Below are 57318 nucleotides of genomic sequence, written 5' to 3' on the forward strand. Positions count from 1 at the left end.
CGAGCAGGCGCGGCTGCTCGCCCACGTCGCCACGCTGGACTGAGCGACGCGCTCAGACCGGTTCGCGGAACGGGTCGTGCTCGGCGATCAGCTTGTCGACCCGGGCCTGGTCCAGCCGCTTCGTCAGCGCGTTGTCCTCCTGCTGGTCGCGGATGCACTTGGCCAGCGTGAACGCGGACGTGACGAGGTAGAGGGTGCCCAGGCCGAGGAAGGCCCGGGTCCAGGAGTCGATGTCGAGGTACAGGATGCCGACGACGACGGTGACCAGAGCGATCGCGAAGGACAGGATCGCCTGGACGTAGAACGCGGTGGTGGTCCTCGGAGTGGGCGGCGCTGTGGTCATGTCAGCACTGTGCCGCCTCGGCCGGGTCGTGGCCTGAGCGCCGTTGCTCAACCGGCCTGGGTACGCGTACTCAGACGTGCTGCGTGATCCGGATCTGGTTGCCGAACGGGTCGCGCAGCGTGCAGTCGACGCCGTACGGATGCTCGGCCGGCTCCTGCGTGAACTCCACGCCCCTGGCGGACAGCTCCGCGAACGCCTTGCGGCAGTCGTCGGTGGTGAGCACGCATGCGACGCCCAGCGCTCCCTTGGTCAGCAGGTCCCGGACCTGGCCGGCGACCTGCTCGCTGAGCGCGGGCGGACCGGGCACCTCGAGGAGCAGATGCCGCTCCGGATCGTCGGGCAGGGCGACGGTCAGCCAGCGGGTGAAGCCCAGGTCGACGTCGTTGGTGACCGTGAAGCCGAGCCGGCCGACGTAGAAGGCCAGGGCCTCGTCCTGGTCCAGGACGTGGACGGTGGTGATGCTGATGGCGTTGAACATGCGCCCCACGCTAGGGGCCGGCGACGGCGGCCGCTTCTCCGAAACCGCTCGATGACGCGGGTCGCGCCAAAGCGCTGTCATGCGGTCGCGTCGTCCGCCGGTAGCTGGCACAAGTGCCCCAGTACCCGCTGCGCAAAGTCCGGGCAGCCTGCGTCCTGCAGTGCCTGGACCAGGCTCTTCGATCGCGGCCGCCGGTCCCAGTAGCGCTCTTGGTCGCGAGTCACCGCCCGGACGCGGTGCGGAGCAGAGTCGTCGACCAGCACGAGGAAGCTGTCGGGGGTGTGCACCTCGTACGGCAGGGTGTCCAGGTCGATGCCGGGCGAAGTGAACCCGCCGTCGGCAGTGATGAGGTAGGTCGCACCGGCGGCCACCGCGGCGGCGTGCACGTGCTGATCGTGCGGATCGTCGCCGGGAAACGACCCGTCGATCTCGAAGTCGTCGATCCTGGCGCCGGCCAAGGATCCTGCGATGCTGTCGCGGATCTGGGTGATCACGCCGCCGGGGACGTTGGGGTGACGCCGCCGGTACTGATAGATGGCCTCGGCCAAAATGTCCTCGGTCCAGCACAGCTCATACAAGCCGCCGCGCGACTCGAGCTGGATCATGATCAACCAGTCACGGAGCGTCTTGGAGTAGAGGACGTTGGCGTCCACCAGCGCACGGGTGTGTCACCCACCGCAGGCTAGCGGTGGGTGACGACTATTCCAGGCCGAGCTCGTCCTCGATCAGGCGAAGCTCCTCGAACGCGGCGCGCCGGCGCTGAAGCTGGACGCGGCGGAAGTCCAGAACGTCGGTGCGCTTGAGGCGGTGATGGGTCCCGACCTTGTGGGCGGCGATCTCGCCGTCACGGATCATCCGCATGAGCGTCGGCCGGGAAACACCCAGCTGCTCGGCCGCGACCGTCGTGCTTAGCTCGTCAGGCAGCGTCTGCAGTGTCACACCGTCACCCCTCGCTACGGCTTCGAGCACGCTCCGCAAAAGAGCGGTGAGCTCGGCGGGCATCGCCCTTGCCTTCGTCTTCCCGCTGGCCGCGGTGAAACGAGGATCCGGAGTCTGCTCGACGAAGTCGCGGGCCAGCTGCTCCTGACGCGGCGTCACAGTTAGCGTGGACATCGTGACCTCCCGTGGTCTACAGATATGAGTGTCCACAGTTTCACTTACAACTGCAAGACATAATCTCAATCACGGCGGTGGATGGGCCGCGCCGACAGCCAGATCAGGGCGAGTTCGCGGGCCTCGTCCAGGCGTGTACGAAGCAGCCCGGCGCCGGCAGCGGCCGGCTCCGGACCCGGTACGCCGACGGCGACACCCCCAGCACCGACGCGAAGGTCCGGCTGAACGTGCCGGTGCTGGCGAACCCGACCGCGAGGCCGATGTCGGTGACGCTCGCCGCGGAGTCGCGCAGTAGCGCCATCGCCCGCTCCAGGCGCCGGCGCTGCAGGTACCGGTGCGGTGGCTCACCGAACGTGGCCTTGAACCCGCGGGTGAAGTGGGCCGGCGACATCAGCGCGATCCGGGCCAGGGCGGGGACGTCGAGCGGCTCGGCGTAGTGCCGGTCGATCGCGTCGCGGGACCGGAGCAGCCGGCGGTTGGCGTCCTCGGCCGGGCTGAACGTCATGGTTCTCCCGCCACCGGCCGGACGTCGTCCAGGCCGTGCTCGATCGCGTACCGCGTGAGCTGCACCCGGTTGTTCAGGTGCAGCTTGCCGAGGATGTTCTGCACGTGGTTCTGCACCGTCCGGTGCGACACGACCAGCTGCTCGGCGATCTGCCGGTACGACCGGCCGGTGGCGACCAGCCGCAGCACCTCGGTCTCCCGCGCGGTGAGCCCGTCCCGGGCCGGCGGCCCGGCGGCGAGCTGGCGGAACTCGCCGAGCACGAGCCCGGCCAGCCCCGGCGTGAACACCGGCTCGCCGCGTCCGGCCCGGTCGACGGCGGCGACCAGTTCGTCGCGGGTGGCCGACTTGGTGAGGTAGCCGGTGGCGCCGGCCTTCATCGCGTCGAGCACGTCGCGCTGCTCGCCACTGGCCGACAGCACCAGCACGCACGGCGCCGGCGGCGGGCCGGAGCACAGCGCCCGGGTGACGTCGACGCCGCTGCGGCCGGGCAGTTGCAGGTCCAGCAGGACGAGACCGGGCCGGGTCGCCGCGGCGACGCGCAGCGCCTGGTCGCCGTCGCCGGCGGTGCCGACGACCTCGAAGCCGGCGTCGGCGAGGTCGCGGGCGACGGCGTCACGCCAGAGCGGGTGGTCGTCGACGACGAGGACGCGGGTCACGGCGCGCTCCGGTCCGCGCCGACGGCGGCCCGGCGGGGCAGCCGCAGGGTGACCTCGACGCCGTCGCCGGGCCGCCCGACGACGACCGCCGTCCCGCCGAGCGCCTCCAGCCGGCCGACGACCGAGCGGGCCACGCCGAGCCGGCCCTCGGCGGCGGCCTCCGCCAGCCGGCCGGGCGCGAACCCGGCGCCGGTGTCGCGGACCAGGACCGTGACGCCGTCGCCGTCGTCGTCCAGCAGCACGTACGCGGACGCGTCCGGCCCGGCGTGCCGCTCGACGTTGTCCAGCGTGGCGGCGACGGCGGCGTCCACCTCACGGGCCACCGACGAGGGCAGCCGCACCGGCGCCGGCGGCACCGCCACCGACACCCGTGGCGTCGCCCGCGCCAGGAGCAGCGCGCCGAGGTCCGTCCGCCTGGACGAACCTGCGGGCGCGGCCGTGATCAGCGCCCGCAGCGCCACCTCCTGTTCCGCCGCCAGCCCGGCCAGCTCGGCGGCGTCGCCACCCAGCTCCCGTCCGCGCCGCGACACGTACGTCAGCACCTGCAGCACGCCGTCGTGGACCACCCGCGCCAGCCGGTCGCGTTCCGCGGCCGCCGCCTGCTCGCGCAGCAGGGAGGCGAGCCGCCGCTCGGACCGCCGGGCCAGATCGCAGACGTACCCGACCAGCGCGCCCGCGACCAGCACCAGCACGGTGTTGTGCAACAGCGGCGCGGTGACGGCGCCCCGCTCGGCCACGTTGGCCAGCCCGATCACGCCGGCCGCCGGCAGCGCCGCCGCCCAGCCGTACACCAGCGCCCACGCGATCACCGGGGCGGTCACCCAGAACACCGGCAGCGTCTGCGCACCCCGTTCGACCGCCGCCTCCAGCTGGAGCGGCCGCGTCGCGACGATCGCGGCGGCCGCCACCAGCAGATCGGCGCTCAGCAGCGGCCAGCGCCGCCACGACGGCCGCCGGTACCAGGCGAACGTCAGCGCGGTCCAGCCGCCCAGACCAGCCAGTACCAGCCAACCGGGCGTGACGTGCCGGTAGTCGTCGAGCGCGAACGCGTAGAGCGCGGCCGCGTACAGCACGGAGAAGGCCCGGAACACCGCCAGGGCACGCCACCACTGCTCCTCGTACCCCGGCAGCGCGGCGTCCACGGCGTCATCGTAGGGAGCGGGCCGGACGTTTCCCAGCGTTCTAGGCTGGCGGTATGTCCTGGTACCGGCCGGTGGCCGTGGCGCCCGAGCTGCGCGACGCGCTCGTGTGCGGGTGGACGGCGCGGGTCGAGGGCGCCGAGCTGCTGGTGCCCGACGGCTGCATAGACGTCATGTGGCTGGCCGACGGACGGGTCATCGTGTGCGGACCGGAGACCGCGGCCTGGCCGGTGCTCACGCCGAAGGGCACCGAGGCCGCCGGCGTCCGGTTCCGTCCCGGCGTCGCGCCCGGCGTGCTGGGCGTGCCGGCGTACCTGCTGGTCGACAGCCGGGTCGGGCTCGACGACGTCCTCGGCCCCGGCGCGCGGACGCTGGCCCGCGAGGTCACCGACGCCGGCACGCCCGGCGGCCGGCTGGCCGTGCTCACGTCGGCGGCCCGCGGCTGGCTCGAGGACGCCGACGGGCCCGACCCGCTGACGTCGTGGACGGTCCGGGTGCTGAGCCGGCGCAACCGCAGCGTCGCCGAGCTCGCCGACGCCGCCGGGCTCACCGACCGCCAGCTGCAGCGGCGCAGCCGGGCCGCGTTCGGCTACCCGCCGTCGATGCTGCGCGTGATCCTGCGGCTGCAGCGGTTCATGGCCCTGGCCCGTTCGCCCGGCAACGCCGCGCTCGGGCTGGCCGAGCTGGCCGTCCTCGCCGGCTACAGCGACCAGGCGCACCTCTCCCACGACTGCCGCCGGATCGCGTCGTGCACCCCGAGCGAGCTGCTGCTCAGCCAGGCGCCGGACTGGCACGGCCCAGGCTCGGTCGTCGACGGCGAGGCTGCCCGCGCGGCCTGATCCGGCGCCGATGTCGGATCCGTACAAGCCCGCCGGCCGCCGCCCGCGGCACGGTAGGGGTATGACCGACATCGCTGACCGTTACCGCCGGCTGGCCGCCACCCTGACCAGCCGCATCGAGTCCGTACCGGCTGACCGCTGGTCGTCGCCGTCGCCGTGCGAGGGCTGGACCACTCGTGACGTGGTCGCGCACCTGATCGACTGGCACGGCGGCGTCGCTAAGCTCGGCGGGCTGAGCCTGCCCGAGGGCCCGCCGGTCGAGACGGACCCCGTCGCCGCGTGGAAGCACACCCGCGACGCCATGCAGGAGCTGCTGGACGACCCGGAGCGCGCGAACACCTCCTACGAGGGCATGTTCGGACCGACGACGGTCGCCGCGACGGCCGACAAGTTCCTGGGCCTCGATCTGATCGTGCACGGCTGGGACATCGCTCGCGGCGCCGGCCTCGACGACACGATCCCGCCCGAGGACGTCGCGGAGCTGCTGCCGATGGTCCGCGAGCTCGGCGACAACCTGCGCCGGCCCGGTGTCTGCGGCCCGGAGGTCCCGGTGCCCGGCGACGCCGACGACCAGACCAAGCTGCTGGGGCTGCTCGGGCGGCGCCGGTGAGCCGCCGGGTGACAATGGAGGGGTGATCTCTGTCGAGTTGGCCCGGAAGCTGCGCGAGGCGGGGCTGCGCTGGGAGCCCCGTCCCGGCGACCGGTTCGTCATCGCCGACCGCGGCATGGACGACGAGGTCTTCGTGGTCAGCCACATGGTCGTCGACGTGCACGAGTTCCCGTCCGGCCGCGTGCTCGGGTTCAACGGCACCGTCGAGTGGGCGCTGGACAGCGTCGAGCAGGACGCCGCGCTGTGGCTGCCCGGCGAGTCGCGGCTGCGTGAGCTGCTGGGCGGCGCGTTCGCGGGTCTGGGTCGCGTCGGTGACGGCTACCGGGTGACGCTCGAGGTCGGCGGGCGCCGGGTCGAGATCGACGACGAGCAGGCCGAGGAGGCCTACGGCAAGGCGCTGCTCTACCTGGCTACGGGCAGCTAAGCTGCCATTCCCAGGATGACCCGAGCAACGCCGCCGTGCCAGGCGTCGTGCGACACGAGATCTCGTGGGCGTGGTCGACTATTCCTCGATCGCGCCGCCGATCGCGCGCAGGTGGGCCCGGAACGTCAGGCCCGGCACGTCGCGGCGCCGGGCGAGGTACTCGGCGAAGCGCAGCTGGTCGCGCAGCGTCGTGCCGTCGCGGACCAGGTCGGCCTGCCGCCGCTCGGTGTCGCGGATCGACGCGGCCAGCGCGGCCAGCTCGCCGGCCCGGTCCAGCGGGACGACGACGACGCCGTCGTCGTCGGCGAGGACGGCGTCCTCGCGGGTGACGTCGAAGCCGGCCACCGTGGCGCGGGTGAGCGCGTCGGCCGGACGGTGGTCCAGCCGACGCGGCCCGGCCGGCAGCGCGCCGAGGCTGAACACCGGCAGCCCGATCGACCGGACGTCGGCGGTGTCGCGGTGCAGTCCCCAGATGACGACGCCGGACAGCCCGGCGGCACGCGCCTCGAGCACCGCGAGGTCGCCGACGCAGGCCTCGTCGCGCCGCCCGCCGTTGTCGACCACCAGCACGTCGCCCGGCCCGGCCGACTCGTACGCCTCCAGGAACACGTCGACGCTGCCGACGTGGACGCAGGGCAGCGCCCGGCCGGCCGCCCGGTGCCCGGCCGTCACCGGCGGCAGCGCCGCGCACCGCAGCGGCACCCCCGCCCGCAGGCAGGCGTCGGCCAGGTGCGCGGTGGTGAGGTCCTCGAACATGCCCCGACTCTAGATCAGATGGTCGGCAGCCAGACCCGCATCGTGGCCGGGCCGCGCGCGGCCCACGAGTGGTACGGGATCAGCCGGATCGACGCCGGGTCGGACCCGGCGTCACCCGCGCCGGCCGCGTACGGCCAGTCGTGATCGTCGTCGTCGACGAGGGCGCCGGTGGCGACGACAGCGCCGGACTCGTCCGTGCTCAGCGGCACGGACGCGTCCACCCGGACGGCGTCCACGTCGCGGCCCGCCGGCAGGTCGGCGGACTCCGCGCACAGCACCAGCGGGCCCCGCTCGACGGCGACGGCGCCGCGCAGCGCGTCGATCCGCGGGTCGGCCCGGACCCAGCGCGGCCGCATCAGCAGCCCCAGCCGCACCTCGTCGCCGGCCGCGAAGACCGCCGTCACCGACGCCATGCCGGGGCCCACGGAACGCCGGGTGCCGTCCGGCCCGACGAGCACGGCGCCCTCGGCCCAGGCCGGCACCCGTATCGACAGCGTCCACGGCGACGACGACGTCTCGGTCACGCGCAGCACGACGGCGCCGTCGTCGGGGTAGCCGGTGGACATGACGAACCCGGCCGGCCGCCCGTCCGGCAGCCGTGTCGACACCGTGGCGTCGGCGTACTGATGCACCTGCAGGCCGTCGTCGTCGGCGGTGACGAGGTACGCGGCCAGGCTGGCGAACGTCCGGGCGAGGTTGTTCGGGCAGCAGGACACGTCGAACCACGGCGCACGGACGCCGGACTCCGCGCGCGGGTGCGCCCGATCCGACGCGGGCAGCCCGCCGATCGCGCGCCGGTGCAGCGTGTTGACGTAGAAGAAGGAGCGCCCGTCGTCGGCCGGCGACGTGGCGATGACGTTGTACAGCGTCCGCTCGGCCAGATCCGCGTACTTCGGCGAACCCGTCGCCAGCAGCAGCCGCCAGGCCAGCTGCACCGACGCGACGGCGGCGCAGGTCTCCGAGTACGCCCGGTCCGGCGGCAGGAAGAAGTCGTCGCCGAACGCCTCGTCGGCGTGCCGCGCGCCCATGCCGCCGGTGAGGTACGTCCGCCGCGCGACCGTGGCCGCCCACTGCCGCTCGATGGCGGCCAGCAGCGCGGTGTCGCCGGTCTCGACCGCGACGTCGACGGCGCCCGAGGCCAGGTACAGCGCCCGGACGGCGTGCCCGTGGAACACCTCGGTGTCGCGCACCGGCACGTCGTCCTGGAAGTAGCCGCGGCCGAACTCCACGTCGGCCAGCACCCCGTTCCCGCGCCGCGAGACGAACAGCGCGGCCTGGTCCAGGTAGCGCCGCTCGCCGGTGATCCGGTACAGCTCCACCAGCGCCATCTCGATGACGGGGTGCCCGCAGTACCCCTGGTTGCCCGACGGCCCGAAGGTGTTGCACACGTGATCGGCGGCGCGCACCGCGACGTCGGCCAGCGGGCCGCCCACACCGGAGCGCAGCAGCGCGACGCCGGCCTGGATCAGGTGCCCGTAGCAGTACAGCTCGTGGCCCCACTCCAGGTCGGAGTAGCGCTCGGCCTGGCCGGGATGACCGAACGCGGTGTTGAGGTAGCCATCGGGCTCCTGTGCCCGCTCGATCACCTTGGCCAGCTCCTCGATCGACGCCACGGCGAACGCGTCGCCGGTGCGGGCGACCTCCCAGGCCATCGCCTCGATCAGCTTGTACACGTCGGAGTCGGAGAACTCCCGGCCGCGCCGGTCCCGGCCCACCCGGCCGTCGACGACCGCGGCGAAGTTGTCGATCCAGCCGACGCGGCGCTCCCAGCTCAGGTTGTGCTCCAGCGTGGCGGAGGCGTTGACGGACTGCCGGTCGCCCCAGAAGCCACCCGTGATGCGCACCTCACGCAGGCCGAGCGGGCGCAGCCGCCCGGCGCTCGGCACCACGGGCCGGCCGGTCAGATCGTCGGGCACGATGGTCATCCCTTCAGGGCTCCGGACATGAAGCCGCGCACGTAGTGCCGTTGCAGCAGGACGAACAGGAGCAGGCAGGGCAGCGCCATGATCACGACGCCGGCCTGGGTGGCGCCGAAGTCGACGGCGCCCATGGTCTGCTGCCGCAGCGTGGCGATCGCCAGCGACAGCGGGTAGCGCGAGCTGTCGTTGATCATGAACAGCGGCGCGATGAAGTCGTTCCAGGCGTGCAGGAACGCGAACAGCCCGACGGTGATCATGCCGGGCCAGACCGCGAACACCAGCACCCGGCGCAGCACGCCGAACGTGCCGCAGCCGTCGACTAGCGCGGACTCCTCGATCTCACGGGGCACCGCCTCGAACGAGATCCGCATCATGAACATCGAGAACGGCAGCTGGTAGAGCGTCAGCACCAGCGCCAGTCCGAACAGCGAGTTGCGCAGCCCCAGCTCGCCGAGCAGCACCCACAGCGGCACCAGCAGCGTCGCGTACGGGACCATGAGGATCGCGATGATCAGCAGGAACAGCGCGTCGCGGCCGGGGAAGCGGAACCGGGCGAACGCGTAGCCGCCCAGCAGCGACAGCACCAGCGTGAAGATCACGGTGAGGACGGAGACGTAGGTGCTGTTCCACAGGTACGTGGGCAGCCCGGCGTCGTACTCGGTCAGCGTGCGGTAGTTCGCGAAGCCGTAGCCCTCCTGCTGCGCCGTCGCGCCGTGCGGCGACACCGACGCGACCGCCGTCCAGATCAGCGGGATCAGGAACATGATCGCCAGCCCGCCGCCGAACACCCAGAACGACGTGTTGCCGATGGCTCGGTGCAGTCTCATCCCGGCCTCACTCGTCCGCGCCGCGGCGCAGGTAGCGGAACTGGGCGATGTTGATGACCAGGAGCACGAGCAGCACGACGACGGACAGCGCGGCCGCCGAACCGAGGTCGAACCGGCGGAACGCCTCCCGGTAGATCATCATCACCACGGTCGTGGTGGAGTTGTCCGGACCGCCGTTGGTCAGGATGAAGAACTGGTCGAAGGCCAGCAGCGACCCGGTGATCGAGATGATCAGGCACAGCGCGATCGACGGGCGCAGCAGCGGCAGCGTGATCCGGAAGAACGACTGCACCTTGCTGGCGCCGTCGACCCGGGCGGCCTCGTAGACCTCGTTCGGGATCGACTGCAACCCGACCATCAGGATCAGCATGAAGAACCCGGCGAACTTCCAGACCACCAGCATGATCGACGAGAACAGCGCCAGGTTCGGCGTCCCGATCCAGCGGATCGGCTCGTCGGTGACGCCGAGCCACTGCAGGAACGGGTCGATCGGCCCGATCTGGGGGCTGTAGAAGCCCCAGAACAGCAGCGACGCCGACGCCAGCCCGAGCGAGACCGGCAGGAAGTAGGCCGTGCGCAGGAACCCGACGCCGCGGCGGCGCTCCTGCACCAGCAGCGCCATCCCCATCGCGAGGACCAGCAGCACCACCACGACGATGACGGTGTACTTCAGCGTGAACCCGACCGCCGGCCAGAACAGCCGGTCGTCGGCGATGCCGGTGTAGTTGTCCGGCAGGTTCAGGCCCTGGCCGCCCTTGAGCAGCGGCCACTCGCTGGCCGACATCTGGCCGACGAGCAGCAGCGGTACCACGAACAGCAGCAGCACGAAGATCGCGGCGGGTGCGGCGTACATCGCTCCCTGGAACGTCCGGGTGCGCCACCAGGCCCGGGAGCTGGGGGTCGGGGGCGTCGGCGGAGCCGCTGGCTCGCGCAGGACTTGGCTGGCCAAGCGTCGGGTCCTTCCTCTGTGACGGCCTCCAGTGACCGGTGGGGCCGCGCGGCCGGGCGCGACCCCACCGGAGCCGGTCAGCTCTGCAGCGAGGCGTCGACCGCCTCGTTGTCCTGCTCGAGCGTCGAGCCGTCGCCGAACACGTAGTTGCGCACCAGCGGCAGCCACGGGCCCTGCGGGTCGTTGAACGTCTCGCCGAAGCGCATCGAGTACGGCGTGCGGCCGACGCCGGCGACCTCGTTGATGGTCACCAGCCGCGGGTCCTGGTCGGAGTACTCGTTCGACGCGAGGTCCGTGCGGGCGACGACGTCGCGGTTCTGCGCGACGACCTCGACCTGCGCCTCGTCGCCGAGCGTCCAGGCGATGAAGTTCCACGCGGCGTCCGGGATCTCGCTGTTGCTGGAGATGCCGATGGCGTCGCCGCCGACGAACGTCGACTCGCCGCCGCCGACACCCGGGATCGGCGCGACGCCGGTCTCGAACGTGTCAGGCATCAGGCCGAGCGTCGTGGACGGCATCGGCATCACGCCGATGTTGCCCTCGGGGAACACGCCGGTCCAGGTCGGGCCGGCCTCGTCCTGGGTGCCGGGCGCGACGATGTCGTCGTCGACCAGGCCCTTCCAGATGTCGTAGACGGCCTGCGCCTCCGGCTCGGCCAGGAACGACTCGGTGCCGTCCTCGTTCATGACGTCGGCGCCGGACGCCCAGATGCTCGGCCACCAGGTGAACACGTAGCAGCCGCCGCAGTTGCCGCCGAAGAACGTGCCGCTGACATCGCCGCCGAGGGCGTCGATCGCCCGGGCGTGCTCGGCGAACTCCTCCATCGTGGTCGGCGGCGCCTCGGGGTCGAGGCCGGCCTGCTCGTAGAGGTTCTTGTTGTAGAAGAGCACCGACAGGTCCATCGTGTGCGGCACGACGTACTTGGCGTCGTCGAGGGTGCCGACCTCGATGTGCGACTGCGCGAGGTCGTCGGCGAACGGCAGCGCGTCGATGCGGTCGGTGATGTCGAGGTAGGCGCCGGCCGTGGTGAACTGCGGCACGAACACGACGTCGAGGCTGAGCACGTCGGGCAGCTCGCCGGCGCCCGCGGCGGTGCCCACCCGCGGCAGATAGTCGTCGGTCGGGATGACCGTCAGCTCGACCTGGTTCTCGTGGCTCTCGTTGTAGGCGTCGACGAGGCGCTGGGACTGCGCCTCGGTGGCCGCCCGTGTCCACATGGTGATGGTGCTGCCGTCGTCGACCCCCTCGGCCAGCGTCTCCTCACCGGAGCCGCCGTCGCCGGAGGCATCGCCGCCGCCCGCGGTCTCGTCGGGATCGTCGTCACCGCCGCAGGCGCTCATCACGAGCGCCAGCACAGCTGCGGTCACGGCCGTCGTCGCCTGTGTCCTGGTACTCCGTCGCATCGTTCCGTCTCCCCGGTGAACGAAAGTGGCCGAAAAGGTTTTCTGCGACGGTAGGAGGTCGTCTGCACCGCGTCAAGCCTGTACAACGTAGGAATTCTCCGGACAGAGCAAGGGGTCGAAATCGATCACGAAAATCCGTCTACCCGTTTTCGGGCGGCTCGGGTACAGTCCACCGCATGAACAACGCTGTGCCGCCGGCCGCGCGCAAGGTGACGTTGACCGACGTCGCCCGCCTGGCCGGGGTCTCGGTCGCCACCGCGTCCAAGGCACTCAACGGCCGCAAGCAGGTGCGCGCCGAGACCCGCGCGCGCGTCGTCGAGGCGGCCGAGCAGCTCTCGTTCTCGCCGAACGAGCTGGCCCGCAGCCTGCTGGCGGACCGTACCGGTACGGTCGGCCTGCTCACGAACGACCTCGAGGGCCGGTTCTCCATCCCGATCCTCATGGGCGCCGAGGACGCGTTCGGCGCCGACAGCGTCGCGGTGTTCCTGTGCGACGCCCGCGGCGACGCGATCCGCGAGAAGCACCACGTGCAGGCGCTGCTCAGCCGCCGGGTCGACGGTCTCATCGTGGTCGGCAGCCGCACCGACCCGCGGCCGTCGCTGGGCCGTGAGCTCCCGGTCCCGGTCGTCTACGCCTACGCGCCGTCGGAGGACGCCGAGGACCTGTCCATCGTGGTCGACAACGTCGGCGCCGGCCGCAGCGCGATCGACCATCTCGTCTCGACCGGGCGGACCCGCATCGCCCACATCACCGGCGACCCGACCTACGGCGCCTCGCAGGAACGCGCCCGGGGCGCACTCGCCGCGCTCGGCGACCACGGCCTGGAGCCCGCCGGCGAGGTCCGGTTCGGGTCGTGGACGGAGAGCTGGGGCCGGGCGGCGGCGGCCATGGTGCTCGGCCAGCACCCCGAGGTCGACGCGATCCTCTGCGGCAGCGACCAGGTCGCCCGTGGCGTCATGGACGCGTTGCGCGAGCACGGCCGCACCGTGCCCGACGACGTCGCGGTCATGGGCTTCGATAACTGGGAGATCTTCACCAACGGCGCTCGCCCGACCCTGACCAGCGTCGACATGAACTTCGAGCGGCTCGGCCGGGTGGCGGCGCACCGGCTGTTCGCCGCGATCGACGGCGAGCCGCGGTCCGGGATCGAGGCACTGGACACCCGGGTGGTGATCCGCGGCTCGACCGTCCCCGGGTGACGGCGCGAGCCGCACCCGGGTGCTCCATCCGGCGCAATATGTGAACGCTAACAACGACGGAGGAGAGGCACAGATGAGCACACGTCACATCCGGCCGCGGCTGGTCCTGGCCGCACTCGGCCTGGTCGCCCTGGGCCTGGCCGGCTCGGCCACGGCCGCGGTGGCCGACGAGGAGGAGGGGGTGGACCTGTCCGTCGTCATCGACGACATCACCCCGCCCGGCCAGCTCACCCTGACGGTCGCGCCGAACGACGGCGTCGTCCTGACCGAGAACGGCTCCGACGACAACGCCCGGCAGTTCACCGGCACGCTTCCGACGGTGACGGTCAGCGACACCCGCACGCCCGAGGAGATCCCGGACGGCGCGTTCTGGGCCGTCGTCGGACAGGCCGGCGACTTCGCCGGCGGCGACAACACCATCGGCGCGGAGCACCTCGGCTGGCGGCCGCGGCTGCTGACGCCGTCGCCGACCGGCAACGTCACCGAGGGCGAGCCGGTGTCCAGCGTCATCTCCGACGGCACCGGCGCGCCCGCGGTCGGCCTGGTCGGCCAGGAGCTGCTGATCTCCACGTTCAGCGCCGAGGAGGAGACCGGCAGCTGGAACGTCGACGCCGAACTGGCGCTGCGCACCCCGGCCGACGTCGAGCCCGGCGAGTACCACTCGGTGCTGACGCTGTCGCTGTTCGACCAGTGATCCCATGATCGGCTTCCTCGGCGCGCTGCTCGTGGCCGTCGCCGCGGCCGGACCCGCGGCGGCGCCCGCCGACGCGCCGGTCACCTGGTCGGTGGCGCCGGCGGACGCGACCGGACCGGACGGCCGCCGGGTGATCGACGTCGTGCTGGAGCCGGGCGGCAGCGTCGTCGAGCACGTCGCCGTCACCAACCACTCGACGGCGCCGGTGACGTTCTCGATCACGGCGAACGACGGCTACCTCACCGAGCGCGGCACGTTCGACATGCTGCCGTCGGGCACGCCGCCGGTCGACGGCGGCGCCTGGCTCGGCGTGCCGGACGAGGCTGCCGTCGGCGCCGGCGAGACCGTCGTCGTACCGGTGGAGATCGAGGTGCCGGCGACCGCGGAGCCGGGCGACCACCCGGCCGGCATCGCCGCGTCGATCCTCTCCACCGGGTCCGAGGTGGCGGTCGAGAGCCGGGTCGGCGTGCGGGTGAACCTCACCGTCGCCGGGGAGGCCGTGGCCGGGCTGGACGGTCGGGTCGTCGACGTCTCCTACGAGCCGTCGTGGAACCCGTTCGCGCCCGGCGACCTGGTGGTCCGGTACGAGGTGGTCAACTCCGGCACGGTCGGCCTGGCCGCGGCGGGCAGCGCCGGCGCGAGCACGCTGCTCGGCGACGTCGAGCCCGTCAGCGACGGGGAGCCGCGCGAGCTGCTGCCCGGCGGCCGGGTCGAGCGGGAGCTGCGGGTCACCGGCGTCTGGCCGCTCGGGCCGGTGGACGCCCGGGTGGACGTCGAGCCGGTGCTGCGCGACGGCGCCGAGGTCGCGGCGCCGTCGACCGTCCACCTGACCGCGACCGCCTGGGCGCTGCCGCTCGCACCCATCCTGCTGGCGCTGCTGCTCGTACTCCTGGTGCTCGTCGTGCGGAACCGGCTGCGGCGGATGCTCGCCGATGCCCGGGCCGAGGGCGCCGCCAGTGCTCACGCTCACAACCCAGTTCCACCCAGATCCCCGATGGAGAGGACACGGTGATGTCGGGACGTAGTTTCAGGAGAGCCATCGCGACCGCGACCAGCGGCGTGGTGGCCTGCGGCGGCCTGGTGCTGTTACCGGGCTCCGCGCAGGCGGACGGCCACGTGCTGCCGGGCAACGAGAGCGACGTCGGGCTCTACACCGACGGCCTGACCGACACGATGGACATCGGCGACCCCACGTACCTCAACGAGGCCGAGGTCGCGACGCTACTGGAGCCGGGGGTGCCGTACACCGCCGGCAGCATGCACCAGTCCATCTTCGAGCGGGACCTGGCCGCCGGCGGGACCGACTACTACCTCGACCGCATCCTCGGCGTCCGCGGGACCGCCGGCAACAACGTCCTGCAGACCCGCGGCCGCACCCTGTACCTGCGCGGCGGCAGCAACTTCGGCGTCATGGGCTTCGCCGGCAGCGCGTTCGCCGGCGGGCCGAACAACCTGGGCAACCTCTACACCGTCACGCTGCCCGGGCAGACGGTCACCGAGGTCGGCGCCGAGCGGTTCAACGCGCCCAGCCACGCGCGCGGGCGCTACACCATCGGCACGACCGGCGTGGTGGCCGAGCAGACCAAGGCGATCACCTACGACAACGTCGCCGTCACCGCGCTCAGGTTCAGCAACCCGGGCGCCGCGCCGGTGACGTTCACCGTCCGGGCGGCCTCGCCGCTGGCGACGACGTCCACCGATTCGCCGGACGAGCTGACCGGCACCCGCACGCTGACCAGCGGGTCGAACAACGGCCTGATCGACACCGCGTGGTCGCGGGTCACGATCGGACTGCAGGCGGCCGGGTTCACCCGCGCCGGCACGAACCTGGACCGCGAGGTCACGGTGCCGGCGGGCGGCTCCGTCGACCTGTCCGTCGTCGGCGTGCTCTACTCGTCCGGCATGCCGGACTCGGCGGAGAGCTACCACGAGTACGCGGCGCTGGCGCCGGCCGAGGCCACGCGCACCGCGATCACCGAGTTCAACCGCCGCTGGGCGCAGGACATCCCCTACATCGACGTGCCCGACGCGGCCATCGAGAAGGCGATCGTCTACCGCTGGTGGGGCGAGCGCTACAACAGCCTCGACGCGAACGAGCCGGGCTACGTCTACCAGTACCCGACGACGATCGAGGGCGTGAACCTGTACCAGAACGCCGTCGCGCTGACCCAGCCGATGCACCTGCAGGACACCAAGTGGATCCGCAACCCGTACCTCGCCTACGGGCAGATCCTGAACATCGGCGAGCTGTCCGGGTCGTCGGCGTTCCTCGACAGCCCCGGGCACACCAGCTGGAACAACCACTACTCGCAGTACCTCGGCACCGCCGGCCTGGAGGCCTACAACGTGCACGGCGGCGGCCCGGCGGTGGCCGAGCGGTTCGCCCGCTACTTCGAGGGCGACGGCGTCGGCCAGCTGGAGCACTACGACGGCAACGACGACGGGCTGATCGCCTACGACTCCAACTTCATGCCGGGCAACGACGCCGACGCGATCAGCTTCGGCTACCCGAAGGTGAACGCCGGCGCACCGGGCGCGCGGACGATCGAGCGGCCCGAGTCGGCGTACGTCTGGGGCGCGTTCGACGCGGCCCGCCAGCTCTACGCGCTGGCCGGCGCGGACCCGGCGAAGGTCACGGAGATGGGCGCCGAGGCGGACCGGCTCCGCGAGGCGATCCTCGGCCGGCTGTGGAGCCAGGAGACGCGGATGTTCCTCGCCGGCACGTCGCACGGCGCGACCTCCGGCGGCACGCAGAACCCGCTCAGCGAGGCCGAGCGGGATCTCATCCCGGCCAAGGAGTCGAACCTCTACGACGTCTATGCGCAGAACCTCATCCCGTTCGAGGACGCCGACACCTACGTCGACGGCTTCCGGTTCCTGCGCTACGGCGACAACTTCCCGATCTTCCCGTTCTACACGGCCAACCAGTGGGACCGGACGAAGTACGGGATCGGCGGGTCGAACAACTTCTCCAACATCAACTTCACCGTGCAGTACCGCGCCGTCCGCTCGGCGCTGCGCCACTACGACCCCCAGCAGAAGTACGTCACGCCCGAGTACGCCGCGCGGCTGCTCGACTGGATGGCGTGGAGCATCTACCCCGGCGGCGACACGCGCGTGGCCAACCAGGCCGAGTACTACTCGAACTGGAACCCGACGACACGCACCTACAACCGCAACAACCCGAACCACGTGATGCTCGGCAACATGAACTACATCTACGTCGAGGACATGGGCGGCATCCAGCCGCGCTCCGACGACGTGATCGAGCTGTCGCCGATCGACCTCGGCTACGACCACTTCATGGTCAACAACCTGCGCTACCACGGCCAGGACGTGACGATCGTGTGGGACGAGGACGGCACGCACTACGGCCTCGGCGCCGGCTACAGCCTGTTCGTCGGCGGCGAGAAGAAGGCCACCGCCGACACGCTCGGCCGGTTCGTCTACGACCCGAGCACCAACGAGATCGTCGAGGCCGACGACGGCCTGACGGTCACCGTCGCCTCCGCCGAGGGCGCCGAGCTGCCGGACGCCGTCGACACCCCGATCGAGGACGCGCGGGTCGCGTCGTACCTGCGCACCGCCGGCATCGACCTCGGCGAGGACGCGCCGAACCTCGCGCAGGGCGCCGAGCTGTCGTCGTCGTTCACCCAGCAGGGCCCCCGCCCGACGCCGTGGCGCCAGTTCCACACGCCGGGCTTGAGCACGAGTACGCCGAACCACACGCCGGGTGCGATCAAGGAGACCGAGCGCCCGGTCTCGCTCGACGCCGTGACCGACAACGTCACGATCAACGAGCCGTACTGGGGCAACTACGGCACTACCGAGCCCGGCGGCTACGTCGAGCTGAACTTCGGCGAGCCGGTCCGGTTCGACAACGTCAAGGTGTGGTTCGTCAGCGACCGCCAGACGGGCGGCTACCGCGAGCCGCAGCGGTACACGATCCAGATCCCGGACGGGAACGGCGGCTGGACGACGATCCCGGACACGTTCAAGTCGCCGAAGGTCCCGGGCGCGAAGTTCAACGAGGCGCTGTTCGACGCCGTCACGGCCGACCGGGTGCGGGTGGCGTTCACCAACACCCCGACGTTCGCCACGGCGATCTCGGAGATCCAGGTGTTCGACTCCGGGCGTGAGGTCCCCGAGGTCGTCAACGACCCGCCGACGGTGACGGTCACCGTCGACCGGTCCCGCGACGGCAACCTGTCCACGACGCTGACGTCGACCATCACCGACGACGGCATCCCGGACACCGGTGAGCTGACGCACGAGTGGAGCACGGTGTCCACGCCGGCCGGCGCCGGGGTGATCTTCGGCGACGCGAGCGCGCTGACGTCCACCGTCACCGGCACCGTCGCGGGGACGTACGTGTTCCGGCTGACGGCGTCCGACGGAGAGCTGACGACGCAGCGCGACGTCGAGGTGGCGCTGACGGAGAAGGTGACGTCGGAGGAGTTCGGCTCGATCGCGTCGATCACGACCAGCGGCAGCGCGCCGTGGGAGAACCCGCTGCGCGTCAACGAGTCCACGACGCCGGCCAGCTCCAATCCCGGCGCCGGGAACGGCTGGGGCTCGTGGGGGCAGCCGAACAACGGCACCACCCCGGCGACCGCGGCCTGGCTGCGGTACTCGTGGGACTCGCCGGTGCTGATCCGGTCGACGGACATCTACTGGTACGACGACAACGGCGGCACCCGGATGCCCCGGCCGGACACGTACGTCGTCGAGCAGTCGAACGACGGGCAGACGTGGACGCCGGTCACGCTGACGGGCACGTCGACGTACGCGGGCGCGCTCACCCGCAACGCGTACAACCACCTCGAGTTCGAGCCGATCACGACCAGCCACCTGCGCATCCGCATCTTCGGCGTGCAGGGCTCCGGCGCCGGCACGGGTGTGCTGCGGTGGCGGGTCAACGGCGACACCGTCAGCGCGGTGGACGCTCCGGTGCTGCTGCGGACGGTGGTCGGTGAGGTGCCGACGCTGCCGGCCGAGCTGGACGTCGAGTTCGCCAGCGGTCCGCGTGGCTCGCTGCCGTTCACGTGGCAGCCGATCACGCCGGAGATGGTGGCCGAGACCAACGTCGAGCCGTTCGTCGTCTTCGGCACGAACACGACGTACGGGCTGATCGCCGAGGCACGGGTCTACGTCCGGCCGGAGAACTCGCCGGGAGGCATCTCGATCCAGGGTGCGGAACAGTTCGAGCAGGCCGTCGACGTGGGCGAGCTGCCGGTGCTGCCGACCAAGGTCGAGGTGTCGTACAACGACGGCTCGCGCGACAACCAGGCGATCGGCGTGGACTGGAACTTCAACCCGGCGATCGTCAACACGCCCGGCATCTACACGATCACCGGTGACCTGGTCCTGCCGGACTACGTCAGCGAAGTGGGCACGACGTCCACGACGCTGCGGCTGACCGTCGGTGACGGTGGCACGCCGCCGGAGGTGTCGGTCACGGCGGAGGTGCGCTGCCTCGGCCGCCGGGCCTTCGTCGCCGTCCGGGCGACCAACGACGATGCCGTGAAGCTCGACATCACGTTGGAGACGGCGTACGGCGAGCGGGCGCTGACCGGCATCGAGCCGGGCGCGTCGGCGTACCAGATGTTCGCCACCCGGCTGGCGAGCATCCCGGCCGGCGCGGCGACGGTCATCGCCGTCGCCGCCAACGGCCAGACGGCGGAGGTGACGGCGCAGTACCCGGCGATCAGCTGCGGGTAGCGCGCCCATCTGCCCGCGGGGCGCAGGACACTGCGCCCCGCGGGCCCCTGAACCCTCATCGTGCAGGACGTCAGGAGACCCCATGACCCCCATCAGACGCGGCGGGCCGCTGGCCGTCGCCGCCGTGCTGGCCGCGAGCCTGCTCGGTCCGGTCGCACCGGCGGCCGCCGCGGACCCCGTCACGTTCACGAACACCGAGAACCCGATCCTCGGCGACGGCAGCTACTACTCCGCCGACCCCGCGCCGCTCGTCGTCCCGGCCGGCGCGCCGGGCAACTCCACCGGCGCCGACCAGCTCTACATCTACACCGGCCACGACGAGGCCGGCCCGACCCGCAACGACTTCATCATGAACGAGTGGGGCGCGTTCGTGACGTCCGACGTCGACGCCGGCGAGTGGACCCACCACCCGTCGCTGATGCGCCCGGAGCAGGTGTTCACCTGGGCGACGCCGGGACGCGCCTACGCCGGCCAGGTGGTGCGCGGCGTCGACGGCCGGTACTACTGGTACGTCCCGGTGAACGAGGCGGCCAGCCCCGCCAGCGACAAGTTCGGCATCGGCGTCGCCGTCTCGGACTCGCCGACCGGGCCGTGGACCGACCACGCCGGCGCGCCGATCATCTCCCAGCGCGTGCCCACGCCGAACACGATCCACAACATCGACCCGACCATCCTCATCGACGACGGGCGCGTCTACATCTACTGGGGCAGCTTCGGCAACCTGCGCATGCTGGAGCTCGCGCAGGACATGAAGACCCCGATCGGCTCGGTCCGCACCGTCACCGGGCTGACCGGCTTCTTCGAGGCGGCCTGGATCTTCGAGCGCAACGGGACCTACTACCTGGCCTACGCCGGCAACAACGCCGGCCCGACCTCGCCCTGCACGCCGGCGAACTACCACGCGTGCATCGCCTACGGCACCGCGACGTCGCCGGCCGGGCCGTGGACGTACCGTGGCACGATCCTGCCGCCGGTGTCGTCGACGACCAGCCACCCCGGCATCGTCGAGTTCGACGGGGAGTGGTGGCTGGCCTACCACACGGCCGACGCGGTGGGCGGCAACCACTTCCGCCGCTCGGTGGCGATCGACCGGCTCGAGTGGGACGACACGCAGTCGCCGCCGCGGATCAAGCCGGTCGTGACGACGCCGCCGAAGGTGAAGGACGTGACGCCGCGGGCCAATGTCGCCCAGGAGGCGACCGTCACGGTGTCGAACACGCCGGTGCCGACCCAGTACTGGGTGAAGGCGCTCAACGACGAGATCGTCCGGCCGAACCCGCTGCCGCCGGACATGTGGGGCACCTGGACCGGCAACAACCCGCCGCAGCAGTGGGTCCAGTACACCTGGGCGCAGCCGATGCGGCTGTCCGGCTCGCAGATCGAGTTCTGGAACGACCAGCCGCAGGGCACCGGCGTCGGTGTCGCGGCGCCGGCGGCGTGGCGGATCCAGTACTGGGACGGGGCCGGCTGGCGTGACGTGCCGAACCCGAGCGGCTACGGCACCGCCACGGCCGGCTTCCAGGACACGACGTTCGACCCGGTCACGACCACGCAGGTGCGGGCGGTGTTCGACGCGTCGACGAACGGCAGCACGTACTCCGCCGTCGCGGTGGAGGAGTGGAAGGTGCTGGCCGAGCAGCCGGCGTCGGTCGCGCCGCCGTCGCTGGTCGTCGAGGTCGGCGAGACGGAGCTGCCCGGCACGGTGCCGGTGACGTTCCCGTCGTCGGGCGAGACGCTGCAGATCCCGGCGTTCTGGGACGCGCTGTCGCCGGAGGACGTCGCCGCGCCCGGGACGCTCACCGTCGAGGGCTCGGTGCTCGGCTTCGCCTTCGGCCGGGTGACGGCGACCGTCACCGTGATCGACCCCGGCGACACCGAGGGCGACGAGACCGCGCCGGTCGTCACGCTGACGCCCAGCGGCAGCGCGGGCAGCGCCGGCTGGTACCGGTCCGACGTCCGGGTCCGGGCCGCAGGCGTCGACGACAGCGGCGGCCGGGTCCGGATCTCGTCCGCGGTTGACGGTGGCGCGCCGGTCCTCTCCGATTTCGTCCGGTACACCGACGTCGTCGTGACCGGCGACGGCCAGCACACCGTCGTCGCGCGGGCCACCGACCGGGCCGGCAACACCTCCGCCGATGCGAGCCTCGCGGTCCGGATCGACCGGGTCGCGCCGGTCAGCGCCGGGACGGTCGACGAGGCGGCCAGGTCGGTCGCCGTTGCCGCCACCGACGCCACGTCCGGCGTCGCGCGGATCGAGTACGCGCTCGGCGCGGGCGGGGCGTGGCAGCAGTACACGGGCCCGGTCGTGGCGCCGGACGCGCAGCGGCTGCAGGTGTTCTTCCGGGCCACCGACGCCGCCGGCAACGTCGAGACGGCGAAGTCGGCGGTCATCCCTGCGGACATCTCCGGGCCGCTGACCGGCAACGTCGCCCCGCTCGGCACCGTCACCGCGTCGTTCACCGCCGGCTGGAACGCCGTCACCGCGCTCAACGACGGCCTGGACCCGGCCAACCCGAGCCAGGCGCAGATCTGGGGCACCTGGTCCGGCACCCGGCCGGCCACTCAGTGGGCGCAGTACACCTGGTCGCGGCCGATCCGGCTGACCGGCGCGGAGATCAAGTTCTGGCGCGACCAGCCGCAGGGGACCGGCGAGGGCGTCGCCGAGCCGCAGACCTGGGTGCTGCAGTACTGGGACGGCACGGACTGGCGCGACGTCGAGAACCCGTCGGCGTACGGGACCAGCTCGACGGCGTTCAACACCGTCACGTTCACCCCGGTCACCACGGACCGGCTGCGAGCGATGATCTCGGCGAACGGCAACGGCACGACGTTCTCCGCCGTCGCGGCGACGGAGTGGCGCGTGTTCGCCGACGACCCGGGCGTGCGGCCGCGGATCCCGGTCACCGTCGAGGCCGAGTCCCGCTGCATCGGGCGGATGGCGTTCGTGTCGGTGCGCGCGACGAACGACCACGACGGCCCCGTCGACGTCGTCATCGAGACGCCCTACGGCGCCCGCACCGTCGAGGACGTCGCACCCGGCCGAGCGGCCTACCAGTCCTTCGCGACGCGGCTGGCGCAGGTCCCCGCGGGCGAGGTGACCGTCCAGGCCACCGGCACCGTCGACGACGAGGAGGTGATCACCGAGGTCGATGCCACCTACGCCGCCACCACGTGCGGCTGATATCCCACACCGGTCGGGCCGGTTCCGTCAGCAGGACGGAACCGGCCCGACTAGGGCGCGTCCTCGATGCCGAGTCGCCGGATCAGTTCCGGAATCCGGACCGCGAGCGCGGAGAACACGAGACGATCGTCGACCTTGTCGTAGTGATGGGCGATCAGGTTGCGCATGCGAGCGATCGCCACCCACTCGATGTCGTCGTGGACGTCCTTGAACGAGTCCGGCAGCTTCTCGACCACGGTGGCGACCTGGATCAGGATGTGCCGGCCGTTGTTGCGCAGCACGCGCCCCTGAGGGCTGTCGTCCAGGTACGCCTCGATGCCCAGGCTCACCGTGTACGCCGCGTCGGCGCCCATGCCGGCAAGGTCCTGGAGCCGGCGGCCGACTCGCCCGGACTCCGCGTCATCGCCAGCCGTCACAGCTGGACGGCCTCCGCGCGCGCGTGTTCGGTCACCCGGCCGTCCGCACGCGCGTCCACGACGTCCACGCCGACGGTCAGCAGCTCCTCGAGATCGTGCTCCAGCGTGAGCAGATCGACGATGTCGTGCCGATCGGTGAACTCGACGATCAGATCCAGATCGGACGATGTTTCGTCGTCACCACGCGCCACCGAACCGAAGACCCGTGGCTGCGGCAGACCGGCCCGGACGAACAGCTCTCGGACCTGCTCGCGGCGAGCCGCCAGCGCCGTCGACGGCCGGATCGCCAAGGCCCGGTCCAAGGCGGCGCGAGCGGCGTCCGACGGCTGGCGCCGGCCGCTTTCGATCGCCGCGATGAGCGGCTGCTTCACGCCCGTCCGCTCGGCGAGCTCACGCTGGGAGAGCCGCAGGAGGCTCCGGCGAGTCCGGACGAAGTCACCGTATGCTGTCGCCACACCATCACGATAACAAGCTTTGTTATCGGCGACCAGGCGGAGTCACGTGCGCCCGATCTGCAGCGGCAGGGCGCCGCCGTGGTGGAGGCGTACGTCGTCCACTTCCGCGGTGAGCTCCAGGCCGGGGAGCTCGCGGGCCACGGCCTCCAGCATCAGCCGGGCCTCCAGCCGGCCGAGCGAGGCGCCCAGGCAGAAGTGCGTCCCGTAGCCGAACGCGATGTGACCGGCGACGTCGGCGCGGTGGAGGTCGAACATGTCCGGGCTGGAGAAGACCTCCGGATCGCGGTTCGCGCCCCACAGCGACAGCCCGACCCGCTCGAACGCCGGGATCGTGCCGCCGGCGAGGTCCAGCTCGCGGAACGCGAACCGCGGCGGGACGATCTCGACCGGGCCGCGGAAGCGCAGCGTCTCCTCGACGGCCGCGCCGGCCAGCGCCGGGTCGGCGAGCAGGTCGTGCCACTGCTCCGGATGCGTGAGCAGCAGCCGCAGAGAGTTCGCGATCACGTCGACGGTGGTCTCCTGGCCGGCGATCAGCAGCAGCTGCACCATCGCGACCAGCTCGTCGCGGTCCAGCGCGTCGCCCTGGGCCTCCTGCGCGACCAGCGCCGAGATCAGGTCGTCGCGCGGGTCGGCCCGGCGCCGCGCGGCCAGCTCGTCGACGTAGTCGGCGAAGGCCAGCGTGGCCGCTCCGTCGTAGTCGGACGCGGAGACGATCGTCGCCGACCAGTCCCGGAACCGGGCCCGGTCCTCGTCCGGCACGCCGACCAGCTGGGCGATGACGTTGACGGGCAGCGGGTCGGCCAGGTCGGTGACGGCGTCGAACCGGCCCAGCGCGCGCACGTGCGTGACCAGCTCGGCGGCGACGCCGGCGATCCAGTCCTCCAGCCGGGCCACCGTCCGCGCGGTGAACGCGGTGCTGACCAGCCGCCGCAGCCGGGTGTGGTCGGGCGGGTCCAGCGCGATCAGCTGCCGCGACGAGATCCGCTCGGTCTCGCTCGGCGGGTACGCCGACGGCGACAGGTCCGGCTCGACGTGACGGTGCAGCTCGTGCCCGATCTCCGGGTGCTGCAGCCCTTCCAGCACGTCGGCATGCCGGGCGACGATCCAGAACCGGTTGCCGGCCGGGTCGTACTGCGGCACCGGACGGCCGGCCGCGCGGACCCGGGCGTAGAACGCGTGCGGGTCGCGCCGGGTCGCCGGTTCCCACAGCTCCGTCGGCCCGAAGTCGTCGATCACTGTCCCACCCTGCCTCGCGAACCGGATGACCCGCCGGCCGGTCTCGCGGACCGGCCGGCGGGCCACGTCGTGCGTCAGACCGCCAGCTCGGTCCGGGCGTTCGCCGCGGCCGAGACCACGGTGTCCTTCTGGTCGTCGGTCAGCAACCCGGCGGCGACGAACTCCGCCGCCGTTCGGGCCACCGCCGCCACGAACGCGCCGTGGTTCGCGAACGGCGCCTGGTCCCAGACGACGTCCAGGAACGTCAGGCCGTCGTCGCCCGGCGACGTGATGCCGGTGACCGGCACGTCGTAGTTCGGCAGGTCGTCGTCGCGCTTCACGTTCGGCACGCCGGTGTCGATGCTGCCGAACACGATCGACGGCTCCACCCGCCGGAAGTACGCCGAGTGCGCCTGGGTGTCGCCGACGTACCACGGCCGCAGGGTGAACCCGTGCGTCGTGAACAGCGCGTCGCCCGCGGGGCTGGTCCCGGCCGCCGTGATCGCCGAGCGCGAGTAGTCGCCGTCCAGCTTCAGGTGCCGGTACAGCGTCAGCTCCCGGTAGGTCCCGCCGCCGGGGTTGCCGAGGATCGGCAGCAGCAGCGGGCCGTACATGATCGACTGGGTGTCCGGCCGGTCGATGGCCCGCTCGATCCGGATGCCGAACGGCATCGACACGTCGATGACGTCGCCGGAGCGCCAGGTCCGCCGCAGCGTCGCGTACGTCCCCGGCACCGGCGCCTGCATGGGCGCCGGCCGCCCGTTGACCCGCACCGTGAACCCGTTCGTCGCCCACGCCGGGACCCGCAGCCGCACGTCGAACAGCCCGCCGGTGCCCTCGAGGGTGATCCGGGTGCTCTGCTGGCGCGGGAAGCTCGTCTCCTGGGTGACGACGAGGCCGCGCTCGGCCCAGGTCAGCGTCGACGGCACGAACAGGTTGATCCACAGCGCCGAGCCGTCGGCGGACTTGAAGAACACCGTGTCCTGGTACTTCGTGTGGTTCTCCAGGCCGGTGCCGCCGCAACAGGTGCCGGTGTTGCCGTAGGACCGGTTCGCGCCCGGCGTCAGCGGCTGGAAGTAGGTCACCTGCGGGTTGCTGGTCGACGTCGTGTCCGCCCGCGAGCCGGCGATCTGGTTGAAGATCGCCCGCTCGTAGTAGTCCATGTAGGCCGGGTCCTGCGTGTGGAAGAACAGGTTCCGGGCCAGCTTGGAGACGTTGTAGATCGAGCACGTCTCCGCACCGCCCTGGGCGATCGCGTTGGCGATGTTGTCCCGGTTCTGGAACATCTCGATGTTGTTGTTCGAGCCGGGGAAGTTGCCGCCGGTGCCGCCGTGGCTGAACATCCGGTGCGGGACGATCCAGGTGAAGAAGTGCTTCGCCGCGTCGAAGTAGTCCTGCTCGCCGGTCTGCTCGAAGATGCGCAGGTAGCCGGTGAAGTTCGGCACGTGCATGTTGACGTGCAGCCGGGCCGGCCGGCGGCGCCCGATCTCGCTCGGGTTCGTCACCACGAGGAGGTCGCGGTCCTCGACCGCCGCGTCGAACAGCGACTCGCGGTTGTCGAACAGCTTCGCGGTCTCGAGGTGCTGCTCGTCGCCGGTGAGCGCGTAGAGCTCCGGGAAGATCTCGTTCGCGCCGCCGAGCTCGCCGGCGATGTAGGTGTCCCACATGTAGTTGAGGTCGCTGCGGGTGATCGGCCCGGTGTACTGCGGGTGGTTCTTGTCGCCGACGGTGAGCGCGAGGTGCGCCCAGTTCGCCATCTTCGTGACGACGTCCAGCGCGGTCTGGTTGCCCGCGAGGTAGTAGGCGTCGAGCAGGCCACGCATGATCTTGTGCTGCGTGTACCAGGGCGCCCAGACGTTCGTGCCCAGGTTGCCGCCGTAGACGGCGAACCGCGGCGGCGCCAGCCGGATCACCGCGTCCTCCGGGATCGCGCCCAGGTAGCCGGGGTACACCGGCGTCCACAGCGGCTCGTTCCCGCTGGGCACCGGCACGATGCCGGCCGACCGGCCGTTCGGCGACGCGTCCTGCAGCGTCGCGCCGTCGGTCTCGTCGCAGCGGTACCAGGCGATGTTGCCGCCGCCGGTGCTGCCGGCCGCGGAGGTCTGCAGCGACTGGACCTCGGCCGCGCTCAGCGCCCGGTCGAAGATGTGGAACTCGTCGATCGTCGCGTTGAGCATTGGGTCGCCGTACTGCGACCGGCCGATCCAGACGTTGCCCGGGACGCCGAGGTTGGTCGGGTTGAGCGTCATGCTCGGGTTGGTGCCGGCCACCGCGCCGTTGACGTACAGCGTGCCGACGCCGCCGTCGAGCGTGACGGCGAAGTGCACCCACTCGCCGATCGGCACCGCCGCAGTGCCGTTGATCCGCTGCTCGCCGCCACTGCCCGTGGTGGTGATCGCGAACCGGGGGACGTTGCCGGTGACGCCGGCCCTGGCGGTCAGGAACATGTTGACCGCGGTGCCGGTGCCGAAGTCGAAGACCCGGCTCCAGTTCTGCGCCGCGGCGAGGTTGACCCAGGTCGCGACCGTGAAGTTGGTCAGCTGCGACACCGCCTCCTGCGGCAGCCGCACGTGCTGGGCGTTGCTGTCGCCGTTGAGTCGCAGGGCGTTGCCGAACCGGCCCGGCACCCGGCCGATGACCGGCTCCTCGGGCTCCTCCGGCTCCTCGTCCGGGTCCTCCATGCGCGCGGTGATCGCGGCCTGGCAGGCGGCCAGCTCGGTCACCATCCAGTCCAGCTTGGTCTTGAAGACCTGCTCGCCCTGATCGGCGTAGGCCTGCGCGAGCGCGCTCAGATAGTGGCCGGCCCAGTGCCCGCTGAGCAGCCCGCCGTCCTCCCAGCCGCCGGGCACCGCCACCCCGGGCGGGTTCGGCCGGCCGGCCTGGTTGTTGAACAGCACGAGGAAGCGGCGCTCGTCGAACGTCTGCAGGAACGCCTTCATCCGGTCCCGCTTCTCCTGCAGCAGGCCCGGACCCAAGCGGACCTCGGCCGGCCAGAACGGCCGCACCGGTGTGTTGCTGCCCGCGCCGACGTACGGGACGCCGGACGTCGCGTCGGCCGTCGCGCCGATGCTCTGCGCAGCGGCGGCGGCAGCGGGGAGGGCGGTCGGCGCGGCGACCATGGCGGCGCCGATGGCGGACGCACGCACGAACGTGCGGCGGCTCAGGCCCGGCTTCTCGATTGTCATGCTCCGTCTTCCCTTCGTTGCGAGGTCGGATGCGTGCGAACGCCCTGGTCCCAGGATGTCCGCGAGTGTTCCCGGTAACAATGTGCGATGGTCTACGCCCTCCTCTCGCACCGCTGGACCGGGTGCGGCGGCCGATGTGTGTGGGTGCCCGGACGCGACGGCCTCTGCGGGTGGGCGTCGGCAGGTCCATGAGTACTATGCCACATTTGACATCAAATGTGGCGGGCGTCTCATGGGGAGATCGGGCAGCCCGATCTCCCCATGATCGAAGGGTCAGAGGCCCTGGGCCAGGCGGTGGTAGGCCTGGTTCCAGCGCAGCTCCTTGGCGAACTGGCGGGTCGTCGTGTCCGCGTCGATGACCAGCAGCTCGGTGCGCACCATGTCCGCGAACAGACTGAGCACGTCCGGCCCGACGGCCTGCGAGAGGACGGTGTGGTGCGGTCCGCCGGCGGTCAGCCAGGCCTCGGCCGAGGTCGACAGGCTCGGCCGCGGCTTCCAGACCGCCCGCGCGACCGGCAGGTTCGGCAGCGGCTCGTCCGGCGGCACGACGTCGATCTCGTTGGCGACCAGCCGGAACCGGTCGCCTATGTCGGCCAGGCCCATGACCACGGCCGGGCCGGGGGCGGCGTCGAACACCAGCCGGACCGGGTCCTCCCGGCCGCCGATCCCCAGCGGGTGGATCTGCGCCGACGGCGTCGCCGCCGCGATCGACGGGCAGACCTCCAGCATGTGCGCGCCGAGGATCTTCGGCTCGCCGGGGCCGAAGTGGTACGTGTAGTCCTCCATGAACGACGTGCCGCCGGGCAGCCCGGCCGCCATCGTCTTCACGGTCCGGACCAGCACCGACGTCTTCCAGTCGCCCTCGCCGCCGAAGCCGTAGCCGTCGGCCATCAGCCGCTGGACGGCCAGGCCCGGCAGCTGCCGCAGCCCGCCGAGGTCCTCGAAGTTCGTGGTGAACGCGCGGAACCCGCCGTCGGTGAGGAACGTGCGCAGGCCGGCCTCGATCCGCGCGGCGTAGCGCAGCGACTCGTGCCGATCGCCGTCCTTGCGCAGCTCCGGCACCAGGTCGTACACGTCGTCGTACTCGGCCACCAGCGCGTCGACGTCGGCGTCCGTGGCGGCGTCGACGACCGCGACCAGATCGTTGACGCCGTAGGTGTTGACCGAGACGCCCAGCCGCAGCTGCGCCTCGACCTTGTCGCCCTCGGTGACGGCGACGTCGCGCATGTTGTCGCCGAACCGGGCCAGCCGCAGCGAGTGCACCTCGGCGTAGCCGATCGCCGCGCGGACCCAGTCGGCCACGCGGCGCACGACGGAGGGGTCGCTGACGTGCCCGGCGACGGTCGAGCGGGTGACGCCGAGCCGCGACTGGATGTAGCCGAACTCGCGATCGCCGTGGGCGGCCTGGTTCAGGTTCATGAAGTCCATGTCCAGCTCGGCCCACGGCAGCGACCGGTTGGCCTGCGTGTGCAGGTGCAGCAGCGGCGTGCGCAGCGCGTCCAGCCCGGCGATCCACATCTTCGCCGGCGAGAACGTGTGCATCCACGCGATCAGGCCCACGCAGGAGTCGTCGGCGTTCGCCTCGAGCGCGACCCTGCGGATCGCGTCGGCCGACGTCAGCACCGGCTTCCACACCACCCGCACCGGGATGTCGGCGGCCTGGTCCAGCGCGCCGGCGACCTCCTGGGACTGCTCGGCGACCTGCCGCAGCGCGTCGTCGCCGTACAGCCCCTGGCTCCCGGTCAGGAACCAGACCTCGCGCTGCCCGAACACGTCGTCCATCGTCATCTCCTCGTCACTGGCCGTAGACGTTCTGGTACCGGTCGTAGAGCCGGTCGATGTCGGCCGCCGGTATCGGCAGCGGCTCGCCGAGCTGGCGGGACACGTGCACCGTCCGGGCGACGTCCTCGCACATCACGGCGGCCTTGACGGCGGCGCGGGCGTCCTTGCCGATGGTGAACACGCCGTGGTTCTGCATCAGCACGGCCCGCGAGCGGTGCCCCTTCAGCGTCTCGACGATGCCGCGGCCGATGGAGTCGTCGCCGATCAGGGCGAACGGCCCGACCGGGATCTCGCCGCCGAACTCGTCGGCCATCGCCGTCAGCACGCACGGGATCGGCTCGGCGCGAGCGGCCCACGCCGTCGCGTACGTCGAGTGCGTGTGCACGACGCCGCCGACCTCGGGCAGGTTCCGGTAGACGTAGGCGTGCGCGTCGGTGTCGCTGGACGGCGACAGGTCGCCCTCGACGACCCGGCCGTGGAGGTCGCAGACGACGATCGACTCCGGCGTGAGGTCGTCGTAGGAGACACCGGACGGCTTGATCACGAACAGGTCCTCGCCCGGCACCCGGCCGGACACGTTGCCTGCCGTCCACGTCACCAGGTTGTTCCTGGTCAGCTCCGTGTGCAGGTCGCAGACCGTGCGACGCAGCTCGGCATACGCGGTCATCGGGCCACCGCCGCGCGCTTGATCGCCCGCAGGCGGTGCATGACGTCGTTACCGCCGCGGCCGAAGTGGTCGTGCAGCGTGACGTACTCGGCGTAGAGCGCGTCGTAGGCCTTCGCGTCGTCCGGGTCCGGCTGGTAGACGCCGCGCTCGACGTTGCCCATCGACGCCGCGGCGGCCCGCACGTCGGGGTAGGCGCCGGCGGCGACCGCGGCATGGATGGCCGAGCCGAGCGCCGGGCCCTGCTCGGACCCGATCACGCTCAGCGGCAGCCCGGTGACGTCGGCGTAGATCTGCATGATCAGCCGGTTCTTCAGCAGGCCGCCGGCGATGATCAGCTCGGTCACCGGGACGCCGGAGGCGTTGAACGTCTCGATGATGGTGCGGGTGCCGAACGCCGTCGCCTCGATCAGCGCGCGGTAGACGTCCTCGGGCCTGGTCGCGAGCGTCTGGCCGACGACGACGCCGGACAGCTCGTGGTCGACCAGGACCGAGCGGTTGCCGCTGTGCCAGTCCAGCGCGATCAGCCCATGCTCGCCGACCCGCTGCGCGGCGGCCAGCTCGGTCAGGTACTCGTGGACGCTCTGGTTGCGCTGGGCGGCCGCGGCGGCGTAGCTCGCGGGGACCGACGAGTCGACGAACCAGCCGAAGATGTCGCCGACGCCGCTCTGCCCGGCCTCGTAGCCCTGCAGGCCGGCGATGATGCCGCCGTCGACGACGCCGCACATGCCCGGCACCTCGCGCAGCACGTCGCCGTTCATGACGTGGCAGGTGGACGTGCCCATGATCGCGACCATCTGGCCCGGCTCGACGGCCTGCGCCGCCGGCGCCGTCACGTGCGCGTCGACGTTGCCGACGGCGACGGCGATGCCCTCGGGCAGCCCGGTCCAGGCCGCCGCCTGCGCCGTCAGGCCGCCGGCGCGGTCGCCGAGCTGGCCGATCGGCTGGTCCAGCTTGTCCTCGACGAAGCCGGCGAACTCCGGGTTCAGCGCGGCCAGGAACTCCCGCGACGGGTACCCGCCGTCCTGGCGGATGCCCTTGTAGCCGGCGGTGCAGGCGTTGCGGACGTAGCTGCCGCAGAGCTGCCAGACGATCCAGTCCGCCGCCTCGACCCAGCGCTCCGTCGCCGCGTACAGCTCCGGATCCTCCTCCAGCAGCTGCAGGCCCTTCGCGAACTCCCACTCCGACGAGATCAGCCCGCCATAGCGCGGCAGCCACGGCTCGCCGCGCTCGGCGGCGAGGGTGTTGATGCGGTCGGCGTGCGGCTGGGCGGCATGGTGCTTCCACAGCTTGACGTAGGCGTGCTTGCGCCCGGCGAACTGCGGCAGCTCGTTCAGCGGCGTGCCGTCGGCCAGCGTCGGGACCATCGTGCAGGCGGTGAAGTCGGTGGCGATGCCGATGACGTTCTGCGGGTCGACGCCGGCCTCGGTGAGCGCCTGCGGCACCGCGCTCCTCAGCACGTCGACGTAGTCCGACGGCACCTGCAGCGCCCAGTCCGGCGGCAGCTTCTCGCCCGTGCCGGGCAGCGTGTCGTCGACGACGCCGTGGGTGTACGCGTGCACCGCGCTGCCGAGCTCGGCGCCGTCGGAGACACGGACCACGACGGCCCGGCCGGACAGCGTTCCGTAGTCGACACCGACGACGACCGCGTCGTTGTTATCGCTCACAAGTGACTCCCTGGTGCGGTTCCGGTCCTGGGTGGCTGTGTTGTCTAGGTCGCTCTCGGCGGGGCGGTGCTCGCGCGGATCACGAAGGCGGGTGGGACGACGACGCGGCCGGGCTCGGCCTGCGGCCCGGCCTCGATCAGGTCGAGCAGCAGCGCGATGCTCTTGCGGCCGACCTCGGCGAAGTCCTGGCGGACGGTGGTCAGCGGCGGGGTCAGGAACTCCGCCTCCGGGATGTCGTCGAAGCCGACGATGCTGACGTCCTGCGGCACCCGGACGCCGGCCTCGTCCAGGGCGCGCAGCAGGCCGAGCGCCATCTGGTCGTTGGCGACGAAGACCGCGCTCGCCCGGCCGGCCCGGGCCTCGTCGGCGATGCGCCGCCCGGCCGTGTAGCCCGCGCGCGGGCTCCAGTCGCCCTCGACGACCGGTGGCGCGTCGATCCGCGCCTCGGCGAGGACGTTGCGCCAGCCGCGACGGCGGCCCTCGGCCTCCAGCCAGTCGGCCGGCCCGGCGACGTGCCAGACCGTGCGGTGCCCGAGGTCGAGCAGATGCCGGGTGGCCAGCTCGGCGCCGCGCACCTGGTCGACGGCGACGACCGGCATGCCGTCGGCCTCGCCGCCCTCGACCGCCACGACCGGGACGTTGCCCCGCAGCGCGGACACGGCGGCCGCGGCCTCGACCTGCGGCGCGATCGCGATCAGCCCGTCGACCGCCTGCGCGGCCAGGTAGTCCAGCGCCTCGCCGACGGTCTTCCGGTTGATCGTCTTGAGGCTGACGATGCTGATGAAGTACCCGGCGTCGCGGGCGGCCTGCTCCAGTCCGAACAGCGTGCTGGCCGGCCCGTACAGCGTCGTGTCGAACGCGACGACGCCGAGCGTGTTCGTGCGCCGGGTGACCAGCGCCCGGGCGGAGAGGTTGCGCCGGTAGCCGAGCTCCTCGATCGCGGCGAGGACGCGGTCGCGGGTGGCGGGCCGCACGTTCGGGTGGTGGTTCAGCACCCGGGACACGGTCTGGTGCGAGACGCCCGCGATCCGCGCGACGTCTGCCATGACCGGCATCCGCTCCGGGCTCATGTGTGAACGTTAACAAACCGGGGTCGAGTCGCGCCAGATGCGCCTTGGCACGCTGGAGCGTCGTGCTTGGCACGCTGGCAGTGACCTATCGAGACCGAAATGCCGCGTTTGTGGAGCGCTCCGGCGTGCCAAGCTCCGGCGCTACCCGGCGCGGGATCGCAACGCCGGAAGCCTGCCCTGCCCATCCCCTGACAGCCGCCCGTCCATGCACCACGGCCCAGAGCGGCGCTTGGCACGCTGGAGCGTCGTGCTTGGCACGCTGGCGGTGACCTATCGTGACCGAAATGCCGCGTTTGTGGAGCGCTCCGGCGTGCCAAGCCCCGGCGCCCCACACACCGCGACGTGGGCGACGGCGTGGGCGGCGGCCCGGGCGCGGGCGGGGCCGAGCTCCGCGACGACGGCGCGCAGGTGCTCGGCGGCCAGCGGCGCCAGGACGGCGTGCGCCAGCGCCTCCGCGTCGGCGTCCGGCTGGGCGGCCGCCAGCAGCAGCGCGACGTGGCGATGCCAGAACCGGTACGCCCCGATCCGGTACCGCGCCCCCGGCGACGCCGTCTCCGACATCCGCAGCAGGTCGACGTGGTCCAGCGCATAGTCCAGGTAGGCGTCGACGAACGCCGTCAGCCGCTCGCCCGGCGCGACGCCGTCGGCCGGCCCGGGGCCGAGGGGCGCGGGGCCGAACAGGATCGCCTCCTGCAGCTCCCGTTCCCGCTCGTCCAGCAGCGCGACCGCCAGTCCGGCCTTGTCGCCGAATCGCCGGAACACCGTCCCCTTGCCGACGCCGGCCGCCGCCGCGACCGCGTCCATCGTCACTGCGTCGACGCCGCGCGCCGCGAACAGCCGGGCGGCCGCGTCGAGCACAGCGACCCGGTTGCGGGCCGCGTCGGCGCGCTCCCGCGGCTGCGCCGGCCGGAGTTCGAGCAGCCCGGAATAAACGGACTGTGGTCCGTTCTTGTCACTGGACACAACCGGACTGTAGTCCAGAAAGGACCCGTCATGCCGACCCTGCTGCACCTCTCCGCCTCGCCGCGCGGCGCCTCGTCCGAGTCCCTGCTGCTCGCCGAGGAGTTCCTCGCCGCTTATCGAGCCGCCCACCCGGACCACGAGATCACCACCTGGGACCTGTGGGACGGCACCCTGCCGGCGTTCGGCCCGACGGCGGCGCACGCCAAGATGGCGGTCTTCGCCGGCCAAGACCTCGATGCCGCGCAGCGCGACGTGTGGCGCGACGTCACCGCCGCGTTCGCCCGCTTCGACGCCGCCGACCACTACCTGTTCAGCGTGCCGATGTGGAACCACGGCGTCCCGTACGTGCTCAAGCAGTTCATCGACGTGGTGAGCCAGCCGGGCCTGGTGTTCGCGTTCGACCCGGCCACCGGCTACCGCGGGTTGCTGCGCGGGAAGAAGGCGGCCGTCGTCTACTCCAGCGCCGTCTACGCGCCCGGCCGCGGCCCCGCGTTCGGCGCGGACTTCCAGACGTCGTACCTGGAGGGCTGGCTGCGCTGGGCCGGCGTGGCCGACGTCGAGACGATCGCGCTGCGCCCCGACGCGGCCACCGGCGACGTCGCCGCCGGCCGGGCCACCGCCCAGGCGAACGCGCGCGCCGTCGCCGCCGGGTTCTGACGACCTACTTGAGCAGCTTGGACATGCGCCGGTCGGCGAGGATCTTGCCGCCGGTCTGGCAGGTGGCGCAGTACTGCAGCGAGGAGTCGGCGAACGACACCTCGCGCACGACGTCCCCGCAGACCGGGCACGTCTCGCCGGTCCGGCCGTGCACCCGCATGTTGGTGCGCTTGCTGTCCTTGAGGTCCTTCGCCGCCAGCCCCGCGGCCCGCTTCAGCGCCGTCGCCAGCTCGTCGACGATGACGGCGTGCAGGCCGGCCACGCCGTCGGCGTCGAGCGTCGACGAGGGCTGGAACGGCGACAGCTTGGCCGCGTGCAGCACCTCGTCGGAGTAGGCGTTGCCGATGCCGGCGATGACCGCCTGGTCGCGCAGCACGCCCTTGATCTGCGCCCGGCCGGCGTCAGTGAGGATCTGCTGCAGCCGCTCGACGGTGAACTCGTCGGACAGCGGGTCGACGCCGAGCCGGGCGATGCCGGGCACGTCGGCGGGGTCGCGGACGACGTAGACCGCGAGCCGCTTGCGGGTGCCGGCCTCGGTGAGGTCGAAGCCGGACTCGTCGTTCAGGTGCACCCGCAGCGCCAGCGGGCCGCTGCCCGGCTTCGGCGGCTTCGGCGACAGCGCGTCGCTCCAGCGCAGCCAGCCGGCCCGGGCCAGATGGATGACGAGGTGGACGCCGTCGCAGTCGAGGTCGACGAACTTGCCGTGCCGGCCGACGCCGGTGACGGTGAGCCCGCCGAGCGCGGTGAGGGGCGGGTCGAACGTCTTCAGCACGCTGATCGCGGCGACGTCGACACGGGCGACGACCTTGCCCACGGCCTTCTCCCGCAGGAAGGCCGCGAGCGCTTCGACCTCGGGCAGCTCGGGCATGCCCTCATTTTGCCTTGTGAGCGGCGTGTCCGGCGAACGCCGGCGGCAGTGGCAGCTCCAGTGCGCGGCGCAGCCGGCTCAGGTACTCCGGCCGGGGGATCTCGACGACGCCGAGGCTGGCCAGGTGCCGGGTGCCCCACTGCACGTCGAGCAGCCGGCCGACCGGGTGCTCGGCGCGCAGCATCTCGACCAGCGCGACGAGCGCGACCTTGGACGCGTCGCGGCCCCACCGCTGCCGGGCGTGGAACATCGACTCGCCGGCGAACAGCCCGCCGATCGCGACGCCGTACAGCCCGCCGGCCAGCCGTCCGTCCGGCGTCCACGCCTCGATCGAGTGCGCCCAGCCCAGCCGATGCAGCCGCTCGTAGGCGCGCCGGATGTCGGTGCTGATCCAGGCGCCGGGCCGGGACGGGTCGGCGCACGCGTCGATGACGTCGGCGAACGCCGAGTCGACCCGGATCTCGAACCTGCGCGTCGACTGCCGCAGCGACCGCGACACCTTCAGCCCGCCGAGCGGCAGCACGCCGCGCGGGTTGGGCGACCACCATGCCAGGTCCGTGGCCCGGCCGAGCAACTGGTCGATCGGCATCGGGAACAGCCCGTTGCGGTACGCGGCCAGCAGCGTCCCCGGCTCGAGGTCGGCGCCGAACGCGACGAGGTCGTCGTCGCCGGACGTGCTCGGCAGCTCCCATCGGGTCGGGGGTGGCTCGACCGGCACGTGGCCTCCCTCTAGGTGTTGGGCTCCTCCGTCAGGGTAATCCGCTGGGCCTGCTCCGCACGTACAGTGGAGGCATGGGTGTGCGACGGACCATCGGTACGTGGGCGGGCACGACGGCGGCGCGCCGGGCCGCGCCGCTGGTGGCCGCCCGCGGCGCCAACCAGTTCATGGCCAAGGCCATCGAGGGCTTCCCCGGCTTCCCGGGCGCCCGCGAGGTGGCGCGCCGTCATCTCGACAAGCGCGGCGACGTCGACCGCGCCCTCCGTGACCTCATCGAGCAGCACGTCCGGCTGGCCGGCGTGCAGGGCTTCGTCACGAACATCGGCGGCATCGTCACCATGCCGGTGACCATCCCGGCCAACATCGCCGGGATCGCCGTCCTGCACCTGCGCATGGCCGCGGCCATCGCCCATCTGCGCGGCTACGACCTCGCCGACCCGCGGGTCCGCACGGCCGCGCTCGTGACGCTGCTCGGCCGCGACGGCGTCGAGGAGGCGCTGCGCGGCCGCGACCTGCCGGGCCGTCCGTTCGACATCGCGACGGGACTGAACGAGCCCGACCCGGCGGTCGTCGAGCGCGCCGTCGCCGCCGTCACGTCCCAGCTGGTGGCGCGTATCGGCGGCAAGCACGCGACGCTGGCGATCGTGCGCCGGGTGCCGCTGGTCGGCGGCGCCGTCAGCGCCGGCATCGACGCGTTCTCGACCTACGCGATCGGCAAGTTCGCCGACCGCGAGTTCCCCTCCAACGTCACCGTCGAGCGGGTCTGACCTAGCCGGACTCGACGATCTCCACCTCGCACTCGGGTGGGGTGACGGGCTCGGCCTCGCCCATCGGCGCGGTGCACAGCGAGATGGCGAACGGCCGGACCACGGTCAGCGACTCGCCGCCGGATTCGTAGGTCACCCGGAACCCCCTCGCCGTGCCGGCGTCGGGGGCGGAGTAGGCGACCTCGATGCCCAGGTTGAAGGCCGTGCCGCCCTCGCCGGTCCGGTCGTCCGGGCAGACGCCGTCGACGACCATCGGGCCGTCCGCCGGATACCCGCCGGCCGCCAGGCGCTCGGTCGGTTCGGCCAGGTAGTTCCGGCTGTCGCCCTGGTTGGGCGGCTGGACGGAGAAGTCGAGCACCTCGAACCCGCCGGCGGGCTCGATCGGCGCGACGTCCGTGATCACCGCCGACCCGGGCTCGTCCAGGCAGAGCGTCATCTCCTCGAACGCGTACGGCTGGCCGGGCCGGGTGTCGAAGATGCCCCGGGCGGAGCCGGCGTCCCACTCCGACAGCCGCGGCGGTTCGTCGGCGCAGGCGGCGACCAGCATCAGGACGGCGGCGATCGCCGCGAGTCGCTTCACGGGCGTACATTGACACAATCATGCCGGTTTCGGCTGGCAGCGCGGGCACCAGAACGTGACCCGGTCCTGCGGCGCGGCGCCGATCGAGCCGGTGCGGATCGGCGTGCCGCAGCGCCAGCACGGACGGCGGGTGCGGCGGTAGACCCAGTGCTGCCGCCCCGGACGCGGGTCGCCGGTGGTGACCTGGCGGCCGGTCTCGATGCCCAGGTGCAGCAGCCGGTGCGCCTCGTCGACCAGCCCGGTCAGGTCCGGCACGGCGGTGACCGGCGCGTACGGGGACACGTCGGCGATGAAGCACAGCTCGGCCATGTACACGTTGCCGATCCCGGCCAGCACCCGCTGGTCCAGCAGCGCCTCGCCGATCGGCCGCGACGGGTCGCGGGTGAGCCGCTCGACGGCGGCCGGCGCCGACCAGTCGGCGCCGAGGAGGTCCGGGCCCAGGTGTCCGACGACGGTGTCCTCGTCGCTCGTCCGGACCAGCTCCACGACGGGCAGCCGGTAGCCGACCGCCTCCGCCCGGGCCGTCGCCAGTACGACCCGGATCTGGAACGCCGGACCGCCACGCCACGGCTGACCGGCCGCGAACACCCGCCAGGCGCCGTCCATCCGCAGGTGCGTGTGCAGCGTCAGCCCGCCGTCGACGCGGGTGAGCAGGTGCTTGCCGCGCGACACCGACTCGACCACCGTCCGCCCGGACAGGTCGGTCGTCGCCAGTCGCGGCACCCGGAAGTCGGTGCGCACCAGCAGGTCGCCGGCCAGCGCGTCGTGCAGGCGCCGGGTGGCCAGCCAGACGGTGTCGCCTTCGGGCATGCCTCACCTTCGCACAACGCCGCCGAAACACTCTCGTCAACCACCTCCGGGCTGGCTACGATGCTGGTCAGGAGCCCACGATGGAATCGCCGTTCCACGATCTCGGCCGGGCACTGCGCCGACGCTGGCCCGGTAACAGGGCCACGCCCTGCGCAGTCGCCGATCCGTTCGCGACGCTGACCGTGCAGTTGCGCCTCACGCGCGTCGTCGGCGAGATCCGGCGGCTGGAGTGCGACCAGGGCCGCTGGGCCCGCGCCCACCACCTCGCCGCGGCCACCCGCGCCTACGACGACCTGCTGCTCGACGCCGCGCGGCTGGCCGGGCTGCCGGTGCCGGACGCGCAACCGGCGATCCGGCGGGTGATGATCGAGAGCGCGCTGCGCCACGACGGCTGGAGCTGGTGAGTGTTCGGTGTTCGGTATTGACCGAACACCGAACACCTGTGACCATCGAATCCATGGACGCCGTGGAATTGGTGGTCGATGCGTTCGCGCAGTTGGGCATCGACGCCAGGCCGGATGACGCCGATCGCGGTGTCGACCTGTTGCTCGATCCCGACGGCATCGCGATCGCGGTCGAGGTCGAACGCCGCTCGCTGGTGACCGAGGACGTGGCCAGGCAGTTCCTCGCGATGACCCGACCAGCCGGGTCCGTTCTCCTGGTCGTCTCCGACCGCGTCACCGGAGCGGCTGGTGACCTCCTCACCTCGAATCGTTGCGGTTATCTCGATCTCCGCGGACGCCTGGCACTTCGCGCGGGCGGACTCGTGATCGACGCTCGGGTCGAGCCGGTCAAGGGACGTGCGGAGCGTTCCGGGGCGCTCAGCGGGAGTGCAGGGCTCGAGGTCGCGACGGCGCTATTGATGCGGCCAGAGCGACCGGTCGCGGTGCGGGAGCTGGCGCGGGAGCTGGGGCGCTCACCCAGCACCGTGTCGGAGATCCTGGCCGCGCTCCGGCGGGACGGGCTGACCGACGCTGTGAACGCCGTGGACGGCACCGACCTGTTCTGGCGCGTTGCGGATCGTTGGCCAGCCCGGCGCACGTTCCTCGGGAGCCTGCCGGCGATCAACGATGCCCGCCGGTTCGATCCGCTTCGACTCGGTCTCCACGAGGTCGGGCGCGAGCCGGGATGGGCGCTGACCGACTCGGCCGCGGCCGCCGCCTACGGCGCGCCATTGGCCTTCCGGTCCGGCCAGGTCCTCGACTTCTTCGTGCCCGGGCAGTCGATCATCCGGCGAGCGACGACACTGCTGGGGGCCGTGGCGTCCGCGGCGCAGGCGCGCCTGACCGTGCGACGCGCGCCCGTGTCAGCAGTCGTCCGACAGCGGATCGACGTCGAGAGCAACCCCACCGAGTGGCCGCTCGCGCACCCCCTGTTCGTCGCATTGGATCTGGCCCAGGACGTTGGCCGGGGACGCGAGATCCTCGATTCGTGGACGCCCGGTGAACGCTGGACCCGTGTCTGGTAGCCGTGTCACTTTCGTCGGGGACGCCATGGCATCAGTGGTGCAGGGGGTCGCCGAGGTCGGCCGGCTCATCGGCCGGCCGCCGGTCATCGTGGGCGGACTGGCCGTGCTGTCACGGCTGTCCAGCCCGTATCGCGCCACAGTGCCTGGACGTCGTGGACCGGCTACTCGGTGAGGTGCCGCAACTGGAGGTGCTCCGTGCGGCGGATGGGGCCGAACCGGTGGAGCCGTCCGCGGTCCTCCTACCTACGGCCTTCGGCCCGGTCAAGGTCGATGTGCTCGAGGTCAGGCAGGTGGAGATCGACCGGCCCAGTGACGATCCCGGCGACCGTCTGCATGCCACGGCGCATGCGTGGGCTAACGACACGGCGACCGATCTGACGATCGAGGCGCTCAGCGCGAGCGGATCGCACGTCGAGGTGACCACGCCGATGGCGGAGCCCGGTCCGCTGATCGCAATGAAGCTGCAGGCGGTGATGAACCGCTCCGCCGAGAAGCAGGGCACCGACCTCCTCGACATCGTCCGCCTCGCGTTCGACGCGGCCACCGGGCCGGTCGCGCTGGCGCAGCTCGGAGAGGTCGACGCCGTTATCGCGCATGACATCGCCCTCCACGTCGAGCTCTGGTTCGTGGAACGGCGACAGCAGTCGCTGCGGCGGATTCTTGCCGCCGGCGGAGCCGACGTCGCCGCCGACGATCTCGACCTCGTGGCGGAGTTGCTGGCCGACGCCGCGCACCGCGAGGACGGCTAGGACGCCTCGAGGTCGAGCAGGGCCCGCTTGCGCTCCAGCCCCCAGGCGTACCCCGTCAGCACGCCGGAGGTGCCGATGACGCGGTGGCAGGGGACGACGACGGAGATGGGGTTGCGGCCGTTCGCGGCGCCCACCGCGCGCGACGCCGTCGGCCGGCCGAGTTGCTCGGCGATCTCGCGGTAGCTGCGGGTCTCGCCGTACGGGATCGCCAGCAGCGCGTCCCACACCTGCCGCTGGAACGGCGTCCCGACGGGACTCAGCGGCAGCGAGAACCGCCGCAGCTCGCCGGCGAAGTACGCGGCCAGCTGCTCGCGGACCAGCGCGAACGACGTGTCGTCCTCGATCCAGCCAGGCCCGTCGAGCGCGGCGGGGCGCTCCATGTAGAGGCCGGTCAGCGCCGTGCCGTCGCCCGTCGCCCAGAACGTGCCGAGCGGGCTGTCGATGGTGGTCCAGTACAGGGACATGACTCTGCCTTTCAGAGGGTCGACCAGACGCGCAGCAGCGCGTACGAACGCCACGGCCGCCAGTTCTCGGCCAGCTCGGCCACCGCCCGCGGCTCGGACGGCAGCCCGAGCGCGGCCAGCGCGTGCTTGACGCCGAGGTCGGTCGGGAGGAACACGTCGGGGTCGGCGAGCGCGCGCATCCGCACGTACGCCGCCGTCCAAGGGCCGATGCCGGGCACGTCCAGCAGCCGCCGCTCCGCCTCGTCGCGGTCGACGCCGGTGTCGAGGCACAGGGTTCCGTCGGCGAGCCGGCTGGTCAGCTCGTGCAGCGTGCGCTGCCGGCTGCGCGGCATCGGGAACGTCGAGGGATCGACGGAGGCCAGCACGGACGCCGTCGGGAACGCGTGCGTGACGGCGCCCACCGGCGCGTCCAGCGGCTTGCCGTGCTCGGCGACCAGGCGTCCGGCGACGGTGCGCGCCGCCAGGACGGAGATCTGCTGGCCCAGGACCCCGCGGACCGCGAGCTCGTCGCCGTCGACGGTCCCCGGCACCCGGACGCCGGGACGGGCCGCCACCAGCGGGCCCAGCGCCGCATCGTCGCCGAGCAGGTCGTCCACCGCCTGCGGGTCGGCGTCGAGGTCGAGCACCCGACGGCACCGGGCGACGGCCGCCGTCAGGTCGCGCGGGTCGGCCAGCCGCAGCGTCGCCTGCACCCAGCCGTCGCGCGGCGTCAGCTCCGCGACACCGGTGCCGTGCGGCAGCGTGAGGCTGCGCCGGTACGTGTCGCCGTCGACCTCCTCGATGCCGGGAACGGCCCGCAGCGCCAGGAAGTCCAGCACGCCGCGCAGGTCCGCGGGCTGCCGGTAGGCCAGCCGCAGGTCGATCGTGCCGGCGGTCGTCGCCCGGCCGCGGCGGCGCGCCTTGCCGCGCAGCTCGGACGGTGTCAGCGCGTAGACCTCGCGGATCGTGTCGTTGAACTGGCGGATGCTGGCGAACCCGGCCGCGAACGCGATCTCGGTGACCGGCAGCTCCGTCGTCTCCAGCAGCGTCCGCGCCGAGTGCGCCCGCTGCGACCTGGCCAGCCGCAGCGGGCCGGCGCCGACCTCCTCGACCAGCGTCCGGTGCACCTGCCGCTCGCTGTAGCCGAGCCGGCCGGCCAGACCGGCGACGCCGTCGCGGTCGACGACGCCGTCAGCGATCAGGCGCATGGCCCGGCCGACCATGTCGGCGCGGACATTCCACTCCGCCGAGCCCGGCGTCGCGTCCGGACGGCAGCGTCGGCAGGCCCGGAAGCCGGCCGTGTTCGCCTCGGCCGCGGTGCGGTAGAAGCGCACGTTCTGCCGCTTCGGCGTCATGGCCGGGCAGCTGGGACGGCAGTAGATGCCGGTCGACGTGACGCCGATGTAGAAGACGCCGTCGAACCGGGCGTCCCGGCCCTGAACTGCGCGGTAGCACGCTTCTTCGTCCAACATGCCTACAGTCTCGCCCGCCGCCGGCATCGTTACTAGCGGGAATCGGACGGGACCGTGCGGCCGGGGCCAGGGGCGTGACGGCGCCCTGGCCCCGCGCGGCGCCGCGCCGAGGATGTGCGACCAGCCAGGCGAACGAGTCCTCGACTTCGATGGCTCCGGCCGGCGCACCTTGCCGTTCCGAGGTGCACAGTCCAGGCGGGCCAGATGTGGGTGAGTCCCGCCCTGGGCCTGTCGAGCCACCGTGCAGGCCGCGTCCTCACCCATCCCCCGTGGATGGGGTGAGGCAGCACGCACGTGGGGGTAGGTATGCCCGCTCCCCGGGCTGTGACACCCGAATCGGAAGAATTTCCCTAAATGTCGCGGAACGCCTCGATGCGGGCGCCGAGGACGGACAGCCGCGCGGCCAGGTCCTCGTAGCCGCGGTTGATCACGTACACGTTGCGCAGCACGGACGTGCCCTTCGCGGCCATCATCGCCAGCAGCACGACGACGGCCGGCCGCAGCGCCGGCGGGCAGATGATCTCCGTGCCGGACCACCGCGTCGGCCCCTCGACCAGCACGCGGTGCGGGTCCAGCAGCGTCACGTTGCCGCCGAGCTTCGTCAGCTCGGTCAGGTAGATCGCGCGGTTCTCGTACACCCAGTCGTGGATCATCGTCTGGCCGTTCGCGGTGGCCGCGATCAGCGCGAAGAACGGCAGGTTGTCGATGTTCAGGCCGGGGAACGGCATCGGGTGGATCTTGTCGTGCGGCGCCTGCAGCTGCGACGGCCGCACCGTGAGGTCGACCAGCCGGGTCTCGCCGTTCGCCGCGACGTACTCGCCGCTGCGGTCGTAGTCGAGGCCCATCTCCTCCAGCAGCGTGAGCTCGATCTCGAGGAACTCGATCGGCGCCCGCCGGATCGTGATCTCCGACCCGGTGACGATCGCGGCGGCCAGCAGGCTCATCGCCTCGATCGGGTCCTCCGACGGCGCGTAGTCGACGTCGACGTCGATGTCGGGCACGCCGTGCACCGTCAGCGTCGTCGTGCCGACGCCGTCGATGCGCACGCCCAGCCGGGTCAGGAAGAAGCAGAGATCCTGGACCATGTAGTTGGAGCTGGCGTTGCGGATCACCGTCACGCCGTCGTTGCGGGCGGCCGCCATCAGCGCGTTCTCGGTGACGGTGTCGCCGCGCTCGATCAGCACGATCGGCCGGTCGGGCGACATCGAGCGGTCGACCTCGACGTGGTAGTAGCCGCCGGTCGCCTTCAGTTCCAGGCCGAACGGGCGCAGCGCGGCGTTGTGCGGCTCGACGGTGCGGGTGCCGAGGTTGCAGCCGCCGGCGTACGGGAGCTTGAAGCGGACCTCGCGGTGCAGCAGCGGGCCGAGGAACATGATCACGCTGCGGGTGCGCCGGGCCGCCTCGACGTCCATGCTGTCCAGGTCCAGCCGCTCCGGCGGCGTGATCTCCAGGTCGCGCCCCTCGCCCAGCCAGCGGGTGCCGATGCCGATGCTCTCCAGCACCTCGATGATCCGGTTGACCTCCTCGATGCGCGCGATGCCGCGCAGCGTGGTCTTCCCCTTGTTCAGCAGGCTGGCGCACAGCAGCGCGACGCTGGCGTTCTTGCTGGACCGCACCGCGATCTCGCCGGACAGCCGCTGGCCGCCGCTGACCCGCAGATGCACCGGACCCTGCGGCGCCAGCGACACGATCTGCTTGTCCAGCGCCTCGCCGATCCGGGCGATCATCTCGAGGCTGAGGTTCTGCTGCCCGTGCTCGATCCGGTGGATCGCGCTCTGGCTGCTGCCGAGCGCGTCGGCGAGCTGGCTCTGCGTCCAGCCGCGGTGCTGGCGGGAGTCGCGGATCAGCCGGCCGATCTGGCCCCGGTAGTCGTCTGCCACGAGCGGAACGATATCTCAGCCATGAGTTAACGGCCGCCACATTCGTCACATTGGTACTCACATGTTGCGACGTGAGCGAGCTCTCATTCGCGTCATGAGGTCAGGCGCAGCGTTCGCAGCCGCCGCGGAGCCTAGCCGAGTCCGCGGGCGCCGTCGTCCCGAGTGCACACGAATCAGACGTTCGGACGGGGTCAGAGGTCGAACGCGTAGCGGCAGAACGCCTTGCGCACGTCGAGGATCGGATGGCTGTCGCGCGTGTAGTGGAGCTTGTTCGTCAGCAGCACGGCCCAGCGCCGCCGCCGGACCGACACCCACATCGCGGTCCCGGTGAACCCGAAGTGCGCCCACACATCGCGCCCGCCCACGCCGTCGGGCGTCGGCGCGGGATGCCAGAACAGCCCGCGCGCCGGATGCAGCGCGCCGGTCTGCACCTTCAGCGACTCCTTGATCCAGGCCGGCCCGAAGCCGGGTCGTCGCGGCGCCTGGTCCGGCGCGAGCAGGTAGCGCAGGAACGCGCCGAGGTCCGCGACGACGGAGAACACACCGGCGCTGCCGCAGACGCCGAGCAGCCGGGCGGAGTAGTCGTGCGGCGTCCCGCGCAGGTGCCGCCCGGTGTCCTCGTCGAGCTCGGTCGGCGCGCACCGCGCGACGTCGGCGCCGTCGACGGGCCCGAACCGGGTCGACGTCATGTGCAGCGCGTCCCAGGCGCAGGCCCGGCTCAGCTCGTCCAGCCGCAGCCCGGTGAGCCGCTCGGCGACGAGGCCGAGGATCAGCGCCGCCCGGTCGGTGTACTCGACCACCTGGCCCGGCCGGTGGGCGAGCCGTTCGTGCAGGATCCCGCGCTCGACGGCGCTGCGGTCGGTGCCGTAGAGCGCCTTGAGGTTGGCCCGCGCCGGCACGCCGGCGGTGTGCGTGAGCAGGTGCTGGGCGGTGACGCTCGCGAGGTCGTGGCCGTCGAGGTCGGGCAGGTAGTCGACGAGCGGACGGTCGAGGTTGAGCGTGCCGTCCTCCCAGAGCGTGCCGATGCCGGCCCAGACCGTGACGATCTTGGTGAGGCTGGCGAGGTCGAAGAGCGTGTCCGAGCGCATCGGGTCGTCCGGCGTGGACGGGTCGAGCAGCCCGCGGGCGCCCTGGTCGCGGATGCCGTCGGGATCGCCGACGGCCCACACCGCGCCGGGAAAGACCGCCGTGTCCACGGCGCGCGTCAGCAACTGGTCGATGGCTTTCGTCATCGTCGCCGCCTATTCGATTGTGGTGGCGCCCGGGGTCGCGCCACTGTCTTCATGATCGGGCGGAACCGGTCTGTTCCGGGATACTCGTCTCATCTGGTGAACACGGTGAGACGGCACCTGGGGTGCGTCCTGCGGCGCCGCACGGGAGACTGGGTGCGGCGATCGTCAGCCGAACCGAGGAGATCCCGTGCGCGACGAGACCATCGGCGCCTTCCTGGACAGCCTGGCCGCCCGGGTGCCGGCCCCCGGCGGCGGCGCCGTCGCGGCCCTGCACGCCGCCCAGTCGGCCGCGCTGCTGGGCATGGTGGCCCGCTACAGCACCGGCCCCAAGTACGAGGAGCACGCCGACGTCGTCGAGCGGGTGCTGGTGAAGGCCGACGCGCTGCGCACCGACGCGCTGGAGCTGGCCGAGGACGACGCCGAGGCGTTCTTCGCCGTCACCGAGACCTACCAGCTGCCGCAGGACACCGACGAGGAGAAGGCGGCCCGCTCCGACGCGATCGCGACGGCGCTGGCGGCCGCCGCCGAGCCGCCGGCCGCGGTCATCATCGCCGCGACGCACCTGGTCGCGATGGCCGAGGAGCTGCTGCCGGTCGGCAACCCGAACGTCGCCACCGACATCGCGGCCGCCGCCGAGGCCGCCCGCGCCGCCGCCACGACGGCCCGGCTGAACGTCGAGATCAACCTCGCCGGCGTCACCGACCAGGCGGTCCGCGACCGGCTGACCGCGACGACCGGCGAGGTGGACGACCTCGCGACCCGGGCCGACCAGGTCACCGCCGCGGTGCGCCGGCAGGTCGGCGCGTGACGGCGCGCGAGCTCGCCGGCAAGGAGCTCGCCGCCCGGATCCGGGCCGACGTCGCCCAGCGGGCCGCCGCCCGGCGTGCGGAGGGACGGCCGGCCCGGCTGGTCATCGTCACCGCGACCGACGACGAGGCCAGCGCCTGGTACGTCCGCTCGATCGCGTCGGCCGCCGCGAAGACCGGCATCGACTGCGACGTCGACGACCTCGGCCCGGCGGCCACCGCGGCCGGCATCGCCGACCGGCTCATGGCGCTGAGCGGCGACGCGAGCGTCGACGGCGTCATGCTGCAGACGCCTCTGCCGCCCGGCGTCGCGCTCGCCGACGTGTCCGGCGCGATCGACCCGGCCAAGGACGTCGACGGCGCCAACCCGCTGTCGCTGGGGCGGCTCGCCGCCGGCCTGCCCGCATACGCGCCGGCCACCGCGGCCGCCGTCGTCGCGCTGCTGGACGAGCACGACCTCGAGGCGGCCGGCGCCCGTGCGGTGATCGTGGGCCGGTCCGCCGTCGTCGGCAAGCCGCTGGCGCACCTGCTGCTGGACCGCGACGCGACGGTGACGGTGTGCCACTCGCGCACCCGCGACCTCGCCGCCGTCACCTCGACGGCGGACGTGCTGGTCGCCGCCGTCGGCCGGACGCACCTGATCACGCCGGCGCACGTCCGTCCCGGAGTCGTCGTCGTCGACGTCGGCACGAACCCGACACCCGACGGCGGGCTGGCCGGCGACGTCGACCCGGCGGTCGCCGGCGTCGCGGGCGCACTGACCCCCGTGCCCGGCGGCGTCGGGCCGGTGACGACGGCGCTGCTGCTCCAGCATGTACTTGACTGAGTCAACGGATTCCTTGATACAGTCAACGGCATGACCGAGGTGCAGCGCGACCAGACGGCCGCAGTCCGGCAGTTCAACCGCTTCTACACGCGCGTCATGGGCTTCCTCGACCAGGAGCTGCTGCGGTCGGGCTACTCGCTCACAGAGGGGCGCATCATCTTCGAGCTGGGCCAGCGCGACGTCACCGAGGTCGGCGAGCTGCGCGAGACTCTCGGCATCGACGCCGCCCAGCTCAGCCGCACGCTGGCCCGGTTCGAGGCAGCCGGCCTGATCGAGCGCACGAAGTCCGCCGCCGACGGCCGCAAGCTGTTGGCCGCGCTCACCGAGGCCGGCCGCGCTGCCTGCGACGACCTGCAGAGCCGGTCCGAGCGGCAGGCCCAGCAGCTGCTCGCGGCGCTGCCCGAGGCCGACCGCGCCCGGCTGGTGGCCGACCTCGACTCCGTCCGCCGGCTGCTGGGCGAGTCGACGCGGCCGCACACGGTCGTCGTCCGCACGCTGCGCCCCGGCGACCTGGGCTGGGTGGTGCAGCGCAACGCCATCCTCTACACCCAGGAGTACGGCTGGGACCGCAGCTACGAGGCGCTGGTCGCACGCATCGTCGCCGACTACGCCGAGAACTTCGACCCGTCCGGCGAGAACGCCTGGGTCGCCGAGCTCGACGGACGGCCCGTCGGCGCGGTGTTCTGCGTGCGCAAGGACGAGACGACGGCGCAGCTGCGGCTGCTGCTCGTCGACCCCGAGGCTCGCGGCGCCGGCATCGGCACCCGGCTGGTCGCCGAGTGCGTCGAGTTCGCCCGGTCGGCCGGCTACACGTCGATCGTGCTGTGGACCAACGACGTGCTCGCGGCCGCCCGGCGCATCTACCAGAAGGCCGGCTTCGAGCTGGTCGAGGAGAACCGGCACCACAGCTTCGGCCACGACCTCGTCGGCCAGATCTGGCGGCTCCGGCTCTGAGCATCACGGCCGCTTCGGCGTGACCAGCCCGTGGTCGAACGCGAAGACGGCGGCGTGGACGCGGTCGCGCAGTCCGAGCTTGTCCAGCACGCGGGTCACGTGCGTCTTCACCGTCGCGGCGCCGATGTGCAGACGGTCGGCGATCTCCGCGTTCGACAGGCCGCGGCCGAGCAGCAGCAGCACGTCATGCTCCCGCTCGGTGAGCTGGGCCAGCCGGCGGGCGGTCGCCGGATCGGGCGGGACCGGCGCGGAGCGGGCGAACTCCGCGAGCAGGCGGCGGGTGACGGACGGGCCGAGCAGCGCCTCGCCGGCGGCGACGGTCCGGATGCCGTCGATGAGCGTCTCGGGTGGGCTGCGCTTGAGCAGGAACCCGGCGGCGCCCGCGCGGATGGCGGCGAACACGTACTCGTCCAGCTCGAACGTGGTGAGGACCAGCACGCGCGGCGCGCCGGGCCCGGCCGCGGCGATCGCCCGGGTGGCGGCCACGCCGTCCTGTACCGGCATCCGGATGTCCATCAGCACGACGTCGGGGGTCGCGGTGGTGGCCAGCCGGACGGCCTCACGTCCGTCGGATGCCTCGCCGACGACGACGAGGTCCGGCTGGGTCTGCAGCATCATCCGCAGCCCCGCCCGCATCAGCTCCTCGTCGTCGGCGAGCAGCACCCGGATCACGGCGCCTCCTCCATCGGCAGGGTGGCGGCGACCCGCCAGCCGCCCCCATCGGCCGGGCCGGCGTCGAGGCTGCCGCCGAGCCCGGCGACCCGCTCCTTCATGCCGGCCAGGCCGCGGCCGCTGTCGGGCCACCGGGTGGTCGTTCCGGCGCCGTCGTCGGTGATCGAGACGGTGAGGTCGCCGCCGGTGACGGTCACGGCCACGACCGCGTGGGCCGGCCCGGCGTGGCGGACGACGTTGGTCAGCGACTCCTGGACCACCCGGCCGACCGTCTGCGCCGTCCGCGGCGGGAGCCGGCGCAGCACGTCGGCCGGCGGGAGCCGGAGCTCCGCCGTGACGCTGCCGGGCAGCCCGGCCACGAGGGCCCGCAGCGCCGCCTCGACGTCGTAGGAGTCGGTGAGCAGCCCCAGGATCCGGTCCAGGTCGCTCATCGCGCCGCGGCCGACGTCCTCGATCCGGGCCAGCGCCTCCTGCACCGGTGGCGCTCCCTCGCCGAGGACCAGCCGGGCCGCGCCGGCGTGCGTGACCATCACCGTCACCGCGTGCCCGACCGCGTCGTGCAGCTCCGCGGCCACCCGGGCCCGCTCGGCCGCGACGGCGCGCTCGTTCTCACGGACGCGCATCGCGTCGGCGGCCTCCTGCCGGGTCCGGCCGGCCCAGCCGACCAGCCAGGCGACCGCGTGGACGGCGCCGGCCAGCACGACGGCGTCCGTGTCGCCGGCCAATGCCACCAGCGTCGCCACGACCGGCAGCGCGGCGAGCTCGGCCGCACGCCGGGGCGGCCGGGTCCGGGCCACCAGCGTGACCGCGAGCGCCGTCGCCAGCGAGACGTTCGTGACCTCCGCGCCGGACGCCACCGCGGCGACCGTCGCGGCTGCCGCCGCCCAGAGCGCCGACGCCGGCGCGAACCGCCGCCCCGCGATCGCCGCGAACCACACCACCGCGCAGACCCGCTCGACCGCCGAGCCGCTGAGCACCGACGCCGTGTGGTCCGACGGGCCGATGGCGATCACCGCGGACAGGTAGGCGACGACGACGTCGAGCGCGACCCACACCGGGCCGCGCTCCACACGTCGATCCGGCCACCAGCGCCTCACGAGGGACAGGCTACGGCCGCGCCGTGTCGCCCACGTCCCCCTCGGGGGTGACACCGGGTCCACCCGCGAGCGGACGAACTCGGCGCGCGCCGGCGGACGCGCGGGCCGGCCCGGCGCGCACACGATCGCACCATGACACAGCAGCTCAGCCCGGATGTCACCCCGACAACCACGACCCACCGCGCGCGCCGCGTGCTCGGCCACGCCGGCCGCGCCCTGCTGGTCCTGCTCGGTGTGCTCGTCGCGCCCGTCGCCGGCGCCGCCGCGCTGTGGGTGGCGGCGAACCTCACCGACGAGCTCGCCCTGATCGCCGCCGCCGGCCTCGTCATTCTGACGGCGACCTGCGCGCTGCTGGTGTACGCCGGCGTGCGGCGGCGCATGCTCACCGCGGTCGGCACGGCCGTAGTGGTCGTCGCGACCGTCGCGCTCGCCTCGGTCACCGTCCTGCTGCCCATGGACGAAGCGCCGCCCAGCCCACGGTCGCAGCCGACCGGCTACTGGACGCTGCCGACCGGGTCGCGGCTGGCCTACACCCAGGTGCCGGCCGAGGGAGAGCCGCGCCCGACGCCGGTCATCATGCTGCACGGCGGGCCGGGAACGCCCGGCGACGGCCCCGACGCGGTGGACCGGCTGCTCGCGGCGCAGGGCTACGACGTCTACCTCTACGACCAGCTCGGCTCCGGCCGCTCGGACCGGCTCGACGACCCCACCGGCTACACCGTCGCCCGGCAGGTCGCCGATCTCGAGGCGGTCCGCGACACGATCGGCGCCGACCGCGTCGTGCTCATGGGCGCCTCCTGGGGCGCGACGCTGGCCGCCGAGTACACAGCCGCGCATCCCGAGCACGTCGCCGGCCTCGTCCTCACCTCGCCCGGCGTGCTGTGGGCGCCGGCCTGGGCGGACCGCGAGGAGGGCGACATCTGGGACCGGCTCACCCCGGAGCAGGAGCGGCGGATCGACGAGCTGGAGGCGAGCCCGCGACTGCTGGCCTGGTCGTTGCTGCTGGAGACGAACCCGCGGGCCGCGCACGCCCTGGTCGGCGACGCCGAGATCGACGCCGTCTTCGCCGAGCTGCTGGCGATCGCGGCGCCGGCGGCGAGCTGCCACCCGGACCGGCCGCTGGAGGAGATCCCGCAGTCCGTGCCCGGCTTCTACGCCAACCAGCTCACCACGGCCGACCAGCTGACCGTGCCCGACCCGCGGCCCGCGCTGCGCGACGTGCGGGTGCCGGCGATCGTGCTGCGCGGCGACTGCGACTACAAGGACCCGGGCATCGCGCGCGAGTACGAGGAGGTGCTGCCCGGCGCGACGCTCGTGACGGTGCCCGGCGCCGGTCACCTGATCGACGCCGAGCAGCCCGACACCTACCGTCGCGCCGTGCTGGAGTTCCTCGACGGTATCGGCTAGGCGATCGCCAGCCAGGGGTCCTCGAGCACGGTGGCCAGGTCGCGGACGAACTCCGCGGCCTGGGCGCCGTCGATGACCCGGTGGTCCGACGACAGCGTCATCGTCATCTTCTGCACGACCGCCAGCTCGCCGTCCTTCACCCCGGCCTCGGACCGCACCGCGCCGACCGCAAGGATCGCCGCCTCCGGCGGGTTGATCACGGCGGTGAAGTGGTCGATGCCGTACATGCCGAGGTTGCTGACGGTGAACGTGCCGCCGGTCATCTCGTCCAGGCCGAGCTTGCGGTCGCGGGCCTTGCCGGCCAGCGCCCGGGTCTCGGCGGAGATGCTGGTCAGGCTCTTCGTGTCCGCGTCGCGGATCACCGGCACGACGAGCCCGGTCTCCGTCGCCACCGCGATGCCGACGTGGACGCGCCCGTGCCGCACGATCGCCTCGGGCGTGAACGACGAGTTCACCACCGGGTGGTCGCGCAGCACGACGGCGACGGCGCGCACGATGATGTCGTTGACGCTGACCTTCTTCTTGTCCGCCGCGACGAGCCGCTCGTTCAGCTGCGCCCGCAGCTGCGACAGCGGGCCGGCGTCGATCGTCTTCGTCACGTAGAAGTGCGGCGACGACTGCATGCTCTCGGTCAGCCGGCGGGCGATCGTCTTGCGGATCGAGCTGAGCGGGATCAGCTCGTCGGTCTCCGCCACCTCGGGCGCGACGGCGGCAGCGGCGGGCTGCGCCGGGGTGCTCACGGGGGCCGCCGGAGCCGCGGACGCCGCCTTGGCGACGTCGGCCCGGATGATCCGCCCGCCGGGGCCGGAGCCGGCCACCGTCGCCAGGTCGATGCCCTGCTCGCGGGCGTCGCGCCGGGCCAGCGGCGAGGACAGGATGCGGCCGCCGTCCGGCCGGGTGACCGGCGCCGGGGCCGGAGCCGCGGCGGGTGCGGGCGCCGCCGGGGCGGGCTCGGCCTTCGCCGGCTCGGCGACGGGAGCGGGCGCGGCGGGGGCAGCGGCCGGTGTGGGCTCGCCGGCGACGGCGAGCCGGGCGATCGGCGCGCCGATCGGCGCCGTGTCGCCCTCCTTCACCAGGATCTCGGCCAGGACGCCGTCCTCGTAGGCCTCGTGCTCCATGACGGCCTTGTCGGTCTCGATCTCGACCAGTACGTCGCCGGGGTGGATCTCGTCGCCGACCTGCTTGCGCCAGGCGGCGACGACGCCCTCCTCCATCGTGTCGGAGAGCCGGGGCATCAGGATGTCGGTCATCGCGGGTCTCCTCAGTGCGCGCCGACGGACCGGCGGCCGACGGCGTCGAGGGTCTGGTGTACGACCGTGACGACGTCGTTCGCCGACGGCAGCGCGGCCAGCTCCAGCGGCTTGGCGTAGGGCAGCGGCACCTCGGCCATCGCCACCCGCCGCACCGGCGCGTCGAGGTAGTCGAACGCGCCGTCGGAGATCGACGCGGCGACCTCGGCGCCGATGCCGTACGTCAGCCAGTCGTCCTCGAGCACCACGGCGCAGGACGTCTTCTTCACCGACTCGATGATCGTCGGCCGGTCCAGCGGGCGCAGGCTGCGCAGGTCGACCACCTCGGCCGAGATGCCCTCGTCCGCCGCCAGCTTCTCCGCGACCTGCAGCGCGACGTGCGCCATGCGCGAGTACGCGACCAGCGTGATGTCGGTGCCCTCGCGGGTCACCGCCGCACGCCCGATCTCGGCCGGCTCGTCGCCGTCGGGCACCTCGCCCTTCGTGTTGTAGAGCGCGAGGTTCTCCAGGAACAGCACCGGGTCGTTGTCGCGGATGGACGCGATCAGCAGCGCCTTCGCGTCGGCCGGCGACGACGGCGCCACGACCTTGAGGCCGGGCGTGAACGCGTAGAACAGCTCGACGTTCTGCGAGTGCGTCGCCGCGAGCTGCTGGCCGCCGCCACCGGGCGTGCGGATCACCATCGGCACCGAGCGCTGGCCGCCGAACATGCCGTAGATCTTCGCGGCGTGGTTGACGATCTGGTCCAGCGCGAGCAGCGAGAAGTTGATCGTCATGATCTCGACGACCGGGCGCAGGCCGAGCATCGCCGCGCCGACGGCCGCGCCGGTGAAGCCCTCCTCGGCGATCGGGGTGTCGCGCACGCGCTTCGGCCCGAACTCGTCGAGCAGGCCGGCGGTGATCTTGTACGACCCCTCGAACCGGCCGATCTCCTCGCCCATCAGGAAGACGTCCGGGTCGCGGAGCATCTCGGCGCGCAGCGTGTCGTGCAGCGCCTGGCGGTAACTCATGACGGCCATGTCAAGCTCCTACCGGGAACAGCGGGTCTGCGGGGAGGCGGCGCGAGTCGTTCGGCACCGGCGACGCGTACGTGTAGTCGAACAGCGAGGACACCTCGGGCGCCGGGCTCTTCTCGGCGAACTCGACGGCGGCCTTGACGATGCGGTGGACGTCGGCGTCGATCTCGGCCAGGCCCTCGGCCGTGGCGGCGCCGTCGGCGACGAGCCGGTCGTGCAGCCCGGCGACGGGGTCCTGGGCGCGGACCTCGTCGACCTCCTCCTTGCTGCGGTACGCGGCGGGGTCGACGACGGAGTGCCCGCGCAGCCGGCCGCTCACGGTCTCGAGCAGGTACGGCCGCTGCTCCTCGCGGGCCCGCTCGACGGCGACCTTCGCGGCGTCGCGGACGGCGATGACGTCGTTGCCGTCGACCCGCGCGGACTCCATGCGATACGACGACGCGCGCTTGTACAGCTCCGGCTCGGCCGACGACATCTCGACCGTCGTGCCCATGCCCAGGCGGTTGTTGACGACGACGAACACGATCGGCAGGTCCCAGAGCGTCGCGATGTTCAGCGTCTCGTGGAACGCGCCGATGTTCGTCGTGCCGTCGCCCATCTGGCACATGACGACCTCGTCGCCGTCGCGGTACGAGACCGCGAGCGCGGCGCCGGCCGCCAGCGGCAGCTGCCCGCCGACGATCCCGTAGCCGCCGAGCTGGCGCACGTCGGTGTCGAACAGGTGCATCGAGCCGCCCCAGCCCTTGCTGACGCCGTCCTGCCGGCCGTACAGCTCGGCCATGACGCGGCCCGGGTCCATGCCGCGGATCAGCGCGTAGCCGTGATCGCGGTAGTTGGTGAAGAGGTAGTCGCGCTCCTCGATCGCGGCCATCAGGCCGACGACGGTGGCCTCTTCGCCGAGGTTGAGGTGGCAGTAGCCGCCGATCTTCGCCTCGGTGTACGCCTGCGCGGTGCGTTCCTCGAACCGGCGCACCAGGAGCATCTGCCGGTAGTAGCCGAGCAGTTCCTCGGCGTTCTTCGCCGAGCGCGCCGGGCGCTTGCGACTGGTGGTCGCCACTTCGTTCCCGCCCTTCGTTGTCACGGGCAAACAATGAAACGTTAGCGTTTCATTGCATCCAAGCGTACCTCCGCGCGAGGATGACGATGTGACTGCACGGGCGGCGAAGGCGGCGCCACGTGGCCGGCCGCGCGACGCCGACCGCGCGGCCCGGCGCGACGCGCTGCTCGAGACCGCGATGCGGCTGTTCCTCGCCCACGGCTACGGCGGCACGACCATCGAGGTCATCGCGGCCGAGGCCAGGGTGGCCAAGCGCACCGTGTACACGACCGTCGGCGACAAGGCCGACCTGTTCGTGGCCGTCGTCCGCCGGCTCGGCGACCGGGTCGTGAACGCCGTCGACGCCGGCGACCCGGTCACCGACCTGCACGCGTTCGGCGTCCGGCTGGTCCGGCTGATGCTGTCCGACGAGGCGATCGGGCTGCACCGGCTGGTCACCGGCGAGGCGGCGAAGTTCCCCGACCTCGCCGCCCGGCACTACGCGAACGGGCCGCGCCGCTACATCGGCGTGCTGTCCGGCCTGCTCGCGACGCTGCCGCCGGACCGGCTCGCCGTCCGCTGCGACGACTCCGACCGGCTGGCCGAGCAGCTGTTCACGCTGCTGATGGGCGAACCGCACCGGCGGCGGATGTTCGGCCTGGACCCGGCGCCGACGGCGGCGCAGGCCGGCGCGCACGTCGCCCGGACGCTGGAGCTGATCCTCGCGCCGTGACGGCGGATGTCTGATCTGGCAAGAGATGCCCCTTCTGAGTAGCTTGCCTGCCTTGACCAGAACCGCTGAGTAACGGCAAACCCGCAGGCAGTGGGCTCGGGGCGCGGTTGACTGTGCGATCTCCTTGCAGTCACCGGTACGGTTGCCCCTGGCGCAGGGGGACAGGAGGGTGAGAGCTGGTGGGCCGGGCGCGGCTTGAGGTCGCACTTCTGGGTCCGGTCGAGGTGCACCGCGACGGGGTCACGATCTCGGTGCCGCCCGGCCGGCCTACCGTCATACTCGCGGCGCTCGCGGCGCGCCCCGGCGCCGTGGTCCCCATCGACGCGCTGGCCAGCTGGCTGTGGCCCGACGACGAGCCGGTGCATCCGCGCGCGGCCATCCAGACCCACGTCGCCCGGCTGCGCGCCGCGCTCGGCGACGGCTTCGTCCAGGCCGCCGGCGACGGCTACCGGCTGGACCTGCCGCCCGACGCCGTCGACGTCAGCCGGTTCCGCGAGCTGGTCGCCGCCGCCCGCGACGCCGAGCCGGCCACCGAGCTGACGCTGCTGCGCGAGGCGCTGGCGCTGTGGCGCGGCGACCCGCTGGCCGGGCTCAACCCCGACGACCTGGAGAAGGCGACCGCGCCGCTGCTGGTCGAGGAGCTGCTGTCGGCCACCGAGCGGCTGAACGAGCTGCGGCTGCGGCTGGACCGCACCGACGAGGAGTTCGTGCCGTCGCTGCGCCGGCTGGTCGCCGCGCACCCGTGGCGGGAGCGGCTGTGGGCGCAGCTGATGCTCGCGCTGTACCGCCAGGGCCGGCAGGGCGACGCGCTCGCGGCCTACCACGAGGTCGTGACGGTGCTGCGCGACGAGCTCGGCATCGACCCGGGCCCGGAGCTGACCGGCCTGCACCGGCGCATCCTCGACACCGACCCGGCGCTGCTGGCGGCCGAGCCCGGCACCGACGCGGGTCGGACGAACGGCGCGGCGGCGGGCTCGGTGGCGACGGTGGTGCGGGCGCCGGTGCAGCTGCCCCGCTCGACGGCCCGGTTCGTCGGCCGGGAGCACGAGATCGACCTGCTCACGGCCACGTTGTCCGAGGCGCGGTCGTGGGCCCGGCTCGGCCTGATCAGCGGGCCCGGCGGATCGGGGAAGACCACGCTCGCGCTGCACGTCGGGCACGCGCTGCGCGACGCGCACCCCGACGGCCAGCTGTTCGCGGAGCTGCGCGGGTCGACCGTCCCGGCCGACCCGGGTGATGTGCTGGCGGAGTTCCTGCGCGCGCTGGCGACACCGGAGGAGGACATCCCGGCGACGCTGGACGAGCGGGCCGCGCTGTTCCGGTCCGCCTGCGCGCACCGCCGGCTGCTGGTGGTGCTCGACGACGCCAGCGACGCCGCGCAGCTGACCCCGTTGCTGCCCGGCGCGGGCGGCTGCAGCGTGCTGGTGACCAGCCGGCCGCAGCTGAGCATGATCCCCGCCGATGTGCAGATCGACCTCGCGCTGTTCTCCGACGAGGACGCCTACGAGCTGCTGGAGTCGATGGTCGGCGCCGACCGGCTGGCGGCCGAGCCGGACGCGACCGCGCTGCTCATCAACGCCTGCAAGGGCTCGCCGCTGGCGCTGCGGATCGCCGGCGGGCGGCTGGTGACCCGGCCGTCCTGGCCGATCGACCACTTCGCCGAGCGGCTGCTCACCAGCCGGCTGGACGAGCTGGAGATGGGCG

General features: G+C 72.6%; 54 protein-coding genes (2 of these 54 only partly in view). 20 read left to right on the forward strand and 34 right to left on the reverse strand.

Features of this window, described 5'->3' with window-relative positions:
- A protein-coding gene (locus C1I92_RS01145; RefSeq protein WP_111252819.1) for an arylamine N-acetyltransferase family protein crosses the window boundary here: on the forward strand, positions 1-43 show its 3' portion. The gene continues 779 nt to the left of window position 1, outside the view; only the last 43 of its 822 coding nucleotides appear in the window; its start codon lies beyond the left edge, outside the window; it ends in the stop codon at positions 41-43.
- A 9-nt stretch (positions 44-52) separates the two neighbouring features.
- Here C1I92_RS01145 and C1I92_RS01150 read toward each other — a convergent pair whose 3' ends face one another.
- From C1I92_RS01150 to macS, 7 genes are all read right to left on the reverse strand, one after another.
- Entirely contained in the window at positions 53-343 is a 291-nt protein-coding gene (locus tag C1I92_RS01150; RefSeq protein ID WP_111252820.1) for a YiaA/YiaB family inner membrane protein, read from the reverse strand.
- Positions 344-413: 70 nt separating this feature from the next.
- Positions 414-821, reverse strand: a complete 408-nt coding sequence (locus C1I92_RS01155; RefSeq protein ID WP_111252821.1) for a VOC family protein — start codon at positions 819-821, stop codon at positions 414-416.
- A gap of 77 nt (positions 822-898) precedes the next feature.
- Positions 899-1474 carry a PIN domain-containing protein gene (locus C1I92_RS01160; RefSeq protein ID WP_233506817.1) on the reverse strand — a complete coding sequence of 192 codons (576 nt, stop codon included), beginning with the start codon at positions 1472-1474 and terminating at the stop codon, positions 899-901.
- 46 nt (positions 1475-1520) lie between these two features.
- Positions 1521-1919, reverse strand: coding sequence for a helix-turn-helix domain-containing protein (locus C1I92_RS01165; protein WP_199520840.1), 399 nt, complete (start codon positions 1917-1919; stop codon positions 1521-1523).
- A 118-nt stretch (positions 1920-2037) separates the two neighbouring features.
- Positions 2038-2439: a helix-turn-helix domain-containing protein gene (locus C1I92_RS01170; protein WP_111252823.1), complete on the reverse strand. Its 402-nt coding sequence runs from the start codon at positions 2437-2439 to the stop codon at positions 2038-2040.
- Complete coding sequence (locus C1I92_RS01175; protein ID WP_111252824.1) at positions 2436-3095, reverse strand: response regulator transcription factor; 660 nt, start codon at positions 3093-3095, stop codon at positions 2436-2438. Before C1I92_RS01175 ends, C1I92_RS01170 begins: the two co-directional genes overlap by 4 nt.
- Positions 3092-4237: a MacS family sensor histidine kinase gene (macS, locus tag C1I92_RS01180; RefSeq protein WP_199520841.1), complete on the reverse strand. Its 1146-nt coding sequence runs from the start codon at positions 4235-4237 to the stop codon at positions 3092-3094. Before macS ends, C1I92_RS01175 begins: the two co-directional genes overlap by 4 nt.
- Before the next feature lie 53 nt (positions 4238-4290).
- On the opposite strand from macS, the gene C1I92_RS01185 reads away from it, so the two are divergent.
- The 3 genes from C1I92_RS01185 to C1I92_RS01195 all read left to right on the forward strand — a co-directional run bounded on the left by C1I92_RS01185 (position 4291) and on the right by C1I92_RS01195 (position 6107).
- A complete protein-coding gene (locus tag C1I92_RS01185) occupies positions 4291-5073 on the forward strand; it encodes a helix-turn-helix domain-containing protein (protein WP_111252825.1) in 783 nt (260 codons plus the stop codon).
- Between the two features lie 61 nt (positions 5074-5134).
- A complete protein-coding gene (locus C1I92_RS01190) occupies positions 5135-5683 on the forward strand; it encodes a TIGR03086 family metal-binding protein (protein WP_111252826.1) in 549 nt (182 codons plus the stop codon).
- A gap of 22 nt (positions 5684-5705) precedes the next feature.
- The gene (locus tag C1I92_RS01195; protein WP_111252827.1) at positions 5706-6107 is read left to right on the forward strand and encodes a pilus assembly protein CpaE; all 402 of its coding nucleotides are present in this window, start codon (positions 5706-5708) and stop codon (positions 6105-6107) included.
- Positions 6108-6185: 78 nt separating this feature from the next.
- On the opposite strand, the gene C1I92_RS01200 is transcribed toward C1I92_RS01195, so the two are convergent.
- The 5 genes from C1I92_RS01200 to C1I92_RS01220 all read right to left on the reverse strand — a co-directional run bounded on the left by C1I92_RS01200 (position 6186) and on the right by C1I92_RS01220 (position 11898).
- Positions 6186-6863, reverse strand: coding sequence for an RraA family protein (locus C1I92_RS01200; RefSeq protein ID WP_111252828.1), 678 nt, complete (start codon positions 6861-6863; stop codon positions 6186-6188).
- A 14-nt stretch (positions 6864-6877) separates the two neighbouring features.
- The gene (locus tag C1I92_RS01205; protein ID WP_111252829.1) at positions 6878-8788 is read right to left on the reverse strand and encodes a glycoside hydrolase family 127 protein; all 1911 of its coding nucleotides are present in this window, start codon (positions 8786-8788) and stop codon (positions 6878-6880) included.
- The gene (locus C1I92_RS01210; RefSeq protein ID WP_111252830.1) at positions 8785-9609 is read right to left on the reverse strand and encodes a carbohydrate ABC transporter permease; all 825 of its coding nucleotides are present in this window, start codon (positions 9607-9609) and stop codon (positions 8785-8787) included. The genes C1I92_RS01205 and C1I92_RS01210 overlap by 4 nt, the downstream gene beginning before the upstream one ends.
- Before the next feature lie 7 nt (positions 9610-9616).
- A complete protein-coding gene (locus C1I92_RS01215) occupies positions 9617-10462 on the reverse strand; it encodes a carbohydrate ABC transporter permease (protein WP_111252831.1) in 846 nt (281 codons plus the stop codon).
- Positions 10463-10635: 173 nt separating this feature from the next.
- On the reverse strand, positions 10636-11898 hold the full coding sequence (locus C1I92_RS01220) for an ABC transporter substrate-binding protein (RefSeq protein ID WP_369124061.1): 1263 nt from the start codon (positions 11896-11898) through the stop codon (positions 10636-10638).
- Positions 11899-12137: 239 nt separating this feature from the next.
- Between C1I92_RS01220 and C1I92_RS01225 the strand changes: the two genes are divergently transcribed.
- The 5 genes from C1I92_RS01225 (at position 12138) to C1I92_RS01245 (ending at position 22756) form a co-directional block, all read left to right on the forward strand.
- Positions 12138-13160 (forward strand): LacI family DNA-binding transcriptional regulator, encoded by a 1023-nt coding sequence (locus C1I92_RS01225; RefSeq protein WP_111252833.1) that lies wholly within the window; start codon positions 12138-12140, stop codon positions 13158-13160.
- A 73-nt stretch (positions 13161-13233) separates the two neighbouring features.
- The gene (locus C1I92_RS01230) at positions 13234-13854 is read left to right on the forward strand and encodes a hypothetical protein (RefSeq protein ID WP_111252834.1); all 621 of its coding nucleotides are present in this window, start codon (positions 13234-13236) and stop codon (positions 13852-13854) included.
- 4 nt (positions 13855-13858) lie between these two features.
- Positions 13859-14866 carry a hypothetical protein gene (locus C1I92_RS01235; protein WP_111252835.1) on the forward strand — a complete coding sequence of 336 codons (1008 nt, stop codon included), beginning with the start codon at positions 13859-13861 and terminating at the stop codon, positions 14864-14866.
- Complete coding sequence (locus C1I92_RS01240) at positions 14866-19575, forward strand: discoidin domain-containing protein (RefSeq protein WP_111252836.1); 4710 nt, start codon at positions 14866-14868, stop codon at positions 19573-19575. Before C1I92_RS01235 ends, C1I92_RS01240 begins: the two co-directional genes overlap by 1 nt.
- 82 nt (positions 19576-19657) lie before the next feature.
- Entirely contained in the window at positions 19658-22756 is a 3099-nt protein-coding gene (locus C1I92_RS01245) for a family 43 glycosylhydrolase (protein WP_111252837.1), read from the forward strand.
- Positions 22757-22806: 50 nt separating this feature from the next.
- Here C1I92_RS01245 and C1I92_RS01250 read toward each other — a convergent pair whose 3' ends face one another.
- The 9 genes from C1I92_RS01250 to C1I92_RS01290 form a co-directional block, all read right to left on the reverse strand.
- A complete protein-coding gene (locus C1I92_RS01250) occupies positions 22807-23172 on the reverse strand; it encodes a HepT-like ribonuclease domain-containing protein (RefSeq protein WP_199520844.1) in 366 nt (121 codons plus the stop codon).
- Entirely contained in the window at positions 23169-23627 is a 459-nt protein-coding gene (locus C1I92_RS01255; protein ID WP_111252839.1) for an XRE family transcriptional regulator, read from the reverse strand. Before C1I92_RS01255 ends, C1I92_RS01250 begins: the two co-directional genes overlap by 4 nt.
- Before the next feature lie 42 nt (positions 23628-23669).
- Positions 23670-24863 (reverse strand): cytochrome P450, encoded by a 1194-nt coding sequence (locus C1I92_RS01260; protein WP_158563876.1) that lies wholly within the window; start codon positions 24861-24863, stop codon positions 23670-23672.
- Between the two features lie 74 nt (positions 24864-24937).
- Positions 24938-28027: a beta-L-arabinofuranosidase domain-containing protein gene (locus C1I92_RS01265; protein ID WP_111252841.1), complete on the reverse strand. Its 3090-nt coding sequence runs from the start codon at positions 28025-28027 to the stop codon at positions 24938-24940.
- Between the two features lie 273 nt (positions 28028-28300).
- Positions 28301-29809, reverse strand: a complete 1509-nt coding sequence (gene araA, locus C1I92_RS01270; protein WP_199520845.1) for an L-arabinose isomerase — start codon at positions 29807-29809, stop codon at positions 28301-28303.
- Between the two features lie 13 nt (positions 29810-29822).
- Positions 29823-30476, reverse strand: coding sequence for an L-ribulose-5-phosphate 4-epimerase (locus C1I92_RS01275; protein WP_111252843.1), 654 nt, complete (start codon positions 30474-30476; stop codon positions 29823-29825).
- Positions 30473-32140, reverse strand: a complete 1668-nt coding sequence (araB, locus tag C1I92_RS01280) for a ribulokinase (RefSeq protein WP_111252844.1) — start codon at positions 32138-32140, stop codon at positions 30473-30475. Before araB ends, C1I92_RS01275 begins: the two co-directional genes overlap by 4 nt.
- Before the next feature lie 44 nt (positions 32141-32184).
- Complete coding sequence (locus C1I92_RS01285) at positions 32185-33210, reverse strand: LacI family DNA-binding transcriptional regulator (RefSeq protein ID WP_199520846.1); 1026 nt, start codon at positions 33208-33210, stop codon at positions 32185-32187.
- A 270-nt stretch (positions 33211-33480) separates the two neighbouring features.
- Positions 33481-34173, reverse strand: coding sequence for a TetR/AcrR family transcriptional regulator (locus tag C1I92_RS01290; protein WP_111252845.1), 693 nt, complete (start codon positions 34171-34173; stop codon positions 33481-33483).
- Positions 34174-34203: 30 nt separating this feature from the next.
- Here C1I92_RS01290 and C1I92_RS01295 point away from each other — a divergent pair, with 30 nt between their 5' ends.
- A complete protein-coding gene (locus tag C1I92_RS01295; protein WP_111252846.1) occupies positions 34204-34830 on the forward strand; it encodes an FMN-dependent NADH-azoreductase in 627 nt (208 codons plus the stop codon).
- 4 nt (positions 34831-34834) lie between these two features.
- Here the strand turns inward: C1I92_RS01295 and C1I92_RS01300 are convergent, their stop codons facing one another.
- The gene (locus C1I92_RS01300; RefSeq protein ID WP_111252847.1) at positions 34835-35698 is read right to left on the reverse strand and encodes an Fpg/Nei family DNA glycosylase; all 864 of its coding nucleotides are present in this window, start codon (positions 35696-35698) and stop codon (positions 34835-34837) included.
- A 4-nt stretch (positions 35699-35702) separates the two neighbouring features.
- Positions 35703-36416 carry a leucyl/phenylalanyl-tRNA--protein transferase gene (gene aat, locus C1I92_RS01305; protein WP_111252848.1) on the reverse strand — a complete coding sequence of 238 codons (714 nt, stop codon included), beginning with the start codon at positions 36414-36416 and terminating at the stop codon, positions 35703-35705.
- A 74-nt stretch (positions 36417-36490) separates the two neighbouring features.
- On the opposite strand from aat, the gene C1I92_RS01310 reads away from it, so the two are divergent.
- Positions 36491-37183: an EcsC family protein gene (locus tag C1I92_RS01310; protein ID WP_111252849.1), complete on the forward strand. Its 693-nt coding sequence runs from the start codon at positions 36491-36493 to the stop codon at positions 37181-37183.
- A gap of 1 nt (position 37184) precedes the next feature.
- On the opposite strand, the gene C1I92_RS01315 is transcribed toward C1I92_RS01310, so the two are convergent.
- Positions 37185-37763 carry a hypothetical protein gene (locus C1I92_RS01315; RefSeq protein ID WP_111252850.1) on the reverse strand — a complete coding sequence of 193 codons (579 nt, stop codon included), beginning with the start codon at positions 37761-37763 and terminating at the stop codon, positions 37185-37187.
- 18 nt (positions 37764-37781) lie between these two features.
- Positions 37782-38573: an Fpg/Nei family DNA glycosylase gene (locus tag C1I92_RS01320; protein WP_111252851.1), complete on the reverse strand. Its 792-nt coding sequence runs from the start codon at positions 38571-38573 to the stop codon at positions 37782-37784.
- Between the two features lie 80 nt (positions 38574-38653).
- Here C1I92_RS01320 and C1I92_RS01325 point away from each other — a divergent pair, with 80 nt between their 5' ends.
- The 3 genes from C1I92_RS01325 (at position 38654) to C1I92_RS01335 (ending at position 40790) form a co-directional block, all read left to right on the forward strand.
- Positions 38654-38977, forward strand: a complete 324-nt coding sequence (locus C1I92_RS01325; protein ID WP_111252852.1) for a hypothetical protein — start codon at positions 38654-38656, stop codon at positions 38975-38977.
- 38 nt (positions 38978-39015) lie between these two features.
- The gene (locus tag C1I92_RS01330; protein ID WP_199520847.1) at positions 39016-40041 is read left to right on the forward strand and encodes a helix-turn-helix domain-containing protein; all 1026 of its coding nucleotides are present in this window, start codon (positions 39016-39018) and stop codon (positions 40039-40041) included.
- Positions 40042-40193: 152 nt separating this feature from the next.
- A complete protein-coding gene (locus C1I92_RS01335; protein WP_199520848.1) occupies positions 40194-40790 on the forward strand; it encodes a hypothetical protein in 597 nt (198 codons plus the stop codon).
- On the opposite strand, the gene C1I92_RS01340 is transcribed toward C1I92_RS01335, so the two are convergent.
- The 4 genes from C1I92_RS01340 to C1I92_RS01355 form a co-directional block, all read right to left on the reverse strand.
- Entirely contained in the window at positions 40787-41254 is a 468-nt protein-coding gene (locus tag C1I92_RS01340) for a methylated-DNA--[protein]-cysteine S-methyltransferase (protein ID WP_111252853.1), read from the reverse strand. The genes C1I92_RS01335 and C1I92_RS01340 overlap by 4 nt on opposite strands.
- An 11-nt stretch (positions 41255-41265) precedes the next feature.
- On the reverse strand, positions 41266-42705 hold the full coding sequence (locus C1I92_RS01345; protein WP_111252854.1) for a DNA-3-methyladenine glycosylase 2 family protein: 1440 nt from the start codon (positions 42703-42705) through the stop codon (positions 41266-41268).
- Between the two features lie 350 nt (positions 42706-43055).
- Positions 43056-44585 (reverse strand): helix-turn-helix domain-containing protein, encoded by a 1530-nt coding sequence (locus C1I92_RS01350; protein ID WP_111252855.1) that lies wholly within the window; start codon positions 44583-44585, stop codon positions 43056-43058.
- 191 nt (positions 44586-44776) lie between these two features.
- The gene (locus C1I92_RS01355; RefSeq protein WP_111252856.1) at positions 44777-45817 is read right to left on the reverse strand and encodes a serine hydrolase domain-containing protein; all 1041 of its coding nucleotides are present in this window, start codon (positions 45815-45817) and stop codon (positions 44777-44779) included.
- Between the two features lie 187 nt (positions 45818-46004).
- Between C1I92_RS01355 and C1I92_RS01360 the strand changes: the two genes are divergently transcribed.
- Genes C1I92_RS01360 through C1I92_RS01370 form a run of 3 tightly spaced genes read left to right on the forward strand, consistent with a single transcriptional unit; the run spans position 46005 to position 48403 of the window.
- Complete coding sequence (locus C1I92_RS01360; RefSeq protein WP_111252857.1) at positions 46005-46625, forward strand: cyclodeaminase/cyclohydrolase family protein; 621 nt, start codon at positions 46005-46007, stop codon at positions 46623-46625.
- A complete protein-coding gene (locus C1I92_RS01365) occupies positions 46622-47449 on the forward strand; it encodes a bifunctional 5,10-methylenetetrahydrofolate dehydrogenase/5,10-methenyltetrahydrofolate cyclohydrolase (RefSeq protein ID WP_111252858.1) in 828 nt (275 codons plus the stop codon). The genes C1I92_RS01360 and C1I92_RS01365 overlap by 4 nt, the downstream gene beginning before the upstream one ends.
- Positions 47450-47479: 30 nt before the next feature.
- Positions 47480-48403, forward strand: coding sequence for a bifunctional helix-turn-helix transcriptional regulator/GNAT family N-acetyltransferase (locus tag C1I92_RS01370; RefSeq protein WP_111252859.1), 924 nt, complete (start codon positions 47480-47482; stop codon positions 48401-48403).
- Positions 48404-48406: 3 nt separating this feature from the next.
- Here the strand turns inward: C1I92_RS01370 and C1I92_RS01375 are convergent, their stop codons facing one another.
- Together C1I92_RS01375 and C1I92_RS01380 are read right to left on the reverse strand one after the other, a co-directional pair.
- Positions 48407-49075, reverse strand: a complete 669-nt coding sequence (locus tag C1I92_RS01375; RefSeq protein ID WP_111252860.1) for a response regulator — start codon at positions 49073-49075, stop codon at positions 48407-48409.
- Positions 49072-50172, reverse strand: coding sequence for a sensor histidine kinase (locus tag C1I92_RS01380; RefSeq protein WP_146604972.1), 1101 nt, complete (start codon positions 50170-50172; stop codon positions 49072-49074). Before C1I92_RS01380 ends, C1I92_RS01375 begins: the two co-directional genes overlap by 4 nt.
- Before the next feature lie 132 nt (positions 50173-50304).
- Here C1I92_RS01380 and C1I92_RS01385 point away from each other — a divergent pair, with 132 nt between their 5' ends.
- On the forward strand, positions 50305-51579 hold the full coding sequence (locus C1I92_RS01385; protein WP_111252862.1) for an alpha/beta fold hydrolase: 1275 nt from the start codon (positions 50305-50307) through the stop codon (positions 51577-51579).
- On the opposite strand, the gene C1I92_RS01390 is transcribed toward C1I92_RS01385, so the two are convergent.
- Genes C1I92_RS01390 through pdhA form a run of 3 tightly spaced genes read right to left on the reverse strand, consistent with a single transcriptional unit; the run spans position 51576 to position 54902 of the window.
- Entirely contained in the window at positions 51576-52829 is a 1254-nt protein-coding gene (locus tag C1I92_RS01390; protein WP_199520849.1) for a dihydrolipoamide acetyltransferase family protein, read from the reverse strand. The two genes, C1I92_RS01385 and C1I92_RS01390, sit on opposite strands and share 4 nt — an antisense overlap.
- An 11-nt stretch (positions 52830-52840) precedes the next feature.
- A complete protein-coding gene (locus tag C1I92_RS01395) occupies positions 52841-53848 on the reverse strand; it encodes an alpha-ketoacid dehydrogenase subunit beta (RefSeq protein WP_111252863.1) in 1008 nt (335 codons plus the stop codon).
- A gap of 1 nt (position 53849) precedes the next feature.
- Entirely contained in the window at positions 53850-54902 is a 1053-nt protein-coding gene (gene pdhA / locus C1I92_RS01400) for a pyruvate dehydrogenase (acetyl-transferring) E1 component subunit alpha (RefSeq protein ID WP_199520850.1), read from the reverse strand.
- Positions 54903-54990: 88 nt separating this feature from the next.
- On the opposite strand from pdhA, the gene C1I92_RS01405 reads away from it, so the two are divergent.
- Positions 54991-55614 (forward strand): TetR/AcrR family transcriptional regulator, encoded by a 624-nt coding sequence (locus tag C1I92_RS01405; RefSeq protein ID WP_199520851.1) that lies wholly within the window; start codon positions 54991-54993, stop codon positions 55612-55614.
- A gap of 179 nt (positions 55615-55793) precedes the next feature.
- Positions 55794-57318 carry the 5' portion of an AfsR/SARP family transcriptional regulator gene (locus C1I92_RS01410; protein ID WP_111252864.1) on the forward strand. 1370 nt of this gene lie beyond the right edge of the window, so 1525 of the gene's 2895 nt are visible here — the first part of the coding sequence; its start codon is at positions 55794-55796; its stop codon lies off the right edge, out of view.

Origin of the sequence: Jiangella anatolica, from assembly GCF_003236295.1 — a bacterium.
Lineage (GTDB): Bacteria > Actinomycetota > Actinomycetes > Jiangellales > Jiangellaceae > Jiangella > Jiangella anatolica.

Bases quoted from the DNA above. Each gene is read 5' to 3' on its own strand.
- C1I92_RS01150 (WP_111252820.1), bottom strand. From the start codon at position 343: ATGACCACAGCGCCGCCCACTCCGAGGACCACCACCGCGTTCTACGTC.
- C1I92_RS01155 (WP_111252821.1), bottom strand. From the start codon at position 821: ATGTTCAACGCCATCAGCATCACCACCGTCCACGTCCTGGACCAGGAC.
- C1I92_RS01170 (WP_111252823.1), bottom strand. From the start codon at position 2,439: ATGACGTTCAGCCCGGCCGAGGACGCCAACCGCCGGCTGCTCCGGTCC.
- C1I92_RS01185 (WP_111252825.1), top strand. From the start codon at position 4,291: ATGTCCTGGTACCGGCCGGTGGCCGTGGCGCCCGAGCTGCGCGACGCG.
- C1I92_RS01190 (WP_111252826.1), top strand. From the start codon at position 5,135: ATGACCGACATCGCTGACCGTTACCGCCGGCTGGCCGCCACCCTGACC.
- C1I92_RS01200 (WP_111252828.1), bottom strand. From the start codon at position 6,863: ATGTTCGAGGACCTCACCACCGCGCACCTGGCCGACGCCTGCCTGCGG.
- C1I92_RS01205 (WP_111252829.1), bottom strand. From the start codon at position 8,788: ATGACCATCGTGCCCGACGATCTGACCGGCCGGCCCGTGGTGCCGAGC.
- C1I92_RS01210 (WP_111252830.1), bottom strand. From the start codon at position 9,609: ATGAGACTGCACCGAGCCATCGGCAACACGTCGTTCTGGGTGTTCGGC.
- C1I92_RS01215 (WP_111252831.1), bottom strand. From the start codon at position 10,462: ATGTACGCCGCACCCGCCGCGATCTTCGTGCTGCTGCTGTTCGTGGTA.
- C1I92_RS01220 (WP_369124061.1), bottom strand. From the start codon at position 11,898: ATGAGCGCCTGCGGCGGTGACGACGATCCCGACGAGACCGCGGGCGGC.
- C1I92_RS01225 (WP_111252833.1), top strand. From the start codon at position 12,138: ATGAACAACGCTGTGCCGCCGGCCGCGCGCAAGGTGACGTTGACCGAC.
- C1I92_RS01230 (WP_111252834.1), top strand. From the start codon at position 13,234: ATGAGCACACGTCACATCCGGCCGCGGCTGGTCCTGGCCGCACTCGGC.
- C1I92_RS01235 (WP_111252835.1), top strand. From the start codon at position 13,859: ATGATCGGCTTCCTCGGCGCGCTGCTCGTGGCCGTCGCCGCGGCCGGA.
- C1I92_RS01240 (WP_111252836.1), top strand. From the start codon at position 14,866: ATGTCGGGACGTAGTTTCAGGAGAGCCATCGCGACCGCGACCAGCGGC.
- C1I92_RS01245 (WP_111252837.1), top strand. From the start codon at position 19,658: ATGACCCCCATCAGACGCGGCGGGCCGCTGGCCGTCGCCGCCGTGCTG.
- C1I92_RS01265 (WP_111252841.1), bottom strand. From the start codon at position 28,027: ATGACAATCGAGAAGCCGGGCCTGAGCCGCCGCACGTTCGTGCGTGCG.
- araA (WP_199520845.1), bottom strand. From the start codon at position 29,809: ATGGACGACGTGTTCGGGCAGCGCGAGGTCTGGTTCCTGACCGGGAGC.
- C1I92_RS01275 (WP_111252843.1), bottom strand. From the start codon at position 30,476: ATGACCGCGTATGCCGAGCTGCGTCGCACGGTCTGCGACCTGCACACG.
- C1I92_RS01285 (WP_199520846.1), bottom strand. From the start codon at position 33,210: ATGAGCCCGGAGCGGATGCCGGTCATGGCAGACGTCGCGCGGATCGCG.
- C1I92_RS01295 (WP_111252846.1), top strand. From the start codon at position 34,204: ATGCCGACCCTGCTGCACCTCTCCGCCTCGCCGCGCGGCGCCTCGTCC.
- C1I92_RS01300 (WP_111252847.1), bottom strand. From the start codon at position 35,698: ATGCCCGAGCTGCCCGAGGTCGAAGCGCTCGCGGCCTTCCTGCGGGAG.
- C1I92_RS01310 (WP_111252849.1), top strand. From the start codon at position 36,491: ATGGGTGTGCGACGGACCATCGGTACGTGGGCGGGCACGACGGCGGCG.
- C1I92_RS01320 (WP_111252851.1), bottom strand. From the start codon at position 38,573: ATGCCCGAAGGCGACACCGTCTGGCTGGCCACCCGGCGCCTGCACGAC.
- C1I92_RS01325 (WP_111252852.1), top strand. From the start codon at position 38,654: ATGGAATCGCCGTTCCACGATCTCGGCCGGGCACTGCGCCGACGCTGG.
- C1I92_RS01340 (WP_111252853.1), bottom strand. From the start codon at position 41,254: ATGTCCCTGTACTGGACCACCATCGACAGCCCGCTCGGCACGTTCTGG.
- C1I92_RS01345 (WP_111252854.1), bottom strand. From the start codon at position 42,705: ATGTTGGACGAAGAAGCGTGCTACCGCGCAGTTCAGGGCCGGGACGCC.
- C1I92_RS01355 (WP_111252856.1), bottom strand. From the start codon at position 45,817: ATGACGAAAGCCATCGACCAGTTGCTGACGCGCGCCGTGGACACGGCG.
- C1I92_RS01370 (WP_111252859.1), top strand. From the start codon at position 47,480: ATGACCGAGGTGCAGCGCGACCAGACGGCCGCAGTCCGGCAGTTCAAC.
- C1I92_RS01385 (WP_111252862.1), top strand. From the start codon at position 50,305: ATGACACAGCAGCTCAGCCCGGATGTCACCCCGACAACCACGACCCAC.
- C1I92_RS01390 (WP_199520849.1), bottom strand. From the start codon at position 52,829: ATGACCGACATCCTGATGCCCCGGCTCTCCGACACGATGGAGGAGGGC.
- C1I92_RS01395 (WP_111252863.1), bottom strand. From the start codon at position 53,848: ATGGCCGTCATGAGTTACCGCCAGGCGCTGCACGACACGCTGCGCGCC.